Annotated in this window: 48 protein-coding genes, 7 tRNA genes and 1 pseudogene (1 of these 56 only partly in view); 28 read left to right on the top strand and 28 right to left on the bottom strand. The window is 72.5% G+C overall.

Features of this window, described 5'->3' with window-relative positions:
- On the bottom strand, positions 1-479 hold the 5' portion of the coding sequence (gene pgsA, locus AB0399_RS02860; RefSeq protein ID WP_328461574.1) for a phosphatidylinositol phosphate synthase. 190 nt of this gene lie to the left of the window's left edge; the window shows 479 of its 669 coding nt (coding positions 1-479); it begins with the start codon at positions 477-479; its stop codon lies beyond the left edge, outside the window.
- Between the two features lie 358 nt (positions 480-837).
- On the opposite strand from pgsA, the gene AB0399_RS02855 reads away from it, so the two are divergent.
- Entirely contained in the window at positions 838-3,081 is a 2,244-nt protein-coding gene (locus AB0399_RS02855) for an elongation factor G-like protein EF-G2 (RefSeq protein ID WP_329371556.1), read from the top strand.
- Between the two features lie 114 nt (positions 3,082-3,195).
- Positions 3,196-4,845, top strand: a complete 1,650-nt coding sequence (locus AB0399_RS02850) for a hypothetical protein (RefSeq protein WP_329371554.1) — start codon at positions 3,196-3,198, stop codon at positions 4,843-4,845.
- Positions 4,846-5,004: 159 nt separating this feature from the next.
- On the opposite strand, the gene AB0399_RS02845 is transcribed toward AB0399_RS02850, so the two are convergent.
- Positions 5,005-5,562, bottom strand: a complete 558-nt coding sequence (locus AB0399_RS02845; protein WP_329371553.1) for an HIT domain-containing protein — start codon at positions 5,560-5,562, stop codon at positions 5,005-5,007.
- A 66-nt stretch (positions 5,563-5,628) separates the two neighbouring features.
- Between AB0399_RS02845 and AB0399_RS02840 the strand changes: the two genes are divergently transcribed.
- The gene (locus tag AB0399_RS02840; RefSeq protein ID WP_366410032.1) at positions 5,629-6,288 is read left to right on the top strand and encodes a potassium channel family protein; all 660 of its coding nucleotides are present in this window, start codon (positions 5,629-5,631) and stop codon (positions 6,286-6,288) included.
- Positions 6,289-6,333: 45 nt separating this feature from the next.
- Here AB0399_RS02840 and thrS read toward each other — a convergent pair whose 3' ends face one another.
- Both thrS and AB0399_RS02830 read right to left on the bottom strand, forming a co-directional pair.
- Complete coding sequence (thrS, locus tag AB0399_RS02835) at positions 6,334-8,316, bottom strand: threonine--tRNA ligase (RefSeq protein WP_329371549.1); 1,983 nt, start codon at positions 8,314-8,316, stop codon at positions 6,334-6,336.
- 205 nt (positions 8,317-8,521) lie between these two features.
- On the bottom strand, positions 8,522-9,085 hold the full coding sequence (locus AB0399_RS02830; protein ID WP_329371548.1) for a PadR family transcriptional regulator: 564 nt from the start codon (positions 9,083-9,085) through the stop codon (positions 8,522-8,524).
- Between the two features lie 151 nt (positions 9,086-9,236).
- Here AB0399_RS02830 and AB0399_RS02825 point away from each other — a divergent pair, with 151 nt between their 5' ends.
- Positions 9,237-9,674 carry a nuclear transport factor 2 family protein gene (locus tag AB0399_RS02825; RefSeq protein ID WP_366410031.1) on the top strand — a complete coding sequence of 146 codons (438 nt, stop codon included), beginning with the start codon at positions 9,237-9,239 and terminating at the stop codon, positions 9,672-9,674.
- 142 nt (positions 9,675-9,816) lie between these two features.
- Here the strand turns inward: AB0399_RS02825 and AB0399_RS02820 are convergent, their stop codons facing one another.
- The 3 genes from AB0399_RS02820 to AB0399_RS02810 form a co-directional block, all read right to left on the bottom strand.
- The gene (locus tag AB0399_RS02820; protein WP_366410030.1) at positions 9,817-11,628 is read right to left on the bottom strand and encodes an alpha/beta fold hydrolase; all 1,812 of its coding nucleotides are present in this window, start codon (positions 11,626-11,628) and stop codon (positions 9,817-9,819) included.
- Between the two features lie 370 nt (positions 11,629-11,998).
- Complete coding sequence (locus AB0399_RS02815) at positions 11,999-12,682, bottom strand: GNAT family protein (RefSeq protein ID WP_366410029.1); 684 nt, start codon at positions 12,680-12,682, stop codon at positions 11,999-12,001.
- 104 nt (positions 12,683-12,786) lie between these two features.
- The gene (locus tag AB0399_RS02810) at positions 12,787-14,007 is read right to left on the bottom strand and encodes a glycoside hydrolase family 76 protein (protein WP_366410028.1); all 1,221 of its coding nucleotides are present in this window, start codon (positions 14,005-14,007) and stop codon (positions 12,787-12,789) included.
- Positions 14,008-14,465: 458 nt separating this feature from the next.
- On the opposite strand from AB0399_RS02810, the gene AB0399_RS02805 reads away from it, so the two are divergent.
- Positions 14,466-15,635 (top strand): MFS transporter, encoded by a 1,170-nt coding sequence (locus AB0399_RS02805; RefSeq protein ID WP_366410027.1) that lies wholly within the window; start codon positions 14,466-14,468, stop codon positions 15,633-15,635.
- A 590-nt stretch (positions 15,636-16,225) separates the two neighbouring features.
- Positions 16,226-17,506, top strand: a complete 1,281-nt coding sequence (locus AB0399_RS02800) for a bifunctional GNAT family N-acetyltransferase/ATP-binding protein (RefSeq protein WP_366410026.1) — start codon at positions 16,226-16,228, stop codon at positions 17,504-17,506.
- Between the two features lie 30 nt (positions 17,507-17,536).
- On the opposite strand, the gene AB0399_RS02795 is transcribed toward AB0399_RS02800, so the two are convergent.
- The gene (locus AB0399_RS02795; protein WP_366410025.1) at positions 17,537-18,718 is read right to left on the bottom strand and encodes an NAD(P)/FAD-dependent oxidoreductase; all 1,182 of its coding nucleotides are present in this window, start codon (positions 18,716-18,718) and stop codon (positions 17,537-17,539) included.
- A gap of 154 nt (positions 18,719-18,872) precedes the next feature.
- Between AB0399_RS02795 and AB0399_RS02790 the strand changes: the two genes are divergently transcribed.
- Positions 18,873-19,502 (top strand): TetR/AcrR family transcriptional regulator, encoded by a 630-nt coding sequence (locus tag AB0399_RS02790; RefSeq protein ID WP_329371536.1) that lies wholly within the window; start codon positions 18,873-18,875, stop codon positions 19,500-19,502.
- Positions 19,503-19,610: 108 nt separating this feature from the next.
- Here AB0399_RS02790 and AB0399_RS02785 read toward each other — a convergent pair whose 3' ends face one another.
- From AB0399_RS02785 to AB0399_RS02760, 6 genes are all read right to left on the bottom strand, one after another.
- Entirely contained in the window at positions 19,611-20,411 is an 801-nt protein-coding gene (locus tag AB0399_RS02785; RefSeq protein ID WP_366410024.1) for a hypothetical protein, read from the bottom strand.
- An 8-nt stretch (positions 20,412-20,419) separates the two neighbouring features.
- Entirely contained in the window at positions 20,420-21,103 is a 684-nt protein-coding gene (locus AB0399_RS02780; RefSeq protein ID WP_366410023.1) for a radical SAM/SPASM domain-containing protein, read from the bottom strand.
- Positions 21,104-21,637: 534 nt separating this feature from the next.
- A complete protein-coding gene (locus AB0399_RS02775) occupies positions 21,638-22,129 on the bottom strand; it encodes a hypothetical protein (RefSeq protein WP_366410022.1) in 492 nt (163 codons plus the stop codon).
- Positions 22,130-22,306: 177 nt separating this feature from the next.
- Positions 22,307-22,381 (bottom strand) — tRNA-Val (locus AB0399_RS02770).
- A 37-nt stretch (positions 22,382-22,418) separates the two neighbouring features.
- On the bottom strand, positions 22,419-22,880 hold the full coding sequence (locus AB0399_RS02765) for an SRPBCC family protein (protein WP_366410021.1): 462 nt from the start codon (positions 22,878-22,880) through the stop codon (positions 22,419-22,421).
- A gap of 197 nt (positions 22,881-23,077) precedes the next feature.
- Positions 23,078-23,149, bottom strand: a tRNA-Val gene (locus AB0399_RS02760).
- Positions 23,150-23,472: 323 nt separating this feature from the next.
- Between AB0399_RS02760 and AB0399_RS02755 the strand changes: the two genes are divergently transcribed.
- Entirely contained in the window at positions 23,473-23,886 is a 414-nt protein-coding gene (locus tag AB0399_RS02755; protein ID WP_003959770.1) for an SsgA family sporulation/cell division regulator, read from the top strand.
- A 195-nt stretch (positions 23,887-24,081) separates the two neighbouring features.
- Complete coding sequence (locus AB0399_RS02750; RefSeq protein WP_366410020.1) at positions 24,082-24,762, top strand: CGNR zinc finger domain-containing protein; 681 nt, start codon at positions 24,082-24,084, stop codon at positions 24,760-24,762.
- A 110-nt stretch (positions 24,763-24,872) separates the two neighbouring features.
- Here the strand turns inward: AB0399_RS02750 and AB0399_RS02745 are convergent, their stop codons facing one another.
- Positions 24,873-25,103, bottom strand: coding sequence for a hypothetical protein (locus AB0399_RS02745; protein WP_366410019.1), 231 nt, complete (start codon positions 25,101-25,103; stop codon positions 24,873-24,875).
- A gap of 409 nt (positions 25,104-25,512) precedes the next feature.
- A complete protein-coding gene (locus AB0399_RS02740) occupies positions 25,513-25,992 on the bottom strand; it encodes a hypothetical protein (protein ID WP_366410018.1) in 480 nt (159 codons plus the stop codon).
- A gap of 223 nt (positions 25,993-26,215) precedes the next feature.
- On the opposite strand from AB0399_RS02740, the gene AB0399_RS02735 reads away from it, so the two are divergent.
- Positions 26,216-26,716, top strand: a complete 501-nt coding sequence (locus tag AB0399_RS02735) for a DsbA family protein (RefSeq protein WP_329371520.1) — start codon at positions 26,216-26,218, stop codon at positions 26,714-26,716.
- A 188-nt stretch (positions 26,717-26,904) separates the two neighbouring features.
- Here AB0399_RS02735 and AB0399_RS02730 read toward each other — a convergent pair whose 3' ends face one another.
- The 3 genes from AB0399_RS02730 to AB0399_RS02720 are packed head-to-tail and all read right to left on the bottom strand — an operon-like array spanning position 26,905 to position 29,782.
- Positions 26,905-27,741: a GNAT family N-acetyltransferase gene (locus AB0399_RS02730; RefSeq protein ID WP_366410017.1), complete on the bottom strand. Its 837-nt coding sequence runs from the start codon at positions 27,739-27,741 to the stop codon at positions 26,905-26,907.
- An 11-nt stretch (positions 27,742-27,752) separates the two neighbouring features.
- Positions 27,753-28,574, bottom strand: a complete 822-nt coding sequence (locus AB0399_RS02725) for an aminodeoxychorismate lyase (RefSeq protein ID WP_329371514.1) — start codon at positions 28,572-28,574, stop codon at positions 27,753-27,755.
- Complete coding sequence (locus AB0399_RS02720) at positions 28,571-29,782, bottom strand: chorismate-binding protein (protein WP_366410016.1); 1,212 nt, start codon at positions 29,780-29,782, stop codon at positions 28,571-28,573. Before AB0399_RS02720 ends, AB0399_RS02725 begins: the two co-directional genes overlap by 4 nt.
- Positions 29,783-30,006: 224 nt before the next feature.
- Between AB0399_RS02720 and AB0399_RS02715 the strand changes: the two genes are divergently transcribed.
- The 5 genes from AB0399_RS02715 to AB0399_RS02695 all read left to right on the top strand — a co-directional run bounded on the left by AB0399_RS02715 (position 30,007) and on the right by AB0399_RS02695 (position 30,506).
- Positions 30,007-30,079, top strand: a tRNA-Gly gene (locus tag AB0399_RS02715).
- Positions 30,080-30,111: 32 nt separating this feature from the next.
- A tRNA-Cys gene (locus AB0399_RS02710) sits at positions 30,112-30,185 on the top strand.
- A 1-nt stretch (position 30,186) separates the two neighbouring features.
- A tRNA-Val gene (locus AB0399_RS02705) sits at positions 30,187-30,258 on the top strand.
- Positions 30,259-30,301: 43 nt separating this feature from the next.
- Positions 30,302-30,373 (top strand) — tRNA-Val (locus AB0399_RS02700).
- A gap of 61 nt (positions 30,374-30,434) precedes the next feature.
- Positions 30,435-30,506, top strand: a tRNA-Val gene (locus AB0399_RS02695).
- A 593-nt stretch (positions 30,507-31,099) separates the two neighbouring features.
- Here AB0399_RS02695 and AB0399_RS02690 read toward each other — a convergent pair.
- Positions 31,100-31,369 (bottom strand): hypothetical protein, encoded by a 270-nt coding sequence (locus tag AB0399_RS02690; RefSeq protein WP_329371510.1) that lies wholly within the window; start codon positions 31,367-31,369, stop codon positions 31,100-31,102.
- A 270-nt stretch (positions 31,370-31,639) separates the two neighbouring features.
- Here AB0399_RS02690 and AB0399_RS02685 point away from each other — a divergent pair, with 270 nt between their 5' ends.
- The 8 genes and pseudogenes from AB0399_RS02685 (at position 31,640) to AB0399_RS02650 (ending at position 39,809) form a co-directional block, all read left to right on the top strand.
- Entirely contained in the window at positions 31,640-32,884 is a 1,245-nt protein-coding gene (locus AB0399_RS02685; RefSeq protein WP_329371508.1) for a serine/threonine-protein kinase, read from the top strand.
- Between the two features lie 391 nt (positions 32,885-33,275).
- Positions 33,276-33,518 (top strand): annotated as a pseudogene (locus tag AB0399_RS02680) (ergot alkaloid biosynthesis protein); the annotation flags it as partial.
- A 221-nt stretch (positions 33,519-33,739) separates the two neighbouring features.
- On the top strand, positions 33,740-34,978 hold the full coding sequence (locus tag AB0399_RS02675) for an acyl-CoA dehydrogenase family protein (RefSeq protein WP_366410083.1): 1,239 nt from the start codon (positions 33,740-33,742) through the stop codon (positions 34,976-34,978).
- Positions 34,975-36,162, top strand: a complete 1,188-nt coding sequence (locus AB0399_RS02670; RefSeq protein WP_366410015.1) for an acyl-CoA dehydrogenase family protein — start codon at positions 34,975-34,977, stop codon at positions 36,160-36,162. The genes AB0399_RS02675 and AB0399_RS02670 overlap by 4 nt, the downstream gene beginning before the upstream one ends.
- 170 nt (positions 36,163-36,332) lie before the next feature.
- Positions 36,333-38,090 carry a hypothetical protein gene (locus tag AB0399_RS02665; protein ID WP_366410014.1) on the top strand — a complete coding sequence of 586 codons (1,758 nt, stop codon included), beginning with the start codon at positions 36,333-36,335 and terminating at the stop codon, positions 38,088-38,090.
- 104 nt (positions 38,091-38,194) lie between these two features.
- On the top strand, positions 38,195-38,707 hold the full coding sequence (locus AB0399_RS02660; protein WP_366410013.1) for a hypothetical protein: 513 nt from the start codon (positions 38,195-38,197) through the stop codon (positions 38,705-38,707).
- 52 nt (positions 38,708-38,759) lie between these two features.
- Positions 38,760-39,077, top strand: coding sequence for a hypothetical protein (locus tag AB0399_RS02655; RefSeq protein ID WP_366410012.1), 318 nt, complete (start codon positions 38,760-38,762; stop codon positions 39,075-39,077).
- Positions 39,078-39,170: 93 nt separating this feature from the next.
- A complete protein-coding gene (locus tag AB0399_RS02650) occupies positions 39,171-39,809 on the top strand; it encodes a hypothetical protein (RefSeq protein ID WP_366410011.1) in 639 nt (212 codons plus the stop codon).
- A gap of 35 nt (positions 39,810-39,844) precedes the next feature.
- Here the strand turns inward: AB0399_RS02650 and AB0399_RS02645 are convergent, their stop codons facing one another.
- From AB0399_RS02645 to AB0399_RS02625, 5 genes are all read right to left on the bottom strand, one after another.
- A complete protein-coding gene (locus tag AB0399_RS02645; RefSeq protein WP_329371496.1) occupies positions 39,845-40,660 on the bottom strand; it encodes an RNA methyltransferase in 816 nt (271 codons plus the stop codon).
- The gene (gene cobA / locus AB0399_RS02640) at positions 40,653-42,011 is read right to left on the bottom strand and encodes a uroporphyrinogen-III C-methyltransferase (protein ID WP_366410010.1); all 1,359 of its coding nucleotides are present in this window, start codon (positions 42,009-42,011) and stop codon (positions 40,653-40,655) included. Before cobA ends, AB0399_RS02645 begins: the two co-directional genes overlap by 8 nt.
- Before the next feature lie 244 nt (positions 42,012-42,255).
- Complete coding sequence (gene cobT / locus AB0399_RS02635) at positions 42,256-46,143, bottom strand: nicotinate-nucleotide--dimethylbenzimidazole phosphoribosyltransferase (RefSeq protein WP_366410009.1); 3,888 nt, start codon at positions 46,141-46,143, stop codon at positions 42,256-42,258.
- Positions 46,144-46,493: 350 nt separating this feature from the next.
- Positions 46,494-47,720: a precorrin-6y C5,15-methyltransferase (decarboxylating) subunit CbiE gene (gene cbiE / locus AB0399_RS02630; RefSeq protein WP_366410008.1), complete on the bottom strand. Its 1,227-nt coding sequence runs from the start codon at positions 47,718-47,720 to the stop codon at positions 46,494-46,496.
- 435 nt (positions 47,721-48,155) lie between these two features.
- Positions 48,156-48,845, bottom strand: a complete 690-nt coding sequence (locus AB0399_RS02625) for a GNAT family N-acetyltransferase (protein ID WP_329371488.1) — start codon at positions 48,843-48,845, stop codon at positions 48,156-48,158.
- 212 nt (positions 48,846-49,057) lie between these two features.
- On the opposite strand from AB0399_RS02625, the gene AB0399_RS02620 reads away from it, so the two are divergent.
- The 3 genes from AB0399_RS02620 to AB0399_RS02610 all read left to right on the top strand — a co-directional run bounded on the left by AB0399_RS02620 (position 49,058) and on the right by AB0399_RS02610 (position 50,956).
- Complete coding sequence (locus AB0399_RS02620) at positions 49,058-49,921, top strand: class I SAM-dependent methyltransferase (RefSeq protein ID WP_366410007.1); 864 nt, start codon at positions 49,058-49,060, stop codon at positions 49,919-49,921.
- 77 nt (positions 49,922-49,998) lie between these two features.
- Positions 49,999-50,367 (top strand): hypothetical protein, encoded by a 369-nt coding sequence (locus AB0399_RS02615; protein ID WP_329371484.1) that lies wholly within the window; start codon positions 49,999-50,001, stop codon positions 50,365-50,367.
- A gap of 163 nt (positions 50,368-50,530) precedes the next feature.
- Positions 50,531-50,956, top strand: coding sequence for a hypothetical protein (locus tag AB0399_RS02610; RefSeq protein ID WP_329374438.1), 426 nt, complete (start codon positions 50,531-50,533; stop codon positions 50,954-50,956).
- 24 nt (positions 50,957-50,980) lie between these two features.
- Here the strand turns inward: AB0399_RS02610 and AB0399_RS02605 are convergent, their stop codons facing one another.
- The gene (locus AB0399_RS02605) at positions 50,981-51,502 is read right to left on the bottom strand and encodes a GNAT family N-acetyltransferase (protein ID WP_329371482.1); all 522 of its coding nucleotides are present in this window, start codon (positions 51,500-51,502) and stop codon (positions 50,981-50,983) included.
- Positions 51,503-52,033: 531 nt separating this feature from the next.
- Here AB0399_RS02605 and AB0399_RS02600 point away from each other — a divergent pair.
- Positions 52,034-52,702: a lysophospholipid acyltransferase family protein gene (locus tag AB0399_RS02600; RefSeq protein ID WP_329371480.1), complete on the top strand. Its 669-nt coding sequence runs from the start codon at positions 52,034-52,036 to the stop codon at positions 52,700-52,702.
- A 280-nt stretch (positions 52,703-52,982) separates the two neighbouring features.
- A complete protein-coding gene (locus AB0399_RS02595) occupies positions 52,983-53,948 on the top strand; it encodes a glutamate ABC transporter substrate-binding protein (RefSeq protein ID WP_366410006.1) in 966 nt (321 codons plus the stop codon).
- A 6-nt stretch (positions 53,949-53,954) separates the two neighbouring features.
- Here the strand turns inward: AB0399_RS02595 and argH are convergent, their stop codons facing one another.
- Positions 53,955-55,430: an argininosuccinate lyase gene (gene argH, locus AB0399_RS02590; protein ID WP_366410005.1), complete on the bottom strand. Its 1,476-nt coding sequence runs from the start codon at positions 55,428-55,430 to the stop codon at positions 53,955-53,957.
- Complete coding sequence (locus tag AB0399_RS02585) at positions 55,427-56,623, bottom strand: argininosuccinate synthase (RefSeq protein ID WP_328461664.1); 1,197 nt, start codon at positions 56,621-56,623, stop codon at positions 55,427-55,429. Before AB0399_RS02585 ends, argH begins: the two co-directional genes overlap by 4 nt.
- Positions 56,624-56,742: the final 119 nt, after the last annotated feature.

The following is a 56,742-nucleotide window of genomic DNA, read 5'->3' as shown; positions in this document are numbered from 1 at the left end:
ACCAGCGTGATGACCAGCCGCTCGGAGCGCTCGACCAGGCCGTTGACCGCAACCTTGAGGCCGATCGCCTCGCCGCGCGCCTTGGTGTACGAGACCACCTGCCCGCTGGCGAGGCAGAAGATGGTGACCGCGCACAGCACGAGGTTGTCACCGCCGCCGGCGTACCAGAGCGCGAGGCCGCCGAAGACGGCGCCGTCGGCGACGCGGTCGAGGGTGGAGTCCAGGAACGCGCCCCAGCGGCTGGAGCGGCCGGCCTGCCGGGCCATGTTGCCGTCGACCAGGTCCGAGAAGACGAACAAGGTGATGACGACGGTGCCCCAGAAGAACTCGCCCCGGGGGTAGAAGGCCAGTGCGCCGGCGACGACACCCGCGGTGCCGATCAGGGTCACCGTGTCCGGTGACACCCCCTTGCGCAGGAGGAATCCGGCGAACGGCGTGAGAACACGCGTGAAAAACGCACGCGCGTACTTGTTCAGCATGGCCTTCCCGACAGGTCGGTGGAGTTCGGAGCAGGGATGTACGAAGCGGCCGAACACGGCGGCCGGTGCGGCCGCCGGATGCCCCATCGTAGTCAGACCCGGATGTGGGTGCCCCTGACCCTCCAGGGTGGTGTGTTCCGCCGGCTCGGGGACCACCTGCCGGTGGGTGGTTCTCGCGCGGTTCTCCCCCGGAGCTTCGCCTGGGGGTGCCCCCACGCGCTCCTGGTGGTGCGCGGCTCCGTCCGTGCTTGCCCGGGAGTACCCGCGGCACCCCTCAAGGGTCCCGGCGCCCGATTTGGGCGTACCGTCGAAGGGAACCTGTACGCACCCGCGGAGTGACCCCCGGGAGGCGGGAAGCATGAGTGGTGGCGGTAGGAAGGACGCGGTTCCAGGGGCCGCCGGAGGCGTATCCGCGGCGGCTCCCGCCGGGAGTCGCCCCGAGGCGGTGCGCAACGTGGTGCTGGTCGGCCACAGCGGCGCGGGCAAGACCACGCTGGTGGAGGCGCTGGCGCAGGCCACCGGGGCGGTGGGCCGGGCCGGACGGGTGGAGGACGGCGGTTCGCTGTCGGACCACGACGAGATCGAGCAGCGCCAGCAGCGCTCGGTGCAGTTGTCCCTGGTGCCGGTGGAATGGGGCGGAGTCCGGGTCAACGTGCTGGACACCCCCGGATACGCCGATTTCGTCGGGGAGTTGAGGGCCGGTCTGCGAGCAGCGGACGCGGCCCTCTTCGTCGTCTCGGCCGCGCAGGACGGCGAGGGCATCGGCGGCGCGACCCGGATGGTGTGGGACGAGTGCGCCGCGGTCGGCATGCCGCGGGCCGTGGTGGTCACGCACCTGGAGTCCGCGCGGGCCGGCTTCGAGGAGACCGCCGCGCAGTGCGCGAGCGAGCTCGGCGGCGACGACCCGGACGCGGTGCTGCCGCTGTACCTGCCGGTGCACGGCCCGGCGGGACCCGACGGCCACGCCCCGGTCACCGGCCTGGTCGGGCTGCTCACCGGCCGGGTCTACGACTACTCCACCGGTGAGCGGGTGGAGGCCGACCCCGACGCCGAGCTGGCCCCGCGGCTCGCCGAGGCCCGCAACCGGCTGATCGAGGGGATCATCGCCGAGAGCGAGGACGAGACGCTGATGGACCGCTACCTCGGCGGCGAGTCGATCGACGTCGGGACCCTCGTCACCGACCTGGAGCGGGCCGTGGCCCGCGGCACCTTCCACCCGGTGCTGGCCGCCGCCCCCGCCGCCGAGGGCTCCCGCCAGGGCCTGGGCACCGTGGAACTCCTCGAACTGGTCACCGGCGGCTTCCCCACCCCGCTGGAGCGCGCCGCCCCGCCGGTCACCGACCCCGACGGCCGCCCCCGCCCGCCGCTGACCTGCGACCCGGACGGCCCGCTGGCCGCCGAGGTGGTCAAGACCACCTCCGACCCCTACGTCGGCCGGCTCAGCCTGGTACGGGTCTTCTCCGGCACGCTGCGGCCCGACGAGACGGTGCACGTGTCCGGGCACGGCATGGAGGACCGCGGGCACGAGGACCACGACGTGGACGAGCGGGTCGGCGCGCTGTCGTCGCCGTTCGGCAAGCAGCAGCGCCCGGTGCCGTCCGCGTCCGCCGGCGACCTGGTGTGCGTGGCGAAACTGACCCGCGCCGAGACCGGTGACACCCTCTCCGACCAGGACCACCCGCTGCTGATGGCGCCGTGGCGGATGCCCGACCCGCTGCTGCCGATCGCGATCGAGGCGCACAGCAACGCCGACGAGGACAAGCTCTCCCAGGGACTGGCCCGGCTGGTCGCCGAGGACCCCACCATGCGGCTGGAGCAGAACCCCGACACCCACCAGGTGGTGCTGTGGTGCATGGGCGAGGCGCACGCCGACGTGGCACTGGAGCGGCTGCGCAGCCGCTACGGGGTGCAGGTCGACGCGGTCGCGCACAAGGTGCCGCTGCGCGAGACGTTCGGGCAGCCCGCGACCGCCCGCGGCCGGCACGTCAAACAGTCCGGCGGGCACGGGCAGTTCGCGATCTGCGAGATCGAGGTGGAGCCGCTGCCGGTGGGCTCGGGCATCGAGTTCGTCGACAAGGTGATCGGCGGGGCGGTGCCGCGCCAGTTCATCCCGTCGGTGGAGAAGGGCATCCGCGCCCAGGCCGCCCGCGGGGTCGCGCTCGGCTTCCCGGTGGTCGACATCCGGGTCACGCTCTCCGACGGCAAGGCGCACTCGGTGGACTCCTCCGACGCCGCCTTCCAGACCGCGGGCGCGCTGGCGCTGCGGGAGGCCGCCGCCGAGTGCCCGATCCACCTGCTCGAACCCGTGGACGAGGTCGGGGTGTTGGTGCCGGACGCCTACGTCGGCCCGGTGATGAGCGACCTGTCCAGCCGGCGCGGCCGCGTCCTGGGCTCCGAACCGGCGGGCGAGGGCCGCTCGATGGTGCGGGCCGAGGTGCCCGAGATCGAGATCGGCCGGTACGCCATCGACCTGCGCTCCCTGTCGCACGGCACCGGCCGGTTCAGCCGCCACTACGCCCGTCACGAGCCGATGCCGGCGCAACTCGCCGCGAAAATGCATTACTTGGAAGAGGCGGAACAGCAGACGGCGCGCGCCAGGTGACGCCGCGCCGGTAATGTGGAAAGTGCTCCGAACGTGTGATGCGGCCCTGTGCGGGGAATGGGCTGGTCGGAGCCTGCCTTTCAGGGTGCGGTCGGATGGCGAGTGGGGGCTGCGGTGACAGACGGGTTCGACTTCAGCCCGGGAGCGCAGGTCCCGCTCCTGGGTACCGACGGCGAGACGGCCGCGACACAGGCGCTCGCCTCGGCGGCGTACCGGGACTCCACGATGGAGGACCTGATCGGCATCAGTGACGGTGCCAAGGTGACGCCGCCCCGGCTGTCGCTGTTCGAGCCCAACCTCGGTGAGGCGTTCGCGCGGGCGGTGCAGGTCCGGATGCTGGGCGCGGCCCGCGGCGAACTCGTGCAGTCCTTCGGCATCGAGCCGCAGACCGTCGTCGAGCACTGCCTGGCGGCCACCCGGATCAGGCAGGAGCGCGACAACCGGCTGAGCGTCGTGATGGGGGTGTGCGGGCTGCTGTTCCTGCCGGGCACCTTGCTGTGGCTCGGCGCGTTCCAGCTGCGCCGCTCGCTGACCGGCCTGAGGGAGAAGGGCAACAAGGCGGGCGTGCTGGGCGGGGCGGTGCTCGCGGTCGCGGCCGTGCTGGCGGTCCTGCTGGCGATCCGGCCGCCGTTCAGCGGGTTCTGGGCGCTGTACTTCCGCGTGGTGATGATCGTGCCGGTGATCGGCTGGTTCCTCGCCCGCCGGATCTGCGAGCGCACCGCCAAGGACCTGCGCGACCGGTGGGGCGAACTGGCCGGCGGCTCCGGGGTCGGCGCGAAGATCCCCGAGGCGGTGCCGCGCAACCCCAACCAGCTACGCGCCGAAAGCCTCCGGCAGAGCCTGGCGAAGCTCGCCGCCGAGCAGAGCAGCAACGTCGTCTTCTACGCGGGCCCGCGCGGGATACTCGGCATGGGCAGCCGCTGGGGCAGCTGGCAGATGGCCGAGGAGCTGGTGCCGCGCGAGGACATGAAGGAGATCAACCCGTTCCGCAGCTGGGATGTGATCCGGGCGATCCACGACCGGCTGCGGATGCTGGAGCGCGGCCCCCTGCACACCGGCGGCTTCCCCAAGCCGTCGATACGGCACTGGGTGGTGGCCCCCATCAGCGAGAGCGCCGGCAGCATCTCCCGCCCCACCGGGACCGAGGTCGAGGCGTACACCGTCAAGGACTTCGAGATCCAGCGGATCTGCAACACCCAGCAGTTCGGCAAGGGCAACCGGCACTACCTGGGCATCCAGTTCGTGCTGTGGGACGGCAACCTCGTGATCACCCTCATGGTCACCGTGACCGTCCTCGCGCAGACCCTGCGCGTCGAGGTCACCGGATACGCGCTCGGACCGATCAAGGGCCTGTTCACCTCCAAGCCGTCCGCGCCGACGAAGACGGTCAGCAAGTCCGTGAAGTTCTGGGAGACCAGGACCGTCTCGCTGCCGGTCGTCAATCCGTCCGAGGTGGTCCGCCTCACCGCCCGCGCGCCGCTGACCCGGTTCCCGTCGATCCTCGACCACCTCGGCGGCTCCCTCAAGCTCCCCGAGCCCTTCGGCCTGCGCCACACCTGGGCCGACAAGCCCTGGCAGCACCGCTTCATGGCCGACGACGCGCTCCGCGCCGCCACCCCCGTCCTCCGCGCGGTGCACGCGGCCGCGATCCAGGTGATGGACGAGAACGGCGTCGACATCACCCAGTTCACCAGCCGCTCCATGGCGCTCGGCGGCATGGTCCAGGGCGTCGAGCCCAAGAAGGCCGACGCCTACGACGCGTAGGGCGGTGCCCCGGGTCGTGTGCGGCTCCCTTCGCGGAGGGAGCCGCACGTACTCAGGGGCGCGTGCGGCCCCCAGGCGAAGCTCTGGGGGGAGAGCCGCGCGCGCAACCCACCGCCGGCAGGCGGTCCCCCGACCGACGGAACCCCCCACCCCGGAGGGTCAGCTCGGCCAGGCGTCCGCGAGCAGCTTGCGGGTGTCGGCCAGAAGCTGCGGCAGCACCTTCGTATTGCCGACCACCGGCATGAAGTTGACGTCCCCGCCCCAGCGGGGCACCACGTGCTGGTGCAGGTGCGCCGCGATCCCGGCCCCGGCCACATCCCCCTGGTTCATCCCGATGTTGAACCCCTGCGCCCCGGACGCGGCCCGCAGCGCGGTCATCGCCTGCTTCGTGAGCAGCGCGACCTCCGCCGTCTCGCCGTCGTCGAGGTCCGTGTAGTCCGCGACGTGCCGGTAGGGCACGAGCATGAGGTGCCCGCTGTTGTACGGGTACAGGTTGAGCACGGCGTACGCCCGCTCGCCGCGCGCGATGACCAGCCCGTCCTCGTCGGACTTCGACGGGATCGCGCAGAAGGGACACCCGTCACCCGCACCGGGCCCGGTCGGCTTGTTCTCGCCCTGGATGTACGCCATCCGGTGCGGGGTCCACAGCCGCTGGAACGCGTCCGGACCCCCCGCCCCACCCCGCTGCTCCGGCTCACTCGTCATGCCGATCAGCATATGGCCAACCCCCCGTCCCGCGTGTCGCCGGGGCCGTCGCCGACCGGGGCCCGCGATCCTGGCCGGATGGCCGACGACCCCCGCCTCGCCCGGTGGAAGACCCGCAGCGAACGGCCCCTGTTCGCCGTGTCGCTGCTCTTCCTGACCGCGTACGCCGTGCACGTGCTGGCCCGCGGGATGCCCGCCGCCGGGCACGACGCGTGCCTGGCGGTGGTGTACGGCGCCTGGGCGGTGTTCCTCGTCGACTACCTGGTGCGGTGGCGGCTGGGCCCGCGGCGCTCGCTCCTCGCGCACGTGCGCCACCACCCGCTCGACACGGTCGTGCTGGTGCTGCCGCTGCTGCGCCCGCTGCGCTTCGTCAGCATGTACCAGGCGGTCCAGCGGCGCCGGGACGAGCCGCGGCTGAGCCTGTACGGGCGGGTGATCGCGTACGCCGGGCTCTCCGCGGTGCTGCTCGGTTTCGCGGCCGCGCTGGCGGTCTACCAGGTGGAGCGGGACGCGCCGGGCGCGACGATCCGCACCTTCGGCGACTCGGTGTGGTGGATGTGCTCCACGATCACCACGGTCGGCTACGGCGACACCACCCCGGTCACGCCGGCCGGCCGCACCATCGCGGTCGGGCTGATGGTGTGCGGCATGGCGCTGCTGGGCGCGGTGACCGGCGCGTTCTCGTCGTGGCTCTTCCAGGTCTTCGCCCGCGAGGGCGAGAAGCCCCCGCTCCGCTGAGGTACGGCGGAACGGGGGCTTCTCGCGTGCGCGGGGACCCGCGGCTCAGACCTGCACGCGGCGCTCCACCACGTCCACGAGCTTCGCCAGCGCCTCGTCGCGCGGGATGTTGTTCTCCTGCGAGCCGTCGCGGTAGCGGAAGGACACCGTGCCGTGCGACATGTCGTCGTCGCCGACGATGATCATGAACGGCGGCTTCTGCCGCTGCCAGGTCCTGATCTTCTTCTGCATCCGGTCCGAGGAGGAGTCGACCTCGACCCGCAGGCCCTTGCGCTTGGCCTCCTCCGCGAACTCCTGGAGGTAGGGCACGTGGGCGTCGCCGACCGGGATGCCGACCGCCTGCACGGGGGCGAGCCAGGCCGGGAAGGCGCCCGCGTAGTGCTCCAGCAGCACCGCGAAGAAGCGCTCGATGGAGCCGAAGAGCGCCCGGTGGATCATCACCGGCTGCTGCCGGGTGCCGTCGGCCGCGGTGTACTCCAGCTTGAAGCGGGCCGGCTGCTGGAAGTCGACCTGGATCGTGGACATCTGCCAGGTCCGGCCGATCGCGTCACGCGCCTGGACCGAGATCTTCGGGCCGTAGAAGGCGGCGCCGCCCGGGTCCATCACCAGTTCCAGGCCCTGCTTCTCGGCGGCCTGCCGCAACTGCTCGGTGGCCTCGGCCCATTCGTGGTCCTCGCCGATGAACTTGTCGCCCTCGCCACGGGTGGACAGCTCCAGGTAGAAGTCGCTGAGGCCGTAGTCCCGCAGCAGGTTCAGCACGAAGGTGAGCAGGGAGTCCAGCTCGTCGGGCACCTGCTCCTTCGTGCAGTAGATGTGCGAGTCGTCCTGGGTGAAGCCGCGGGCCCGGGTCAGGCCGTGCACGACGCCCGACTTCTCGTACCGGTACACCGTGCCGAACTCGAACAACCTCAAGGGGAGTTCGCGGTAGGAGCGGCCGCGGGCGTCGAAGATCAGGTTGTGCATCGGGCAGTTCATGGCCTTGAGGTAGTAGTCCTGCCCCTCGAACTCCATGGGGGGGAACATGCCCTCGGCGTAGTGCGGCAGGTGGCCGGAGGTCTCGTAGAGCTTCGCCTTGGTGATGTGCGGGGTGTTGACGAACTCGTACCCCGCCTCCTCGTGGCGCCTGCGGGAGTACTCCTCCATCTCCTTGCGGATCACCCCGCCCTTGGGGTGGAAGACGGCGAGGCCCGAGCCCAGCTCGTCGGGGAAGGAGAAGAGGTCGAGTTCGGCGCCGAGCTTGCGGTGGTCGCGCTTCTCGGCCTCGGCGAGGAAGTCCAGGTGGGCCTTGAGCTCGTCCTTGGTGGGCCACGCGGTGCCGTAGATCCGCTGGAGCTGCGGGTTCTTCTCGCTGCCGCGCCAGTACGCGGCGGCGTTGCGCATCAGTTTGAAGGCCGGGATGGCGCGGGTGGTGGGCAGGTGCGGGCCGCGGCACAGGTCCTTCCAGCACAGCTCGCCGGTCTTCGCGTCGAGGTTGTCGTAGATGGTCAGCTCGCCGCCGCCCACCTCGACGTCCGCGCCGTCCTCGGAGTTCGCCGCGGAGCCCTTGAGGCCGATCAGCTCCAGCTTGTACGGCTCGTCGGCCAGCTCCTCGCGGGCGGCGTCGTCGGTGATCGCGCGACGGGAGAAGCGCTGGCCGCGCTTCTGGATCTCCTGCATCCGCTTCTCGATGGCCTTGAGGTCATCGGGGGTGAAGGGCTGCGGGACGTCGAAGTCGTAGTAGAAGCCGTCCTTGATCGGCGGGCCGATGCCGAGCTTGGCCAGCGGGAAGAGGTCCTGCACCGCCTGGGCCATCACGTGGGCGGTGGAGTGCCGCAGGATGTTCAGCCCGTCGGGGCTGGTGATCTCCACGGCCTCGACCTCGTCGCCGTCGGCGACCGGGTAGGCGAGGTCCTTGAGCGCGCCGCCGACGCGGGCGGCGACCACGGCCCGCTCGCCCTCGAACAGATCCGCCGCGGTCGTGCCCGTCGTGACCACCCGCGCTTCCGGTTCGGCGGAATCGCGTTTGATGATCACACGGAGGTCTGACACCGGTCTGCTCCTGACTTGAGGCTTACGAGCGACTTGAGGCTCACGAGCGCGGGCGGGTCGTCTTCCGCCGCTGCGCTGAATCGTACCGAGCCGGGGCGGGCGATCGCGAAGCCGCGGGGTGTGGGAGCTGTGCGGGGGGCCGGGAAGCGTGCGCGGGGTCGGGAACCGCGCGTGGAGCCGGGAGCCGTGCGCCGTGCGCGGGCCGCTACCCGCGGGCCGCCTGCCGCGCGCGCAGGACCTCGGCGGTGCGCTCGTACCACTCGCGGTTGCCGCGCTCGAAGGCGAGACCGCGCAGGCAGGTGAGGTAGGGGCCGATCCGGGCGCCGTGCCGCAGGTACTCCTCCTCGGTGGCGTCGCCGCGCATCCGCCGCAGCAGCCCGTCGAACAGCTCGATCCGGGCCTGCGCGAAGGCGATCCGCTCGGCGAGGCGGGCGGTGAGCACATCGGTGTCGACGTGGTCGGCGGCCTGCACCTTGACCATGAGGTCGTCGCGGATCAGGGACGGCTTGCCGGTGGTGGCGGCGAAGCGTTCCAGCTCGGCGAGACCGAGGTCGGTGACCTCGTAGACGCGCTTGTCGGGGCGGCCCTCCTGCACCACCTTGCGGCCGGTGACCAGGCCGGCCCGCTCCAGCTTGGGCAGTTCCGCGTAGAGCTGCTGCGGGGCGGCCTGCCAGAAGTTGGCCACGCCCAGGTCGAACGCCTTCGCGAGCTGGTATCCGCTCAGCTCCTCGTCGAGCAGCGCCGCGAGCACGGCGTGGCGCAGCGCCATCCGGTCGGCCTCCTCCCCGGTCGCGGAGCGGGGTCGCCAGGGTCGTCCCTGGCCGGTCGGAGGGTTGTCCCCGGGCCCGCATCCGTGCATCATCATACTCAAGAAACTGAGTACTCAAATCGTTGAGTATCCGGAGGGGAGCGCTGCCGTCATGACCGCGACCGAAACCGCCGTGGACCGTTTCCGCACCGCCGTCGAGGAGCGTGACCTCGGCGCGATGGAGGGGCTGTTCACGGAGGACATCCGCGTCTACAGCCCGGTGAAGTTCCGCCCCTTCGAGGGCCGGCCCCTGGTGCTCGGCCTGTTCAACGTCCTGCTGCGCACCTTCGAGGACTTCCGCTACGTCGGCCGGCTCGACGGCGCCGCCCAGACCCTCGCCGACGGCGCCGAGACCCCCGCCGCGGTACTGCTCTTCCGCGCCACCGTCAACGGACGCGAGATCAACGGCATCGACCTGATCCACCTCGATCCGGCCGGCCTCATCCGCGAGTTCACGGTCATGGTCCGCCCGCAGTCCGCGGTCCACGCCCTCGGCGAAGCGGTCCTGGCCGGCCTGGTCGCGGACGGCCTGGCCCCGGCGCAGCCCTAGCCCGCAGCCGCATCGACGGAACCGCCCTACGAGGCAAAGGAGTCGGCCTCGTCCCTGGGACCGCCAAGGACGGTGGTGGGCGGGTGAGGCGTCACCGCGTCACCCGCCCACCGTGCCGACCCGGTCGCGCGCGTCACATGGCTCAGCCGAGCGGGAGTTCCAGGCTGGCTTCCTCTCCCTTCGGCGAGCTGATGGTGGTGGTGGTGCTGCCGTCCTCACCGGCGAAGGAGTACAGCTTGTCGCGGCTGTTGACGACCAGGACGAGCCGGTGGCGGTCCGGCAGGTCGTAGACGGCGGGCTGGAGCTGCCAGCTGACCGAGCGGTCCAGGTTGGGGGTCAGGTCGCTGACGGTGTACGGCTCGTGGGTGATGATCCGGGCCGTGCCGTCCGGGGCGGCGTCGAACAGGTAGGCCACCAGGGTGGTGGCGTCCGAGGTGCTGCGTACGGTGAACCGCACGGCCGCGGTGCCCCGGATGCGCCGGGCCGCACCGTCCTGGCCGGCGAGCGGCTCGGTCGCCCAGACCAGCAGCTGCGGCCGTTCGAACTTCGCCGGGTCGTAGATCTTGGGGTTGCCGAACCACTCCTGCTGCCCGGTCTGCAGGATGGCGCCCATAGCGGTGGCGGAGGTCAGCTCGCCGGCGGTGAAGTCCCGGGCCCATCCGTCGGTCGGCTCCTCGGCCAGCGCGCCGTCGCCGTTGCCACGCGTGGCCGTGAGGTACCAGATCTCGCTGCCGGTGGTGACGTCGTCCCACACCGGACGCTGTTCACGGTGCGCCGGAACGGTGATCAGGTGGGTGCCGCCGGGGATCGGGATGGTCCGGTAGGTGAACATGACCTGGTTGTCCACCTCCGCCCACGTCGGCACGTCGTTGTCGGCGTCGAGCAGGTAGTGGTCCAGCCAGTCGTAGGCTTCCCGCATCGGGACGCGCAGGCCGGGGAACGGCAGACCGGTCAACAGCCCGGCGAGGCCGGGACCTTCGGGCGCGCCGTGGTCGCCGATCCACATGTTCAGCCGCTTCGGCACGGTGAGCTGCGTGAACGTCTCGATCACCTGGCCGGCCGGGAAGAGGCTCTCGTGCCAGGTGTTCGAGAAGAAGGTCGGGATGCCCCGCGCGTTGGTGAGGCGCACATACGCTTCCGGGGAGCGCTCCGTGCCCCAGGCCACCACGTCGTCGAGGTGGTGGCCGCCCAGGAAGTCGGTGAGGACCTGCCGGGTCTCCTCGTCGAACTTCTCCTCCATCGGGCCCCCGGTGAAGTCGATCAGCGCCTGGGCGGCGGCGAGATGACGGGTGTGGTGGTGGTACAGGCTGGTGGCCAGATTGCCCCAGGTACTGAGCGCGACGACCACGGAGACCCGGTCGTCCGGGTCGTGCGCGGCGATGAGCTGGCTGATCCCGGAACCGTAGGACTCGCCGAGAAGACCGATCTTGCTCGGGTTGAAGTGCTCCTGCGCGTAGTCGATCACCGTCGACCCGTCGGCCCAGTCCTTGGGACCGGCGACATCGACGGTGCCCTCGGACGTGGACGGCAGCGCCGGGTCGCCGATTCCTCGCGGGGTGTACGCCAGCACGTGGTAGCCGCGGTGCGCCAGCGTGAGGTAGGCGTACAGGAAAGGCAGCCAGCCGTACGGGCTCCAGCCGGCGGGCACGATCACGACGGGGTGGGGTGTCGGGTCGCTGAGTTCGATGGAGAAGGCCGACAGGCGGACTCCGTCCGACGCGACGATGCGCGGGAAGCCGATCGAGGCGCGCCGCCGGACGGCGTTCGCCAGCTCCGCCAGCTCCGGTGGGAGCGCGCCCCCGGGGCTGCCCTGGAGTGCGGCGACCAGGGCATTGGCCAGGTCGATGACGGAGGGGGTGAAGGTGAGTCCGGAGTCCCAGACACCGTTGGTGGCGATGTCGGTGAGCGTGGCGTCGGTGATCGACGCGATCGGTTCTCCGCCGGCAGCAGTCATACGATCCACCTTTTCCATGACGGACGCGAAGCCCCGAGGAACGGGCGCTCGCGGGAGTGACGCGGGAGCGTGCCGCTCCGGCGGGCACGGCCGGACGGCCACCGCCCAGCACCATGGTCAGCGGAAGACGTGGAGAGACCGTCGCGTCATGAAGATGTTCACTGCATGGAGTTAAGGCGCCGCGCCAAACCCGGCCGGCACCGGTGACGAGCAGATCCAGCCAACCGGGCCCGACCGCAAGACGCAGGAGGTCACCGCCAAGGTCCCTTGGGCCCAGGGGTGTTGGCGTGCGCGCACGAGGAGGGCTGCGGCGCCCTCAGCCTCGCCCCTCCGGTCAGCCTCGCCCCTCCGGTCAGCCTCGCCCCTCCGGTCAGCCTCGCCCTTCCGGCGCCGCGGCCAAGCGGCTGCGGGTCCGGACTCCGGCATCAGCGCGGGCGGTGGCGGCGGCGAGGCGGCGTTCGAGGTGCGCGCGGCGCTCGGGCCACTCGTCGGCGGTGATGGAGAAGATCGCGGAGTCGCGCAGCCGCCCGTCCTCACCGGGCGCCCAGGACCGGGACCAGTTGCGGAGCACACCCTCGAAGGTGGCGCCGACGGACTCGATGGCGGCGCGCGAACGGAGGTTGCGGGCATCGGTCTTGAGGTCGACCCGGCCGACCTGCCAGGTCTCGAAGGCGTGCCGGAAGAGCAGGTACTTCGCCTCGGTGTTGACGCCGGTGCCCTGCGCGGAACTCGCCAGCCAGGTGAAGCCGACCTCTATCGCGGAGAGCCGGTCGGGGGTGAGCGCGAAGCGCGGCTCCCAGAAGGAAGTGGCGCCGACCGCCCGCCCGGAGGACCTGAGCACCTGGGCGTACGGCGCGAGCCGGCCGGACGCGGCACGTCCGAGTTGCTCGTCGACGTAGTGCCCGACGTCCTCGGCCCTGGGCACCCACGTGAAGCCGTAGGACCCTCGGTCCTCCTCGGCCGCCGCGGCCAGCTCCGGTACGTGCCGGTGCTCCAACGGCTCCAGCCGCACCAACTCGCCCTCCAGCACCGGCCCGTCCAACGTGAAGCCCATGGCCACCGCCCACCCCTCGTCCCACCGCCGCCCGTACGGCGCGCACCGCGCATCGTGCCAGGTCCGCGGCGCGCTGTCGTACGAATTACCCGCGGCCGCGGGGCTCACAGGAGCAGGTGGTAGTCGCGCGGGCTCCACGCCGCCAGTGTCTGCATCTCCACCAGCGCGGCCTGGGTGTTGACGGCGAGCCCCGCCTGCGCCGGCAACAGGCCGGTGGACGGGTCGACCGTCCCCCACAGGGCGTCCGCACAGGCGCGCTGCGCGCCGCGGTAGCGCTCGTCGGGGTCGATCGAGTGCAGCAGCAGCATGTTCTTGAACAGCACCACGGCGCCGGGGACGTCGGCGGCGAAGCTGTTCGCGAAGTCGTAGGTCTCCAGCGCCCGTTCGGCGATGTCCCGGGCCTGTCCGAGGTAGCCACGCTCGCCGGTGGCCAGGTGCAGCAGCGCGGCGGCGCCGAGCATGTTGCCCTGGTTGTAGGCCAGTTGCGCGGTGTCCACGGTGCCCTGGAGGTCGACGTGGTCCCAGTACAGGCCGTTGGGGGCCTTGAGGTGGCCCTCGACCCAGTCGAACATCTCGATGGAGTGCCGGAGCGTGTCCCGGTTCCCGGTGAGCAGGTACAGCCGGGCGCCGATCTCCACGCCGAGGGCGTTGGAGACGGTGTTGCGGTCGTGGTTGTAGGTGGCCTGCGTCCAGAACGTTCCGCCGGGATCGGGGTGGCCGGGGTCGTCGTCCCAGCCGTAGCGGATCAACGCGAAGATCAGCCGGGCGCGTTGGAGGGCCGCCCGGTCACCGGTGGTCCGGTACTGCTGGAGCGCGGCGAGGCCGAGCCACTCGTTGTCGTCGTAGAAGAGGTCGCCGCCCTGGCCGAGCGGGGGCAGCAGATAGGACGCGTAGCCGGGCGGGCTGGCCGGGGCGGGCGGGCTCAGCGGGTTGGCCGACACGGGCGAGGGGTTGTAGTAGCCGGCCAGCGCCTCGTCCCGGTCCCGTACGGCCGAGGCGTAGCGGCGGTCGAGCCGGAGCAGGCCGAGGGTGGCCGTGATGACCCCGGAGAACGGATAGACGTAGGCGTATGGGTTGTCGCCGGGCTGGGCGGGGTGGTTCGGCGCGTAGAGCTTGGCGTCGGGCGCGTAGTAGAAGCGCTGGAGCGCGTCGTACGCCGCGACCGCGCGTCGCGCGTAGCCGCTCCGGCCCGCGTCCGGCCGCGCCGGGCTCGCGAACGCCGGTGTCGCGGCGAGCCCGAGGACGAGGGAACCGCCCGCCAGCGCCGCGGCCTTGCCGAACGCCCGCCGGCTCGTCCCCGATTCACGCTGGTCTTCGCTCGACATCGTTGTCAGCACCTCCGCGTACGCGGCATCGACATGTTCGTCCGGGCGCGAGCGAATGTAGACCCGCGTGATCTTCGGGTCAATGGTGGTGACGCGTACGGTCGGCGGCGGGGGCGCTTACCCGTTTCCACGTTTGCTCGTCTCCTCACCTCGACGGTCCTGCCGACCTCGACGGACATGACGGCTTCCGGGCCGGGGGCGATCCGTTCCTCCTGCTCCGCCTGCCACGTCAGGTCGGGCGGCAGCCGGTCCGAGCCCTGAGCGCCGTACGCCTCCTGCGCCGATGCGCCTTCCAGCCACCCTCCGCACCCCTTCCGCTGGCTCCCCTTCCGCGCGGCAGGGTCGCCGGAGAGCCGTCGACGAGCAGGCCCAGCAGCCCCCGCGGCAGGCCTCTTGACACCCATTTACCGCATTGAGTTAATCAGACTCATGTTTCCTGCTTCCTTACGAGGCAATCCATGACGGCGTCCACGACCGAACGGCGAAACGCCGTCGCCTACCTCGTCGGCCTCGGCCTCTCCTTCCTCGGAGACAACGCGATGTCGCTGGTCGCGGGCATCTGGATCAAGACGCTCACCGGTAGTAGCAGCGCCGCCGCGCTGGCGTCGGTGTGCGTCTACGCGCCGGCGCTGCTGGGCCCGTTGGGCGGGGCGATCGCCGATCGGCACCGGCTGCGACCGCTCCTGATCGGCGTCAACCTCGCAGCCGCGGCAGTGGTCCTCCCGATGCTGCTGGTCCGCTCGCGACACGACATCTGGCTGATCTACGCCGCGATGTTCGGTTACGGCTGCGCGATGGCGGTGACCGGTCCCGCGGAGGGCGCGCTGTTCGCCCGGATCTTCACGGCGGAGACCCGGCAGCGCCTGAACGGCGTGTCGTTGGTGTTGCAGGAGGCCGGGCGCCTGGTCGCCCCGCTGGCCGGTGCTGGGCTGTTCGCGCTGGCCGGTGGCGGAGCCGTCGCCGCTCTCGACGCGGCGACCTTCGCCGTCGCGGCCGCGGCGACCGCGCGGGTGCGGTTCGGGCAACCCCGGCCGGCGCACAAGCCCTTCGACTGGCGCACCGACCTGTCCTCGGGCCTGCGCCACCTCGCCCGCGTCGGCGAACTGCGCGCCGCCGTCGTCATGTCGGCCACGGCCATCGGCATGTCCGGGGTCGCCGTCGCCGCGCAGTACAGCCTGGTGTCGGCGCTGCACCGCTCCCCCGGCTTCCTTGGTGTGCTCTCCGCCCTGCTCGGGGCGGGCTCGATCGCAGGGGGTCTGCTCGCCGGACCGCTGATCCGCCGGGTCGGCGAGCGCAGGCTCATCCTGCTCGGCGTGCTCAACTTCGCGGTCGGGTCGGGACTGCGCGCCACCGGCGTGCTGCCGCTGGCCCTGCTCGGCTCGCTGGTCCTCGGCTTCGCCCTGCCCTGGTGCCTGGTGGCCACGCTCACGCTGACCCAACGGCTGGTCCCGCTCGACCTGCAGGGCCGCGCCTCCGCCGCCGTCAGCCTCCTGCTCTTCGCTCCCCAGCCGCTCACCCAAGCGCTCGGCGCCGCGCTGATCACGGTCCTGGACTACCGCGCCGTCTTCGCTCTCGTCGGCGCCGTACCGCTCGCGGTGTACGCCGCAGCGCAGCTTCGCGCCCGGTGAAATGGGCCCTACCGCGCCCGCGGTGAGGCGGTTTCCGGCCCAGCAGGAGCGTTCGCTCCCTGGCGTCGCGGTCGGCGCCGAGGTCGGGCGGTTCGGTGGACCGCAGGTGCTCGGCGCCGCCTTCGAGGAGCTTGGCCATCTCGGTGGAGCGACGGAGCATGGTCGTCTCGGAGGTGCGGACGGCGCCGTCCGGCCCCGGACCGCATCGGACCGCACCAGGGAGCGGCCTCAGGCGGCCTCGGGTTGCCGGCGGTGAGCGCCGGCCGGGGTCCGCCTGCCCCGTTGCCGCGCCGCTCGCACGATGCCGACGCCGGCGCCCGTGCGGCGCGCCCCGCTTGTGCCGCCTACGCGGAGGGTCGCGTCGTACGAACAGCGCGTCCGCCGAACCCGGCGAAGCCGCCACCGTCCCGTTCCGCGGTCCGAAAACCGGCGCCCTCGCAGACGGCGACCAGTCGAGCCCGCAGGCCCGGGGGCGGCGCCCGGTCGCCGTGGGCCTGCTCCGCACGGAGAATGAGAGGAGGGGCCGGGCACGGGGTCCGTCCGGCCGGACCACCCGGTTTCCCCCACTCCCCGCGGGCGAGGTGGCGACGATGCCGACGTGGCGACTGCGCGACTACCACGACGACGACCTGGACCGGGCGATCCAGATCTGGGACCAGGACCGGCAGGCGGACGACGCCCACCCGGTGTTCCCGGTCTCCGAGGTGATGGCCGCGGCCAGGTCGGGCGAGCCCGCCGTGGTCGCGGTGGTCGGCGAGGAGGTCGTCGGCATGGCGGTGGCCCGGGCGCAGGGCGAGCGGGCCTGGATCACGCTGGTCGCCCTCGCCGCGAACTGGCGCAACCGCGGCATCGGCAGCGCCCTGATCGCCGAACTGGAGCGGCGGCTGCGCGGCCAGGGGGTGCGAAGGATCGGCGCGCTGCTCGACCCGCGGACCACCGGCACCGCGGCCCTGGAGAACTCCGGGTACCGCGCCCGCACCGGACTGGTCTTCTACGAGAAGGTCGAGCGCCTCGGCTCCGGTGACGCCGGGCTGCTGGCGGAACTCGGCGGCCGGGTGGAGCCTCCCGGACTGTGGAGCGCCCTCGCGGGCATGGACCGTGAGAAGGCTGCCATCGAGCGCCGGATCGTGCTGCCGCTGACCGAGCCCGCGCTCGCCGAGCGCTACGAGGTGACGCCGCCGAAAGCGGTGATCCTCTTCGGTCCGCCCGGCACCGGGAAGACCAGCTTCGCCAGGGCCGTCGCCTCCCGTCTGGACTGGCCTTTCGTCGAGTTGTTCCCGTCCCGGCTCGCCGCAGGCGACACCGGCGGCCTGGCCGCGTCGCTCAGGGACGCCTTCGCCGACCTCGCCGAGTTGGAGGCGGTGCTCCTCTTCGTCGACGAGGTCGAGGAGATCGCGGGCGTACGGTCCGGGCTGGCCGCCGACCCTGGGCACGGAGTCACCAACGAACTGCTCAAGCTGATCCCGGGCTTCCGCGACCACGACGACCGCCTGCTGATCTGCGCCACCAATTCCGTACGTTCGCTGGACCCGGCGTTCCTGCGCCCCGGGCGGTTCGACTACGTGATCCCGGTCGGTCCGCCCGACCCGTTGGCCCGCGAGGCGATCTGGCGCCGCTATCTCGGGGCCGCCGCCGAGACGGTGGAGTTGTCCCGCCTGGTGGCCGCGAGTGAGATGTTCACGCCCGCGGACATCGAGTTCGCCGCTCGCAAGGGCTCGCACGCCGCGTTCGAGCGCGAGGTCGCCGACCGCCGCGGGACGCCCGCCGGCACCGAGGACTACCTCACCGCGATCGCCGACACCCGCCCCACCCTCACCGCCCAGGCCCTCTCCGACTTCGAGGAGGACATCTCCCGCCACGCCCGGTTGTGAGGAGAGCCCGGGCCGGGGCGCGACGGGAACTCAGCGCCGGGGGGCGTCGCCGTCGCCGAGGTCGGGGAGTTCGGTGGACAGGAGGTGCTCGGCGCCGCCTTCGAGGAGCTTGGCGGTCTCGGCGGAGCGCGGGAGCATCGTCGTCTCGTAGGCGCGGACGGCGTCGTCGACGGTGGGCTCGTTCGTCAGGGCCAGCGCGAGCTCGGTGGCGTCGAGCATCGCGAGGTTGACGCCGACGCCGAGCGGCGGCATGACGTGGGCGGCGTCGCCGAGCAGGGTCACCGTCGGGTGATGGTCCCAGGTGTGCGGGACGGGGAGGGCGAAGATCGGGCGGTCCACGTAGGGACCGTCGTTGTCGGTGAGCAGCCGGCGCATCCGGGGCGACCAGTGGGCGTACTCGTCGAGGAGCAGGGCGCGGACGGCCTCGGTGTCGGCGACGGTCAGGCCGCTGCGGGCGATCCAGTCCACCGGGGCCCGCCGGATGACGTAGACGCGGATGTGGTCGCCGCTGTTGCGCTGGGCGAACAGGGCGCGGTCGCCGTCGGCCGCGTGGGCACCGCCCTGGCCGACCAGTTCGGCGATGTCGGGGTGGCGGCGCTCGACATCCGCGTACCACGCCTCCAGAAAGCTCACCCCGGTGTAGCCGGGACGGGCGGCGGACACGGCCGGGCGCACCCGGGAGAAGGCGCCGTCGGCGCCGATGACCAGGTCGGTCTCGACGGTCGTGCCGTCGGCGAAGTGGAGCCGCCGCGGCCCCTCGGCGGGCCCGCCGATCCGGTCGAGGGACCGGCCCCAGCGCACGGTTCCCGGCTCCAGGGAGCCGAGCAGCAGGTCGCGGAGCTGTCCGCGGTCGATCTCCGGCTTGAACAGCTCGCCCTCGTCCGGGAGTTGATGGGACACGAGGGTGCCGGTCAGATCCAGTTGGCGCATCTCCTGCCCTTCGGGGCGGGCCAACTCGAAGAACCCGTCCAGCAGGCCGGCCTCGCGCAGGGCGATCTGGCCGTTGTCGGCGTGCAGGTCGAGGGTGCCGCCCTGGTTGTGCGCGTCGGGGCCCGCCGCGCGGTCGTACACGGTGACCGGGATACCGCGCCGCTGGAGGATACGGGCGCAGGTCAGGCCGCCGGGTCCGGCGCCGATGACGCTGATCCTGGCGCCGGCGGGCGGCAGGGGCTTCGCGGGGGTGAGCGGGTTCGCAGGGTTCGTGCGGTCCATGGGGGTCCTTTCGCCGGGCGCCGGATCACAGCCGCGGCGTTGTGCCGCGGGCTCGTGGGCACCCGTGGGGCGCCCACCGGGCGCCACAATATTTGCAACGACTCCAAATATACAACCACTCCAATTTTCTCTCGGGTCGGATACTCTTGCGGGCATGGCGGAGACGATCGAGCGGGCAGGAGCGGGCGGGCGGCGCGAGCGCAAGAAGGCCGCCACCCGCCAGGCGATCGCCGACACGGCACTGCGGCTGTTCCTGGAGCGCGGCTACGAGCAGGTGAGCGTCCGCGAGATCGCCGAGGGCGCCGACGTGTCGGTGTCGACCCTGTTCAACTACTTCCCGCACGGCAAAGAGGCCCTGGTCTTCGACGAGGACGCCCGCAACGAGGAAGCCCTGGTCCGCGCGGTCACCGACCGCCCGCCCGGCCAGACCCTCCCCCAGGCCCTGCGCGCCTACCTCGTCGGCTTCGTCGTGACCGGCCACGCCCAGGACCCCCGCTTCCCCCGCCTCCAGAAACTCATCCAGCAGACCCCGGCCCTGCGCGAGTACTCCCGTGCGATGTGGCTGCGCCACGAACACGCGCTGGCCCGCGCGCTCGCCGACCAGGCCGGCCGCCCGCACGACGACCTCCTCTGCGCCGCCTACGCCCGCTTCACCCTGGAGACCATCCCGTTCGCCGGTTCCCACCCCGACCCCGCCGCCGCCGTCGACCAGGCATGCCGCCTGCTCGACCACGGCTGGACCACCACGGTCACCCCGAACGACGGCTCGCCGCACCAGAGTTGACGCAACCCAGCGCTTCCTACTGGACGCCGACACACCTCGGTCGGGTCGGCCTGGAACGGCGCCATGACGCGCGAAAGGGGATGGTCGACCGGTCGCGCGGCCCGTCCGTCATACCGGAGCCCCGCGGTGAGCCGCCCACGACCGGGCCGTGGTCTCCATGGCCTTGAGCCATGCGGCGTCAGGCCGTCGCTCCGCGAAGCTCTGGTACATACGGAGGTTCGCCGATGCGAAGGCGTCGATCGCGCGCGGATCGGCGTCAACCCATGCCGGGCACCGGTCGGCCCATGCCTCCGCGTCCTCCGGAGAGTGCCCTGCCGCGACGAGTTGAACCACCAGGCAAGCGGGGTCGATGAAGGCCGCGCCCCGCGTGGGCCACGACCAGTCAACGGCCCATGTCCGCCCCTCCCCGATCATGAAGTTGCTCGGATTGATGTCGGTGTAGAGCAAGGCCCCACCCTCGAAGAGGGCCGCATCCGCCGCGTCATCGGCGAAGCGATTCCATCGCGTCTCCGCCCATCCCTCGGCGACCCCGGGCAGGGGGAGTTCGCCGATCCGCCCCAGCAGTCCGACGACCGCGCGGAGGTCAGGCGAGTCCACATCGAACTTCGCCCCCCGGGCCTCGACCGCCTCGAATCCAAGGACGATCCATTCGTCGTTCTCCGCTTGCCACTTCAGAGCAGGCGCGAGAGGGACGACGAAGGGATTGACCAGCGCCTCCCGGATGAGGGAGTCTCGGCGACCGCCGGGGCGGTTGCGCATGGCCTTGACGAAGAAGGGCCCCTTTTCGCACTCGACAATGGCCGTCAGGTCCGAACTGAACCCCCGGGCCGTTCGGCGTACGTCGCCCAGGTCCCCTGTATGCGGGTTGAGCAGTGCCCAGAAACCCGCTCCGGGAAGGCTGTCGTTCACGTCATCCTTCAGGTCCTCGGGGTGCACTCACTTCCCGGAAATCCCGGGGTGCACTCGGTCTCCGTGGGATCGCACGGATCGCCACCGACCGTGACCGCCCGGATCTTCGCGCTGATCTCCGCCATGGCACTCCCACGGAGAATATCGGCGAGGTCGGTCTTCTCGACGTTGCCGACACCGAGGTGCCCCGAGAACACACACGGCGAGACAGTGCCGTCAGGGCCCACGGCCGCCGTACCGTCACCGCATCCTCCGCAGAGGTGCGACAACTCCTCTTCCTGGCCCTCTCCTTCGCCGCCCCGACCGAAGGGACGCACGCGATCAACGCTGATCCTCGTCACGCCCAAGCCGGCCAGGTCGCGCCGCGCGGCGTCGGTCTCGCGGTCGCCCTCAGTCGTGACGATCCCGACCCGTACGGAGATGCCAAGGCCGACGGCCTGGCTGATGTTGGCCCGGGTGCGACGGTGCGACGGGCGACGTGTCACCGTGTCATGCTCCGTTGCTCGGTCGGAGTAGTACGACGTAGCGAGCGTCAGGCCCTGGCGCTGGAACAACTCCCAGCACCGCCGGGAAACATGAACGAGGTTGCTGTACACCTCGACATGCAGGCCGATGTTCAGGGCCTGGTCCACCAACTCGGCGAAGTGGGGGTGCATGGTCGGCTCACCGCCGATGAACTGGACGTTCCGCACCCCCGTAGTCGGCCGCCTGGTCGAGCACACGAAGCCAGCCCTCGCGACTCATCGTCCCATGGCCGCCCTGAGGCCCCGACTCGTTGTAGCAGTGGATGCAGGCGAGTTGGCAGCGCCTGGTCAGGTCGAGCCACAGAAGCCGCGGGGGGCGCGGCCGGCTCGGTAACTCGTCAATGCTGTTCACGGTGCGCTCCCTTGTCGGTTATGCATGTTTCGTGGCCATATCATCGCCCATGCGGAGGCATCCGCACCACGCTGCGTTCGTCACCGAACACGTAATGTGGACAGAAGCTTGATACGAATGCCTTCCCGGCCGGGGTCGTCACCGGCCGGGGTCGTCACCGGGTATCGGGTGCGGCGGCATGTCGACGGCAAGCCGGGGGATCTCGCCATGGGGCAGCATGGTCGCCATGTCTGCGTCCAGTGCGCTTTGGAACACCCGGTGGGCGGCAGCGTCGTAGTCGTCGGCACTGTGAGCAGGGTGGAACTCCACGTGGACCCCGTCGGCCAGGTCACGGGCCGGTGGGTGGACGGCTACTCGGCGGTGCGCCGCTGCGTCCGGTCGCGTTCCCCGAGGCGCAGGATGCGCCAGCTCGGCAGCGGGTGACGGGCCTCCTTCGTGAGGAAGTCCATCATGTCGATGAGCATGCGCCGAACGTCCGCTATGGGGACGTCCAGTTCCTCCCACTGGTTGTAGTGGGCGTGCAGGCGGACCCGATCGTCGGAGACCCGCTCCAGCAGGCAGCTTTCCACCCCGAGCCGGAGTTCGTCGCCGGCTTCGATCCTGAGCCACTGCAAGAGGACCGACGAGACCGCCCAGTCCGGCCCGCACTGGGAGACGAACTCCTCCGCCGCCCAGCGCAGTGCCTGAGGCGTGCCTTCGGGCGCACTGATGACGGTGGTGCCGAAGGCGGAGGCGACACGCTGGAACTCCTCGTCGGCGCCCCTGTCGAAAGCGGGGATCTCCTCCAACCCGAAGACCCAGCGGTCCTTCGGGATGTCCAGGGGCTCGTTCGTCCGGCTCACCCGCACGATGATGCCAGGCCGCAACTTCCGTGCCGCGCTTGCCTCGCGCGCCGCGCCAGGTCCGCGGCGGCCCCGTCGACGGGACGTGCGAACAGGCGCCGGCAGGGGCCGGTAGGCGTTCGGCGGGCAACCGAAAGGGCCGCCCTGACGGACGGCCCCTGAGGTGTCATACATGTCTGGTGGGCGATACTGGGATCGAACCAGTGACCCCTTCGGTGTGAACGAAGTGCTCTCCCGCTGAGCTAATCGCCCCGACGACGTGAACAATACAGGGCGGCCCGGGGCGGGTTCAAACGGGAAGCCGGGCGGCGGAGAGGCGAGCGCGCAGGCCGCGGCGGCAGGACCGCATCATGGCGGCGTGGTTGGCGCGGAAGAGCGGGCGGCAGGGCACGGCGAGCAGCCGCATCAGGCGCTTGCGAACCGTGACGTCCTGCTCGAAGAGGAGCCGGGTGGCACCGCCGGGATCGGGTCGTACGGTCCAGCGCACCCAGCCGTCGAGGTCCCCGGTCATGGCGACTTCGAGCACGCGGGCCCCGGGGTCGTGGCGGATGGAGCGGGCGGTGACGACGAGGTCGTACGGCAGGGCGGAGCGGAAGCGCAGCACGCCGCTGGTGTCGCCGGTCTGCCGGACCTCGCGGACCTGGGGCCACCAGTCGGGGTACTGGTCGGGGCGTTCCAGCACGCGGTAGACGGCGTCGGGCCCCGCGTCGAGCCGCCAGGAGCTACGGAATCGGTAGTGGCTCCAGTCCATGGCACCAGTGTGCGCCCGGAGTTGGGGGAACGCGGCACCCCGGGAGCCGGGCACCGTATGCGAAAGGCGCCGCACCCGAAACGCACCGCACGTCGCGAACAGCACCGCGCCCTGCGAAAGGCGTCGCACGCCGCGAAGGGCGCCCAACGCAAAAGGCCCCGGACCGTCTCACGGACGGCCCGGGACCCTTTTCCGGGTGGGCGATACTGGGATCGAACCAGTGACCCCTTCGGTGTGAACGAAGTGCTCTCCCGCTGAGCTAATCGCCCCGGCGCGTGCACAACATTACCGCACCCGGCGGACCGCTTCGGACCACCCCGGGAGCCGCGCGCCGCGCGAGCGCCACCCCCCGGAACGGCGCATCCGACAGCGCACTCCCACGACCGTCACTCTCCGCAGCGACCGCGCCACTTCGATCGACTGGCCAAACCGTCCTGAAACGGCTCCGTCCGGGTCTTCCCGCTAAGCCGGACGAGGTACCAGAAGCCTCACAAACACCTCAGAGGGGTTTACAACGTCGCCGCAGGTGGCATGTCGATTTCGCCGACGTGCGAATCCCCGAGCGCACACTGAGCGAAAGGCCCTGGCGCTTATGAACACCACGGTCAGCTGCGAGCTGCACCTGCGCCTCGTTGTGTCGAGCGAATCCTCACTGCCTGTACCCGCGGGCTTGCGGTACGACACGGCCGATCCGTATGCCGTGCACGCCACCTTCCACACCGGAGCCGAAGAGACGGTCGAATGGGTGTTCGCCCGCGACCTGCTCGCCGAGGGGCTGCACCGCCCCACCGGCACCGGCGACGTCCGAGTCTGGCCGTCCCGCAGCCACGGTCAGGGCGTCGTGTGCATCGCCCTCAGCTCCCCCGAGGGCGAAGCCCTGCTCGAAGCCCCGGCGCGGGCCCTGGAGTCCTTCCTGAAGCGGACGGACGCCGCGGTCCCACCGGGCACCGAGCACCGCCATTTCGATCTGGATACGGAGCTCTCGCACATCCTCGCGGAGAGCTGATCCCCGTATCCCATACCGTCCGCGGCCGTCCTACTCGGGGGGACGCCCGGACCACCGGCCGCGTCGGACCACCACCAGCGGTCCGACGCCGCAGGCAACGGAGCCGCCGCCGTGGGAGCAGACCCCCACGGCGGCGGCTCCCGCGCTAGAGTCACCGGGACTCAGCCGCCAGACACGCCGGCAGGAGCGAATCCCGTGCTCATCAACCACGACACCAGGTGCGCGCTCGACTGCGTGGTGGACCTGGTCAACTCCGCGCCGCAGATCGAGGGCCGTGAGGGCCTGGGCGATGTCGCCCGCCTGCGGGCCTTCGTCGAGCGGCACAAGGTCAGCGACGTCGCCCGCCTCGACCACGAGGACATCGGGGCCGTCCACGCGGTCCGTGCCCGGTTCACCCAGGTGTTCGCCGCCCCCGACGACCCCAGCGCCGTCGCCGTGCTCAACGAGATGATCGCCGAGGCGGGCACCACCCCCCGGCTCACCGACCACGACGGCTACGACTGGCATATGCACTACTTCTCGCCGGGTGCCTCCCTGGCCACCCACGTCGCCGCGGACTGCGGGATGGCGATCGCCTTCCTGGTGCTGGCCGGCGAGCGGGAGCGGCTGCGCCGCTGCGACGCACCGGCCTGCCGCCGCGCCTTCGTGGACCTGTCCCGCAACCGCTCCCGCCGCTACTGCGACAGCCGCACCTGCGGGAACCGGCTGCACGTCGCCGCGTACCGGGCCCGCAGGCGCGAGGCGGAGGAAACCGGGGACGCGGGCCCGGACGGCGGCCACGGGCCGCGGACGGAGCGCGCCGGGCAATCCGCCGGGCCCATCGCCGAGCACGCGGGGACGGCACGGCCCGTCGGCTCGGACGGCGCGGGGACCTGACCCGCGGCCGGGCGCCCGACCCCCGCCCGCGGCCCGGCCCGACCCCGACTCGCCCCGGCCCCGCTCGGCCCCGGCCCGGCCCCGACTCGACCCGGACCCGACCCGCCCGGCTACAGAACGAGCAGGTCCCACCCGGCGCCCACACCGAGCAACCCCCCGATCACGCACAGGAACAGCATCAGCGGCGGCTGCGACAGGGCGTACAAGCACCCCTGCGGCTCGACGAACTCGCCCCGGCGCAGGGCCGCGCGCCGGGCCGCACGCCCGGTGAGCGCCTTCTCGGGGACGGCGGGAGCGGCGGGCAGGGCCGGCGCTCCGGACAGGCCCGACAGGCCCGACACCCCTGACACCCCGGGCGAGCCGGGCAATCCTGGCCGCACCGGGAAACCGGGGTGGACAGGTCGGCCGGGTGCAACCGGTCCAACCGGTTGCACCGGGAGTACCGGACGCGGCGGCGCGGGAGGCAGCGCCGCGCGCACCGGCGGGGCGGGAAGTACGGGGACGGGCCTGACGGCGAGCAGCGGTCGCGCGCAGCCGACGGCGGTGAGGGTGACGAGGGCGGCGAGGGCGGAAACGGGCAGTTCGGCACGGTCCGGCCGCGGAGGGGCGATGACGTCCCCGGGGGTGGGCAGCACACCGCGATGATCGCGCAGCGCAGCATCCCGCGCCGCCCAACACGCGGACTTTACAAGGGTGTTTACCTGCGTCTCGGATGCCGGGACCGACTTGCGCGGAGGGCCCCGGGTCGGCTCAGATCCCGCGCCGCTTCAAGATCTCCTCGATGTCCGCGAAGTCCGACAGACCGCTGTCCGCCGAGGCGCGCGAGCGCCGCTTGCTCGCGCTGAGCGCCGGGGCCGGCTCGGCCGCGGGCCCGGGGGCGCCGGCCACGGCCGCGGGCCCGGTCGGGGCGCCGGCGGAGTCGGCGCCACCGCCGCGCCGCCGGCGGCGGCCGGAGACCAGCCGTGTGATGCCGAAGAGCGCCGCGGAGCAGGCGATGACGCCGAAGCCGAGCCACACCGTCGGCTTGAAGACCAGGTCGACGGCCCAGTCGCCGGTGGCGGTGCCGACCTTGCGGCCGAGGGTGACCAGACCGGCCAGCGCCAGGCCGACCGGCAGCAGCGAGACCGCGGCGATCCTGGTCGCGGCCAGGAACCTGCGGCGGTAGGCGGTCACGATCGCGATGGCCAGGCCGCCCGCGGACAGGGCGGCGCACAGCGTGTCGGTCAGCATCCGGCGGCTCCTGCGGCTGCGGGTCGGCCCGGGGGTCCGGCCGGGCCCCGCGAGAGTGGTCTCCCCCATCCTGCCTCGCCCGGGCCCCCGGCGGCCACGACGAGGCGCCGGGTTCCGTGGAATCTGGGGGGCAAATCGGGGTGGCCTCCTCCGTGAGCGGTAGGTCGTGAGGGGGAGGCGGCGCCCGGCGCGCGGCCCTCCGGAGCGGTGGGAGACTGGCGGTATGACCGACACCTCCACCCCTGTTGTGCTCGACGTCTGGTGCGAGCTGCAGTGCCCGGACTGCCACACCGCCATGGCCGACCTGCGGGCGCTGCGCGAGCGGTACGGCGCCGCGCTCGACATCCGGTTCCGGCACTTCCCGCTGGCCAAGCACCAGCACGCGCAGGCGGCGGCGCAGGCGTACGAGGAGGCGCACGCGCAGGGGAAGGGCCAGGCGTACGCCGAGGCGGTGCTCGCGCGGACGGCGGAACTGGCCGACCGCGGCGAGCCGGTGCTGGTCGAGACGGCGGCCGAACTCGGCCTGGACGCCGACGAGGTGGACACCGCGCTCATCGACGGCCGGCATCTGCTGGTGGTGGACGCCGACGTCGCCGAGGGCAAGGCGATCGGGGTGACCGGCACACCGACGTACGTGATCGGCGACGAACTGCTCGACGGTTCCAAGACCCAGGAGGGGCTGCGCGAGCGGATCGAGGAGACCGCGGACCGCCTGCTGGCCTGACCTGACCTGACCGGTGGCCCGGCCCTGCCCGGCACCGTGCGCCGCCGCGCCGGCACCTCGGCCCGCCACACCGACTCCCCGGTGGCGGGCCCGTTTTCGTATCCGCCCCTCGTATACGACGCTCGGGTACGCCGGTCGTATACGGCAAGACTCGCGGCGGCCGTTCGCCGCCGCCGGCTTTCGTGCCCTCAGAGCAGGGGCTTGCTGAAGTGGTGGTCGGTCGGGAGGTAGCCGAGGGACGTGTAGAGGCCGACCGCGGTGGTGTTCGCGGCGAAGACGTTCAGCCCGAGCGAGGTGGCGCCGGCGTCGCGGGTGAGGTCCTCCGCCACGTGCATGAGGGCGCGGCCGTAGCCGCGGCCGCGGTGCTCCCGGGCGACCTCGACGGAGGCCACCCACGACGGGTCGGCCAGCCGTATCCAGGCGAGGTGGCCGGCGGGGGCGCCGTCCAGTTCGAGGACGAGGACCGTGCTGCCGGGGGTGGCCAGGCCGTCGGGGAAGGCGCGGTCGAAGCCGGCGGCCTCCTCCGTCGCTGCCTGCTCGCGCGGGACGCCCGAGGCGGTGAGGGCGGCGATGTAGCCGTCGCGTTCGTCCCCGCGCCAGGCGCCGTACTCGTCCTCGCGCATCGGGCGCAGGGCGGTGCCGGGCGGCAGCGCGTGGTGGCCGCCGGGCGGCGGTTCCGGCAGGGCGAGCAGCATGCCGCGGTTGCGCTCGGTGTAGCCGAGGGACGCGGCCATCCGCAGGGCGTAGGGCATGCCGGCGCCGGCCGTGGTCTCCACCCGGGTGCAGCCCCACTGCCGCAGCACCTCCTCGGCGGCGAGCGCGGCCACGGTGCCGCGGCCGCGGTGCCGGTCGGGCTCGTCGATCGTCAGCGCGTTGATCCGGCCGACGGTCGGTCCGTAGCGCCGGTCGGTGCCGATCGCGATGGCGCCGACGGGGCGGCTGTTGACGCACACGGCGTAGGTGGCGGAGCGGGTGCCGTCGTCCTCGGTACGCACCGGCCGGGTCGGGCGCAGGGTGGTGGTCACAGCGGGCGCTCCTACGGGTTGGGGTCGGCGGCGGCGCGCTCGGCGAAGACCCGCATGGCCTTGGCGGTGACCGGCCCGGGAGCGCCGGAGAGCGTACGGTCGTCGACGCGGTGCACCGCCTGGACGTCGCGCAGGGTGGAGGTCAGGAACACCTCGTCGGCCTCCGCGAGGGCGCCGAGCGGCAGTTCGGCCTCCTCGGCGCCGGCCCAGTCCGCGACGAGCGCGCGGGTGATGCCGGCCAGGCAGCCCGACTCCAGCGGCGGGGTGAGCAGCCGGCCGCCGATCACCACGAACACGTTGGAGCCGGTGCCCTCGCACAACTGCCCCTGGGTGTTGGCGAACAGCGCCTCGGAGGCGCCGGCGGCGTGCGCGCGGGCCAGCGCGACCACGTTCTCCCCGTAGGAGGTGGTCTTCAGTCCGGTCAGCGCGCCCTTCTCGTTACGGGTCCAGGGCACGGTGACCGTGGCGGTGGTGTCGGGGCGGGGGCTCGCGGTGCCGAGGGCGACCACGAGGGTGGCGCCCGCGTCGCCGCGGTCGGAGCCGAGCGGGGAGGGGCCGCCGGTGTAGGTGACGCGCAGCCGGCCCAGCGGCATCGGGTTGGCGGCGAGCACCGCCTCGCAGGCGCGGGCCACCTCGTCGAGGTCGGGCTCGGGCAGGCCGAGGCCGCTCGCGGAGCGGGCCAGCCGGTCCAGGTGGCGGGTGGTCGCGAAGGCCCGGCCGTGCTCGGCCTTGAGGGTCTCGAAGACGCCGTCGCCGACCGTCAGGCCGTGGTCGAGCACGGACACCGTGGCGTCGGCCGCGTCGCGCAGCCCGCCGTCCACCCAGATCCTCACCGTACTGTCCTTTCACCGCCGCGCGCGGCGCCCGAACCCGGGGCCGCCTGTTCGTTCCCTGCGTACCCTTCGCGCTCCGCCGGGGCCTCGCGCTCACCGGGGTACTCTTCCGACGCTACCGCCAGCAGCCGTGCGGCCTTCAATGCGGTCTCTTCCCACTCGCCGTGCGGGTCGGAGCCCCAGGTGATCCCGGCGCCGGCGCCGAAGCGCAGCACGGGGCCGCCCGGCGGGCTCCGGTCGATCCAGAACGTGCGGATACCGACGGCGAGTTCGGCCGTGCGCCGGTCGGCGTCGACCCAGCCGATCGCGCCGCAGTACGGGCCGCGCGGGGCGGTCTCCAGCTCGGAGATGACCCGCAGCGCGCTGGACTTGGGGGCGCCGGTGACCGAACCGGGCGGGAACACGGCGGCGAACAGCTGCGGCCAGCCGGCGTCGGGGCGCAGCTCGCCCCGGACGGTGGAGACCAGGTGCACCAGGCCGGGGTGCGGCTCGACCGCGCACAGGGCCGGCACGGTGACCGTGCCGGTGGCGCAGATCCGGCCGAGGTCGTTGCGGACCAGGTCGACGATCATCACGTTCTCCGCGTGGTCCTTGGTGAGGAAGTCCGCGGCGGTGCGGGCGGTGCCCTTGATCGGGCCGGACTCGACGGTGGAGCCGCGGCGGCGCAGGAACAGTTCGGGGGACGCGGTCGCGATCTCGACGCCGTGCGCGGGCAGCCGGATCGTGCCGGCGTACGGGGCGGGGTTGCCGTGTGCGAGGACGGCGCCGAGCGCGTCGATGTCGGCGTCAGCGTCGGGAGGGGCGCCCGGGCCGGAGCGGGTGCCGGGGCCGGTGGGCAAGGGCGCGGTCAGCACCCGGCAGAGGTTGACCTGGTAGACCTCGCCGGTCGCGATCCTGGCCCGGATCTCGCGGACGCCGTCCTCGTATGCCGCCTGGTCCATCGAGGAGGTCCAGGCGCGCGGGTCGGGGCCGCGCCAGCCGACGTCCGCGGCGACGGTGGCCGGGGTGGCGCCGGGCGGTGGCGCGGGCCGCGGCTGCTGACGTACGTCGCCGAACCGGGCGCAGACCGTACGGCCGTCGAAGTCGGCCGCGACCGCCCAGAAACCCGCGGAGTCCAGCGCGGCCACGTCGTCGGTGACATCGCGGAGGTCGGAGGCGACGAGCGAGCCGAACCGGGCTATCGGGGGCAGGGCGGAGGGGTCGCGCACGGGGATTCCTGGGGGTCGGGCGGAGTACCGGAGGCGGACCGGACCGCGCAGGTGAGCGGGGTGCCGGGCGAGGTGCCGAAGGGGTCGTCGGCCGGCCGGAGCGGGCCGCTTCGCCGTCAACAGCTTGTCATTGGCCCGGCACGCTGCGGAAACCGGTTTTTGAGCTGGACCGGGAATCCGCTAGAGTTCAACTCGTCGCCGAGCAGTCTACGGTGGCGGCACCTGCGGACGTGGCTCAGTTGGTAGAGCATCACCTTGCCAAGGTGAGGGTCGCGAGTTCGAATCTCGTCGTCCGCTCGATGTGGGGGATCACCCGAACCCCTGCTGTTGGTGGAGTGGCCGAGAGGCGAGGCAACGGCCTGCAAAGCCGTCTACACGGGTTCAAATCCCGTCTCCACCTCCAAGGACGATTAGCTCAGCGGGAGAGCGCTTCCCTGACACGGAAGAGGTCACTGGTTCAATCCCAGTATCGTCCACTGGCCCCCGACCGGGGCCTTTGCTGCACCTTGCCGGACCCCCGCGCGATTAGCTCAGCGGGAGAGCGCTTCCCTGACACGGAAGAGGTCACTGGTTCAATCCCAGTATCGCGCACGCGCCATCGGTATCACCTGAATCACCGGCACCACCGCAGTATCTTGCGCGGCACCATCCCGGACGATTAGCTCAGCGGGAGAGCGCTTCCCTGACACGGAAGAGGTCACTGGTTCAATCCCAGTATCGTCCACACTCGGCGAGGGCCGGAGACGAAAGTGTCTCCGGCCCTTTCGCATGGGCCGAAGTAGCCGTGGGCCGATACGGCCGTGAGCTGATGCGGTCGTGGGCCGATACGGCCGTGGGCGGGCGCGGTGGTGGGCGGGCGCGTCTGCGAACCGACACGTCCATGGGTTGGCGCGGCCCGGAAACAGCGCTGTGCCCGGGTATCGGCTGATACCCGGGCAACCGCTGCCGTCCGCCCTACCCCCGTCCCCACGGGGTTGAGACCGGTGATCCCCGACCCGGACCGCTCTTCCGGGCCTGAAGCGTGGTGTGACGCCTCAACAGGCCGATCACGGACGACGTCTGCGCGACCCCGCCGCAGGGTGCGGCGGTGATCGAATCCGTGTTGTTCACGTCTGGGCGGCGGACGCTTGACCTCGGGGGACGAGTACGTCGCCCGCCGCTTGACCTCAAATCTATGGGCCGCGGCCGCCCGGGTCGTCATGCCTCCGGACCCCTTTCCGGCCTCCCGGAGGATGACGTCCCATCCGTCGCATACTCCCCAGGGTGGACGTCGGCCATGGCCGCCTCAGGGGTGTCCCGGAGGCCGTCCGTGGCTGATCAGGGCGCGGGTGGCCGGGCGGGCACGGGCGCGGCGGGCCCGGGGACCGGGTCCTCGCGGGGCACGGGGTGCTCGACGAGCGCGAGCACGCGCGTGGCCATGAAACGGGCGGTGCGCACCGCGGTGCCACTGCGGGTGACCTCGCTCACCTCCACGACCCCGCGCCGCACCGCGGTCTCGACCCTGCGGCCTGCGCGGGTCGCGGTCACCTCATAGGTGCGGGTGGTGTCACCCGCGTCGACGACTATCTCCACACGATCACCTTTCACGGCGTCACTCCCCCTTGGTGGACTGCCCGTTGGCGACTTCCCCGGGAGTGCCGCGACCTGCCGCCCGACCGCCTCTCCCGGCCGGCGTCCGCGTCCCGCGTCATCTCCCGTCCCCTCAGAATGCCACCAGGCACTGACAATTCACGGCCCGTCGCCTGCGAGGCATCAACGCGCGGCGGGACTTGAGTACGTAAGCTGTGGGCGGCCGACCGGCCAGCGACGCGGAGTGGGGCCCTCTCCCCCACCACCGGAGGTAGGGGACGGACAGACATGGCGATGATGCGGCTCCGGCGCGAGGACCCGCGGGTCGTCGGCTCGTTCCGGCTGCATCGGCGGCTGGGCGCGGGCGGCATGGGTGTGGTGTACCTGGGCGCGGACAAGCGCGGGCAGCGGGTGGCGCTGAAGGTGATCAGGCCGGAGCTGGCCGAGGACCAGGAGTTCCGGTCCCGGTTCGCCCGTGAGGTGTCGGCGGCGCGGCGGATCAGGGGCGGCTGCACCGCCCGGCTGGTCGCCGCGGACCTGGAGGCCGAACGGCCCTGGTTCGCCACGCAGTACGTCCCCGGGCCGTCGCTGCACGACAAGGTCGCGGAGGGCGGCATCCTGCCGGCCGCCGAGGTCGCCGCGATCGGGTCGGCGCTCGCGGAGGGTCTGGTGGCCGTGCACGAGGCCGGCGTCGTGCACCGCGACCTGAAGCCGTCGAACATCCTGCTGTCGCCCAAGGGCCCGCGGATCATCGACTTCGGGATCGCCTGGGCGACCGGGGCGAGCACCCTCACCCACGTCGGGACGGCGGTCGGCTCGCCCGGGTTCCTCGCGCCCGAGCAGGTGCGGGGCGCGGCGGTCACGCCGGCCACGGACGTGTTCGCGTTCGGGGCGACGCTGGCGTACGCGGCGACCGCGGACTCGCCGTTCGGGCAGGGCAGCTCCGAGGTGATGCTCTACCGGGTGGTGCACGAGGAGCCCGATCTCGTCGGGGTGCCCGACGCGCTCGCGCCGCTGGTGTACGCGTGTCTCGCGAAGGACCCGGAGGAGCGGCCGAGCACCGTGCAGCTCTCCGAGCGGCTGTCGGAGATCGCGACGCGGGAGGCGCGGGGGCTGGCGACGGTCCGGCCGCCGCGTCCGGAGCGGCCCACCGGGCGGCGCGCCGAGGAGTACGCGCAGCAGCGGACGGAGCGGGGCGCGGCGGTCTCCAACGGGGGGCGTACGGCGGGGGGTTCGACCGGCGGCGGGGGAAGCGAGCGGGTCGAGCGAGCTGAGCGGGCGGGGCGGGGGGCGCAGCGGACCCCGGCGAGGACTCCGGCGCGGACCCCCGCCGCGCGGACGCCCGCGGCGCGGGCGCAGGGGACTCCCACGGGGCGGACGACGGGGACGCGGACCCCCGCGAACCGGACCCCCGCGCAGCGCAGGCCCGGTGCTCCCGAATCCCGGCGGCGGCTGCTCCGTCAACGGGTGTTCGTGTTCGTGATCGTCACGCTGATCGCGGCTGTGTGCATCGCGGTGCTTCAGGCGGCATAGCGCTCCCCGGGTTGAGCCGCAGGGTCGCGCCGCGGTGCGCCGTGTTTCGCTCCCGGGTGCCGCCCGGTGGGTGGGTCGGCGCTCCGCTCTCCCGCAGAGGTTCGCCTGGGTGGTACCCCCACGCGCCCCCCACGGGGTGCCCCTTGCGGCCCGCCGTCAGCCCACCGCCGCACGCGGTTGCGCGCGCAGTTCCCCGCGCCCCCAGGGGGTGCCCCTTCCGGTCCACCGTCAGCCGACCGCCGCACGCGGTTGCGCGCGCAGTTCCCCGCGCCCCCAAGGGGGCTGCCCCTTCCGGCCCGCGTTCAACCGACCGCCCCACCTGGTTGCGCGCGCATGACGGGACTGTCCCTGGCGGTCCTTGCGGGTGCGCGGGTGGTGAGGCGGCGGGCCGGGGCAGGGCGGCTTCGTCGATGCCGGGGACATCGCGGCCGTCGCCGTGCGCGCCCTGGCCGACGCGCACGCCCCGAACACCGATCTCGTCCTCACCGGCCCGGGGGCGCTCGGCTATGACGACGACACCGTGATCGTCACCGAGACCACCGGTCGGCGCGTGGTCCACCAGCGGCTGGCCGCCGAGCAGATGCGCGACCGCCACGCGCGGGAGATACCGCTGGAGTTCGCCACGATGCCGGCGCGTTACGGGCAGGTCGGCGCGGGGGTTCCGCGAGTTGCTCGGAGCGAGGCCGGCCGGGTAGCGGCCTCGGGCAGCACCGGGGGAGCATCGGTCAGGTCGTGCCGGGGGTTCGAACAGCCATGGTTCGAACAGCTCTAGGCACGAGCGCGGATGTCCGCTACGTTAACAAGCGCTTGCTTAGAGACGTGGGTGGCCGGGAAGACGGGAAGGGCGGCAGCGCGATGGCGAAGGGCCGGGAGGCGGAGGACCGCGCGGAGGACCGCACGGAGGGCGGCGCCGTGGACGCGGCGGAGCTGCGCGGACGGGTGCGGGAGCTGCTGGCCGCGCACCCACCGGGAGCCGTCTCCCCCGAGGAGTTCCTGCGGGCCCGGTTCGACGCGGGCCTGGCGTGGGTGCACTTCCCGCGGGGCCTGGGCGGCCTCGGCGCTCCGCGCTCGCTCCAGCCCGTGGTGGACGCGGAACTCGCCGCGGCCGACGCGCCCGACAACGACCCGCGCCGCATCGGCATCGGCCTGGGCATGGCCGCGCCGACCATCCTCCGCTACGGCACCGAGGAGCAGAAGCAGCGCTTCCTGCGCCCGTTGTGGACCGGCGAGGAGCCGTGGTGCCAGCTGTTCTCCGAGCCGGGCGCCGGCTCGGACCTGGCGGGGCTGCGCACCCGGGCGGTCCGCGAACCCGGCGGCGACTGGATCGTGGACGGCCAGAAGGTCTGGACGTCCAGCGCCCACACCGCGCGCTGGGCGATCCTCATCGCCCGTACCGACCCGGACGTGCCCAAGCACCAGGGCATCACGTACTTCGTGTGCGACATGACCGACCCGGGCGTGGAGGTCAGGCCGCTGCGCCAGCTCACCGGCGAGGCGGAGTTCAACGAGGTCTTCCTGACCGGGGTGCGCATACCCGACGCGCACCGGCTCGGCGCGATCGGCGACGGCTGGCGGGTCGCTCAGGCCACCTTGATGAACGAGCGGGTCGCGATCGGCGGCCGGGTGCTGCCGCGCGAGGCGGGCATGGTCGCGGCTGCCGCGGCCACCTGGCGGGAGCGGCCGGAGCTGCGCACCCCCGAGCTGCACGACCGGCTGCTGTCCGCGTGGGTCGACGCGGAGGTGGCGCGGCTGTCCGCGGAGCGGGTCCGGCAGCAGCTCGCGGTCGGCTCGCCCGGGCCGGAGGGCGCCGGCCTGAAGCTCGCCTTCGCCCGGCTCAACCAGCGGATCAGCGGCCTGGAGGTCGAACTCCTCGGCGAGGACGGCCTGCGCTACGGCGACTGGACGATGGTCCGCCCACGCAGCGTCGACTTCTACGGCCGCGACGCGGGCTACCGCTATCTGCGGGCGAAGGGCAACTCCATCGAGGGCGGCACCTCGGAGATCCTGCGCAACATCATCGCCGAGCGGGTGCTGGAACTGCCCGCGGAACCCCGTACCGACAAGGACGCCGCCTGGAAGGACCTGCCCCGATGACCGCGCCGACCCAGCCCGCCGACCGTTCCCAGGCCCATCCCGCGACCCAAGTCCGCCCCGCGGCCCCGGACCTGCTCTACTCCGATGTCGAGGACGACCTGCGCGCCGCGGTGCGCGACCTGCTCGCCGACCGCTGCCCGCCCGGCGCGGTGCTCACCCGGGTGGAGGGCGAGCAGCCGTACGACCCCGAGCTGTGGCGGCTGCTCGCGGCCGAACTCGGCCTCGCCGGACTGCTGGTGCCCGAGGAACAGGGCGGCCAGGGCGCGACCGCACGCGAAGTGGCCGTCGTACTGGAGGAGTTGGGCGGCGCGGTGGTCCCGACACCGTTCCTCGGCAGCGCGGTGCTGGCCACCTCGGCACTGCTGCGCTGCGACCTCGCGGACGAGGCGGTCGCCGGCCTGCTGGGGCGACTGGCCGCGGGCACCACGACCGCGGCCCTGGCCGTACCGCTGTCGGCGGCACCCGGTGGCGACTTCCCCGCGACCGTACGGGCCGACGCCGAGGGCCGGCTGACCGGGCGGGTGACCAGCGTCGCGGACACTCCCGGCGCGGGCGTGCTGGTGGTGCCCGCGGTCGGCCCGAACGGCCCGGGGCTGTACGAAGTGGCCGCGGCGGACGCCTCGGTCGCGGTCGAGCCGTTCAGTTCGCTGGACCTCACCCGGCCGCTCGCGGACGTGTCCTTCGCCGGCAGCGCCGCGCGCCCGCTGCCCTCCGCCGACGCGCCCGCCGCACTGGACGTTGCCCTGCTCACCGCTGCGGGCCTGCTCGCCTCGGAACAGCTGGGGGTGGCGCAGTGGTGCCTCGACGAGACGGTCCGCTACCTCGGGCAGCGGCACCAGTTCGGGCGGGTGGTCGGCTCGTTCCAGTCGCTCAAGCACCGGCTGGCCGACCTTTGGCTGGAGGTCGTCTCCGCACGGGCGGCGGCGCGGGCCGCGGCCGACGCGCTCGCGACCGGCTCCCCCGACGCGCCGGTGGCCGTGGCCGTCGCCCAGTCCTACGCGGCCGGCGTCGCGGTGCACGCGGCCGAGGAGGCGGTGCAGTTGCACGGCGGGATCGGGATGACCTGGGAGCACCCCGCGCACCTCTATCTCAAGCGGGCGAAGGCCGACGAGATCGCACTGGGCACCCCGGGCCGCCACCGCGCCACCCTCGCCACCCTGGTCGAACTCCCCCCGCCCAACTGACCCCCCACCCGGGGCCGGCTGCCGTACCACCTGCCACTCCAGCCCGTTGGTCCCACCCCGCCCCAAGGCCACAACACGCCGATGTGTGATAATCACGCCGCGCGCTGGCAAGATGACACGCGGTATTGGTTACGTGTCGGCCCTGCGTGGCCGACAGGGGGAGGGGTCCCATGGTTCAGCCGGACGGAGATGGCGACTTCAGTGGGATTGAGCCGCAGCAACTCTGGAACATGATCAACTCGATCAAGAACAGGACCAGTTGGGACGGCAACGGCAGCGGGGCTCCGCTGGTGGCGAGTTGGCTGAGTCAGGCGGGCAGGATCGGTCTCGACGCCACCCGGCTCAACACGATCAACAAGCACTTCTCGTGGGCCCAGGACCAGTTGCCGATGTTGCGGCGTCGGCACAGTCTCGCGGCAGCCGAGGCCAAGGAGGAGAGCGACTTCGGCGCCTCGGGCATGGTCACGGCGGGCTCGGGCGACCTCGGGAAGTACAAGACCCAGGAAGCCGCGCAGAAGGCCGGCAAGGATGCCGCAAAGAAGTACAAGGACGGTGACATCACCGCCCAGCAGTACCTGCAGCTCATGCAGCAGAACGAGGACGACCCGGACTTCGCGGCCGCTTCCTGCAAGGAACTCGGGCAAGCGCGGCTGGCCGAGCTGGAGCCGTACTCCAGCCAGTTGGACAGCGACAATCCGGACGCCGGACGCTCCGTGTTCGCCAACTTCGTGGCCACCTCCATGCGGGGCGGCATGCAGTACAAGGACTCCGCGGGCCACGAGGACATCGACTTCCTCGCCCCGTTGGTCACCGAGGCGAACTTCCCCGCCGACGTCCTGACCGACCTGGGCACCCAGGCGCTCCTCCCGGGCAACACCGTGTACTCCGACCAGGTGTGGAAGGCGCTGGCCGCCGACCCCAAGGCAGCCACTCAGTTCGTGCACGACAACATCAAAATCCTGCCCACCTTCATGCAGTCGGATTCCGAGCACCGTGGCGGGCTGATCAATCCGAACGCGAAGGACTTCGCCACTGTCATCGAGGCAGGCACCATCCCGGGTCCGGGGGCAGATGCGAACATGGCCGCGGACAACACCACCAAGTTGGTGGAGTACTACGCCAACCATCAGGACGACCACACGCACCCGGAGATCCAGCAGGTCTTCGCCGATGACATCAAGTACTACTGGTCCGACATGCAGGCGTCCCTGACCGATCCCGCACCAGCTCCCCACGGCCCCGGGCACGTCGATGTCTCCGATGCCGACTGGGAAGGCTTCATCCACGAGTCGATGCAGAACCCGAAGTCCACCGCTGAACTGCTGTCGTACAGTCAGGAGATGGCCGATCAGTTGGCCGACAGCGACCCGGACAACCCGTGGGTTGAGAGCGCCTCCGGCACCCTTGAAGGCACCTTCGGTTTCGAGGCGACCACCGTCTATCAGGAGAAGAAGGCTGCCGGCGACGCGGACGCCGAGGAGTGGCAGGACACCGTGAGCGAACAGCTCAGCAAAGCCGCCGAGGCCGGTGTGGATATTGCCTTCGAACCCGGCGAAGCCGGCAAGACCGTCTCCAAGGCTGTGATCAACGACGTCCTCGACACGCTCAACAAGCACATCGTGAAAATCAAACCCAAGGACATGGGCTCACCACCCTCCACTGCCACCTGGCGGGGAGACTGGAAGGAGGGTGCCCACCAGCAGTACATGAAGAACCACAATCTCGGTGATCCGCAACAGTACGCGGACATATACACGGGCGGTAAGCCGTTCCTGGACGATGATGGCCATCTCATCGCCAATGCCACCCCAGCTCAGAAGCAGGCGTACAACGAATGGCTGAAGGACCCCGCAGTGGGCAACTCACTGGACAGGAACTTCCTCAACCGCAACGGCTCCCGTACCGACGCCCTGACCGGAGTCCATTGAACATGATTCGGCGCAAATGTCTGCTCCCTTTGGTCCTCGTGTCCCTCCTCGGCCTCAGCGCCTGCAGCGATGACGGCTCGGGCCCATCGGGCAACCCCCAGTCCATGCGGTCCTCGCTGGCGAAGACGTACTGGAAGGTCAACGCTGCACTACCGTCGACGGTCGACGTGTCGGTCGGTAACGGCAAGTTCATCAAGTGCTCGGCCAGCAAACCGAAGCTAGCCGTCTACAAGGTAGAGAACGAGCTCAACGCCAAGGACGGCTCGATGACCGCGGCCCAACTCCTGGCTCAGTTCCGGACCGCGCTGGCCCCCCAGGGATGGAAGATCGGGCTCGACAAGGTGCAGCCGAGTCCGACCGAGAGCGCCACCATGTCCAAGACCACGGGCTACGTGGCGAACAAGGACGGCATGCAGCTGCAACTGCTGATCCAGGAGCGGATGTCCGACGTCCCGGCGGGCGGCTTCATGGACCTGTACAGCGGTTGCGCCAAGCTCGGGAAGGATCAGAAGAACATCCTGGCCAAGTACGCTCCGGGCGACTCGGTGGACCTCTACCAACCGACGAAGACCACCCCGCATCCCGTCCCGACAGGTTATCCGACCGGAGGACTGTAGGCGGGATCAGTGGCCCCGACACTTCGCACCACCAACGGGAGGAAGCAGCGCCATGGCAGACAAGAAGGTGCCCAGCCCCATGTGGCAGGCACTCAGCGACCTGCACACCGAGGTCCAGAAGGACCTTGCGACCGTCAACGGCTCGCTGAAGGACGCCGACAAGCGGATGGCCGGCGGCAAGGGCGACGTGTGGGTGGGCGCCACCGCACGCGCCTGGGCGAGGGACCTGGCCGGGGCGGCCAACGACGTCACCACGCAGGCCAACGGCTTCGCCGAGTACGTCAGCCGCGAACTGGCCGCCCACCCCAAGGAAGTCACCCAGGCCGAGGCCGACAGCGAACGCCGCGTGCTCGCCGGCCGGATGGGCTGACCCGCGAGCCGCCCTCGCCCGGGCACCGCACACGCGATGTTCCTCCAGCGCGACCACGGACGTGTCGCGGCCATCACAGGAAGCTGAGCAGGTATGAAACTCCGTGGCCGCGCCGCCACTTGGGCCGCACTGCCGGCGGTCGCCCTCACCTTCGCGGTGAGCGCGTGCGGGGGCGGTACGAGCAGCGCCGACGGCATGAAGCGGGCGACGGAGGTCCGGGGCTCGACTGCCGAGGTGTACTGGAAGACCCGCACCGCGCTGCCAACCGCACTCCACCTTCACACGCCCGAGGGGAGTGGCAACTTCGTCGCCTGCTCCGAGGACGAGAAGAACGGCAAGGGCGCAGTGAAGTACGACCTCTCCGATTACCTCGACCCTGCAAACAAGCTGACGATGGCCCAGTTGGTGTCCGGCGTGGAGAACGGGCTGAAGCCGCTGGGGTGGACCTTCGCCACACGGACCATCCCCGCGAAGCGCATGCCGGACGCCAAGAAGGAGAAGCTGTACGGCTGGGCCGCGCAGAAGGGGGAGCTCACCATCGAGCTCACCTTCCATGAGGCGAGCGAGGGGAAGTCGGCCGCCGGCTACTTCGACGTGCTCAGCGCGTGCAAGAAGTACGGCAAGGCTCAGAAGAAGCTGCTCTCCCAGTACGCCGACGGAAACAGCTTCGACACGTACGATCCGATGCCCGGAACCCCGCGCCCCGTGCCGACCGGCTACCCGGCCGGGTAGCCGCAGTAACGAAGCCTCGCCACCGGTCCGGCAGGTCAGGTGCGGGTGGTGTAGAAGGCGACCGCGGAGGCGGCGGCTACGTTGAGGGAGTCGACGCCCGCGGCCATGGGGATGGTGACGCGGGTGTCGGCGGCGCGGAGGGCCGCGGGGGTGAGGCCGTCGCCCTCGGTGCCGAGCAGGAGGGCGAGCCGGGGCGGGCGGCGGGCCGCGAGCGCGTCGAGCGGTATCGCGTCGTCCGCGAGGCAGAGGGCGGCGAGCAGGAAGCCGTGGGCGCGCAGGAGTTCGAGGTCGTGCGGCCAGTCGTCGAGCCGGGTCCACGGCACGGAGAAGACCGCGCCCATGGAGACCTTGACCGCGCGCCGGTAGAACGGGTCGGCGCAGCGCGGGCTGAGCAGGACCGCGTCCACGCCGAGCGCGGCGGCAGAGCGGAACCCGGCACCGAGGTTGGCGTGGTCGACGGTGTCCTCGAAGACGGCGACCCGGCGCGGGCCGGGGCCGAGCCCGGCCAGCAGCGCGTCCACGGAGGGCAGCGGGGTACGGGCCATCGAAGCGAGCGCGCCGCGGTGCACGTGGTAGCCGGTGACCTCTTCGGCGAGCGCGGGTGTCACTTCGTACACCGGGGCGGTCGCCGCGTCGATCACGTCGCGCATCGGGCCGAGCCACTTCGGGGAGAGCAGCATCGAGCGCATCGGGTAGCCGGCGGCCAGGGCGCGCCGGATCACCTTCTCGCCCTCGGCGATGAACAGCCCTTCGGCGGGTTCGCGGCGGCGGCGCAGTTCGACGTCGGTGAGGGAGGTGTAGTCGGCCAGGCGCGGGTCGGCGGGGTCCTCGACGGCGACCGGTTCAGCCACGCGCTCCCCCAGCAGCTCCCCCAGCGGCTTCCCCACCCGGTACGCCACCCGCTGTGCTCCCCGCCCCGCCACGCGCTCCCCCGATCGGGTCCGCGGCGGGCCCCGAAGCCCCCGCCGCCCGCGCCGCATCGGCGACCGCCCCGCCCACGGCCACCACATCGCCGATCACGATCACCGCCGGCGGCCGCACCCCCTCCTCGGCGACCCGGCGGCCGACCGTGCCGAGCGTGGCGTCCACCCGGCGCTGCGCGGCAGTGGTGCCCTCCTGGACGACGGCGACCGGGGTGTCGGCCGACCGGCCCTGCGCGACCAGGGCCGCCGCGATCGGCTCGATCCGCTCCACCGCCATCAGCAGCACCAGGGTGCCGCGCAGTTTCGCCAGCGCCGCCCAGTCCACCAGCGAGCGCGGGTCTTCCGGCGCGACGTGCCCGCTGACCACGGTGAACTCGTGGGCCACTCCCCGGTGGGTGACCGGGATACCGGCGGCGGCCGGCACGCTGATCGCGCTGGAGATGCCGGGCACCACCGTCACCGGGATGCCCTCCCGGGCCAGCGCCTCCGCCTCCTCCATGCCGCGCCCGAACACGTACGGGTCGCCGCCCTTGAGCCGGACCACGGCCTTGCCCGCCTTCGCGTGCTCGACCAGGGCCGCGTTGATCGCCTCCTGCGCCATCGCCCGGCCGTACGGGATCTTCGCCGCGTCGATCACCTCGACGTGCGGGCCGAGTTCGTCGAGCAGGTCGCGCGGGCCGAGCCGGTCGGCCACCACCACGTCGGCCTCCGCGAGGAGCCGGCGGCCGCGCACCGTGATCAGGTCCGGGTCCCCCGGGCCGCCGCCCACCAGGGCGACCCCGGCGGTGCGGGCCCGGTGGTACGGCGCCACCAGCGTGCCGTCCCGCAGCCCCGCGACCACCGCGTCACGTACCGCCGCCGAGCGCCGCGGGTCCTGGCCGGTCAGCACCGCCACGGTCACGCCCTCGGTCCGGCCGGTCGCCGGGGTCCACGCGGTCGCCGCGTCCGCGTCGTCGCTGCGTACGCACCACACCCGGCGCTCTTCCGCCTCCGCGCCCGCCGCGGCATTGGCCGCCTCGTCCGTGCTCGCGATCAGCGCGTACCAGGCGCCCGCGAGGTCGCCCGCACGGTACTTGCGGCGCTCCCACCGCAACTCGCCCGCCGTCACCATCGCCTCGACCGAAGCGGTGGCCGACGGTGACACCAGCACGATGTCGGCTCCCGCGGAGACCAGTGCGGGAAGCCGCCGCTGAGCGACCTGGCCACCGCCGATCACCACGACCCGCCTGCCGGCGAGCCGCAGCCCAACGGGGTACGCGGGGGCGTCGTCGTGCGGCATGAGGGCTCCTTGCTGTGCGGGCTTCTTACTTTACGGTTCAGCGCCGTTACGGTTGCGGTGCACTGCCGACCGCAGGCCGGTGACCTGCCAGGGGGACGTCCCCGCGCCCCTGACGTGGCTGACCGCCGCTGCCACCTGCGGAAGAACTCCTCGCCCGCAAGGGCAAAGGGCAGGGGCGCAGCGGGGAGCAGCCCGTGTTCAGGGGCCCGGGGACGGGCCGGGAGTCGTAGCGACGGGGACCCGATTACCCCTTTTCGGTGACGCCCGCGGCGTCGAATGTGGCGACCTCGTGCATCACCCGGGCCGCGCTCTGCACCAGCGGAAGCGCGAGCAGCGCACCCGTCCCCTCACCCAGCCGCAGATCGAGGTCGACCAGCGGCCGCAACCCGAGCGTGGTGAGCGCGGCGACATGCCCGGGCTCGGCGCTGCGGTGACCGGCGATGCACGCGGCGAGCACCTCGGGGGCGATCGCGCGGGCGACCAGCGCGGCCGCACCGGCACTGACCCCGTCGAGGATGACGGGCGTACGCAGGGCGGCGGCACCGAGCAACAGCCCGACCATCGCGGCGTGTTCGAGCCCGCCGACGGCCGTGAGGACGGCGACGGGGTCGCCCGGGTCGGGCCGGTGCAGGTCGAGCGCGCGCCGGACGACGTCGATCTTGCGGGCGTGCATCTCGTCGTTGATGCCGGTGCCGCGCCCGGTGACCTCCGCGGGGTCCGCACCGGTGTAGACGGAGACGATCGCGGCGGACGCGGTGGTGTTGGCGATGCCCATCTCGCCGGTCAGCAGCGCCTTGTTGCCCGCGGCCACCAGGTCGCGCGCGGTCTCGATGCCGACCTCGATCGCCTTGAGCACGTCCTCGCGGCTCATCGCCGGACCGGCGGTGAAGTCGTCGGTGCCGGGCCGTACCTTGCGCGGCAACAGCCCCGGGGTGGCGGGCAGTTCGGAGGCGACACCGACGTCGATGACGCAGACCTCGGCGCCGACCTGGTTGGCGAAGGCGTTGCAGACCGCTCCGCCGCCGAGGATGTTGGCCACCATCTGGCCGGTGACCTCCTGCGGCCAGGCGGTCACGCCCTGGGCGTGCACGCCGTGGTCGCCGGCGAACACCGCGACCGCGGCGGGCTCGGGGATCGGCGGCGGGCACTGCCGGGACAACCCGCTGAGCTGCGCGGAGATGATCTCCAGCATGCCCAGCGCGCCGGCCGGCTTGGTCATCCGCTTCTGCCGCTCCCACGCCTCGCCCAGCGCCTTCGCGTCCAGCGGGCGGATACCCCGCAGGGTCTCCTCCAGCAGGTCGTGCGGCTCCTCGCCGGGCAGCGCGCGGTTGCCGTACTCCTCGTCGTGGACGACCCAGGACAGCGGGCGGCGCTGCGACCAGCCCGCCTGCATCAGCTCGGGGTCCTCCGGGAACTCGTCGACATACCCGACGCACAGGTAGGCGACGACCTCCAGGTGCTCGGGCAGGCCGAGTTCGGCGACCATCTGGCGCTCGTCGAAGAAGCTGACCCAGCCGACGCCGAGCCCTTCCGCGCGGGCGGCGATCCAGAGGTTCTCCACGGCGAGCGCGGAGGAGTAGGGCGCCATCTGCGGCTGGGTGTGCCGGCCGAGGGTGTGCCGGCCGCCGCGGGTCGGGTCGGCGGTGACCACGATGTTCACCGGGGTGTCGAGGATCGCCTCGATCTTCAGCTCGCGGAACTGCCGGGCCCGCGCCTTGGGCAGGGACTTGGCGTACGCCTCGCGCTGGGCCATCGCCAGCTCGTGCATCTTCTCGCGGGTCTTCTCCGAGCGGATCACCACGAAGTCCCACGGCTGGGAGTGGCCGACGCTGGGCGCGGTGTGCGCCGCCTCCAGCACCCGCAGCAGCACGTCGTGCGGGATCGGGTCGGACCGGAAACCGTTGCGGATGTCGCGCCGCTCCCGGATCACCCGGTGGACGGCGTCGCGCACGGCCGGGTCGTACGGCTCCGCGGCGGACCCCTGCGACGCGGGCGCGGCGGCGGCCGGGGCCTCCTCGGGCTCCTCGGCCTGCGCGGGCTCGGGTGCTTCGGACGCGTCCGGCTCCGCGGGCTCCGCGGGCTCCTCGCCCTGGTCCGCCTGCGCGGCGGGTACGTCCTCGGCGGCGACGGGCGCCGCGGCCGGTACGGCAACGGGCTCGGCGACGGCTTCGGCCTCCGGCTCGGCTTCGGCGACGGGAGCCGGGGCCGGGACGACCACGACCTCGGGTGCGGCCTCCGGTGCGGCCTGCGGCGCGGACTGCGCTGCCACCGGCTGCGGTTCGGGCTGCTGGACCGGCTCGGCTTCCTCCGGCGCCGGGGCGGCCCGGCGCTTGCCGCGGCGGCCTCGGCCGGGGGCGGCAGCCGCGGCCTGCTCAGCGGCGGCGGGGTCCGCGGCGGGCGCGGGCTCCTGCTCCGGCGCCTGCTCGGTGGGGGCTTCGGCTTCCGCCTCGGCGACAGCCGCCGGTACGGATTCGGGTGCGGGTGCGGGTGCGGCGGCGGGCGCGGGTGCCTCCGCTGTCGGGGCCACCTCCGGTGCGGCCGGGACCGGTTCGGCCTCGGCCACGACCTGCGGCGCGGGTTCCGCGACGGCCTCGGGTGCGGCCTGGGCGGCGGTCGCGACCGCCGCCGGAACCGGCTCGGCGGCTGCCTGCACGGCGGCCTGCTCCGACTGCTCCGGCGGCTGGGGCACCGCGAAGCCGCCACCCTGCGAGGCGACCGGGCCGCCCTGCGCGGGTACGACCGGCTCGGGCGTGGCCGGGACGGCCTGCGCGGCGGGTGCGGGGGCAGGGGCGGGCGCCTCCGCCACGGGCTGCGCTGTCGCGGCCGGTTCGGCCTCGGCCACGACCTGCGGCGCGACGGCCGCTGCCGGTGCCTGCGGCTGTGCCTGCTCCTGCTCCTGCTCCTGCTCCTGCTCCTGCTCGACCGCCTCCGTCTGCGGTTCGGCCTGAGCCGCGTCGGCCTCAGCCACCTCGGCCTCAGCCGGGACCGGCTCGGCGGCGGCCACCACGCTCTGGGCCACCTCGCTCTGCGGCTGCTCCGGCTGCTGCGGCTGTTCCTGCTGCTGCGGCTGTTCCTGCTGCGGTTGCTGCGCGGCCGCCTCGGTCGCCTGCGGCGCGGTGACCGCGCCCTGCACCGGGATCGCGGCATCGGCCGGACGCGGCACGCTGTCCGCGCGCGGGATCAACGACTGCTGCGAGGCGTCGCCGGGCGCGGCGGGCCACGGGCTGCCCGGGGTGACGACCGCGGCGGCACCGGGTTCACCGGTCTGCTGCGCGGGGATGCCGTTCACGTCGTCGCGCGGCACGTCGAGGTACTCCGGGCCGGACGTCGGGGGCCCGGCCACGGTCACCGCGGGTCCGCGGTCGGCGAGCGACCGTACGGAGACGCCGCCGCTGGGCGTGTCGGTCACCGGCGGGCCCATGTGCAGAGGACGGCGGGGCACGGCGGCCTGCTGGGGCACCGCGGGCGCCTCGTGGGGCGCGTTCCACCCGGGTGCGGCGGGCTGCTGCTGTGCCGCGTCGCCGTCGGCGGGTTCGGCCTGGGCCGCCACCGGCGGTACGCCCGCGGCCCCTTCGCCGTCGCCGGCCTGCGCGGCGGCGGGGTCGGGGTACGCGGTGAGGTCCAGCCCGGGACCGCCCTGCTGCGGCTGGACGTACTGGGCTTGCTGCGGCTGCTGGGCGACGAAGACCTGCGCGCCGTTCCCGAGCACCGGCGGCGCCATCGTCTCCAGCGGCACCTCGACCGGCACCTCCACGGAGATCGGCAGATCCATCGACGGCTGCTGCAAGGAGACCGCCTGCGGGTGCTGCCCGTTCTGGAAGTGCGCGGGCTGCTGCGCCGGTACGGGCGCGGGCGCCGGCACCGGCTGCGGGTCGCTCCAGGAGCCCTGCGGCCCGGGCATCAGCAGCACGTCGTCCTCGTCGTCGAGCACCGCGCCGGGCGGCGCCGGGTGGTCGAGGTACGCGTATCCGGGCGCGGGCTGCTCGCTCGCGGGCGCGGTCCCCCAATCCGGCTGCGGCGGCGCGCCGTTGCCGGGGAAGGCCGTGTGCGGCGGGAGAAGCGCTTCGGCGCCTGTGTCCGCGCCAGCGTTCTCCGGCAGCCCCTCGCCGGGGATCTGACCGGTGTCCGTCATGCGTGCCCCTCGCCCATCGGTTTCGCTCCTTCCAGCCGCTGCGCCCTGCCCGACCCGACCCTCTCCCTACAACAACGAGCGGGTCCGGTATGCGGCACGTCGGACACGGGCGCCCGCACTGCTCGACGGCCCGTCAACGTGTGATGACGGCACAACGATCCGTCAGCCTACCTTGGGCACGGCCGCGGTCAGGCCGGTAGTCCGCACCTCGGGACGTATCTCACACCCGCCTGGTAAGTACCGCTGCCACCAGGGGAAACGTCTTTCGCACCCGTCTCGTCGACCTTGTCGGGGGGGTTGCGCGGAGCCCCCGAACAGGGGCCTGCGGACGGCTTGTTGGCGGCCGGCGGTCAGCGCCGGGAACCACAGAGCGCGAACCTCACCGATCGCTCACGCTCAGCCCAGTCGCTGTCCAGTTCGACCGATTGGAGCAGGGTGCGCTCCACGTCGTAACCGCCTTCGGACAGGGCCCGGGTGATCGCCTCGGCCTGGTCCCGGTTGCCGGCCGCGGTGACGATCCGCTCGGGCCGGCGGGCGGCGCAGGCGGCGGCGACCTCGGGGTCGGCGGTGCCGATCCGGACCACGTCGGGCTCGGGCAGGTCCTCCAGCGCGGTCGGCGCGGTGCCGTGCACGACCTGGAGTTGCACCCCGGTTCGGCGGGCGGTCGCGGTGATCCAGTCGCACGCGTCGGCGTCGCGGTCCACCGCGATGACGGCGGCGCCGAAACCGGCCGCCTCCACCGCGAGCGAGCCGTCGGCGGCACCGATGTCCCACACCAGGTCCCCGGCCCGCGGGCCGAGCCGGGCGAGTTGGAAGGCGCGCAGCTCCGCCGGGAGGTGGCCGCCGTACTCGGCCGCGGGCAGCGCCCAGCCGCGCGCGGCGCCGGGGAAACCGGGGTCGCGGCCGGCGATCCAGCCGCCGCCGGAGTGGGTGGCGGGGCCGCCCAGCGCGGCGATGCCCTGTCCCGGGGCGGAGATCCCGCCGACCACCAGCACCACGTTCGGGTCGCGCCATATGTGGTCGGCGACCTTGTCGGAGGTGAGGACGGACACCTCTTCGTGCTCGGTGCCCAGTGCCTCGCAGATCACGAAGGTGCGGTGGACTCCCGTGAGCATCAGGGCGAGTTCGGCGGGGCCGGCGCCCGGCGCGGTGAGCACGGCGACCTTCGCGCTGGCGCGGCAGACGTTCACCGCCCGGCGCAGGGTGCGGCTGGTCGCGACGACCACGCGCGCGTCGTCCCACGGCATCCCGGCCCGGGCGAAGGCGCGCGCGACCGCGGAGACGGCGGGGACGACCTCGACCTCCAGGCCGAGTTCGGGTGCCCGCAGCGCCCGGACGACGCCGAAGAAACCCGGGTCGCCGTCGGCGAGCACCACCGCGGTGCCGCGGTGCCCGGCGACCCGGCGGGCCGCGATGTCGATACTGCCGAGCACGATCTGCTCGGCGCCCTTCGGGACGTACGGCAGCGCGAGGTGGTGGCGGGTGCCGGCCACGAGCGTGGCGGCGTCGAGCGCGGCCCGCGCCGCGCCGGACAGCGGCGAGCCGTCCCATCCGATCACGGTGACCCGGTCGGCCATCGTCGTCTGCCTCCATGGCGTGTGAGGGTCCCGCCAAACCTTAACCCGCCCCTGACCCTCCAGGGTGGTCGGTGCTGTCGGTTCGGGGACCACCTGCCGGTGACGGGTTGCGCGCGCAGTTCCCCGCGCCCCCGAGTATGTGCGGCTTCTTCCCCGAACAGAAGGCCAAGCACCCAGGGGCGCGTGGGGGTACCTCCCAGGCGAGGCCCTGGGGGAGAACCGCGCGCGCAGCAGACCACCGGCCTGCGGCCGGGCACTTGACTCGACCACAACGGCGCGTAGCCGAAGGGGCGCGGGGAACCGCGCGCCCAACCCCCGCTTACCGCAAGATCCGGGCGGAAACGCCGACGGGCAACCCGGGCGGTCCCGCCACCCACCCACCGCAAGATCCGGGCGGAAACGCCGACGGGCACCCCGGGCGGTCCCGTTGAGGCGTCAGCGCCAGTCCGCGAAGGCGGTGTAGTCGTCCGCGTAGTTCGCCGCACCGGCATCCGCACGGCGCCCGGCGCCGGCCGACCCGCCCAGGTCCCCCGGGTAGTCGAGGTCCTCCCGGAGCAAGCTCCACACCAGCAGGTCGGTACGGACCTCGGTCCACGCCCCGGCGGGGTCCGCGTCGGGCCGGGCCCGGACGATCCCCGCGCTGCGCAGCACCCCTTCGCTGACGCACCCGATCTTCTGGGCGACCTGCTGCGAGGCGGTGTTGTCCGCGGCGGTGCGCAGCTCCACCCGTTCGAAGCCCTGCTCCCGGAAGAGCCAGCGGCACACGGTGAGCACGGACTCGCAGGCGTATCCCTCGCCGCGGGCCCAGTGGGCGGTGAGGTACCCGGCCTCGGTGCCGCGGATACGCCAGTCCGTGTGCTGGAGCGTGACGGTGCCGACCAGCCGCTGGGTGAGCATCTCGGTGACGGCCAGCACCAACCCGCGGCCCTGCTCGCGTTCGGCGGGCGCGGTCCGGGTGACGAAGTCCCGCGCGTCCGCCGCGGTGTACGGCTGGGGCATGTTCGTCCACGCCGCGATCAGGTCGTCGTTCATCATCTCCACGAGTGCGGGGATGTCGTCCTCGTCGTACGGGCGCAGCACCAGCCGGTCCGTACTGAGTGAGATGTCCGGAAAGGTGGAGGTCATTCGTGCTCCGTAACCAGGGCATGGGTGGATTGCACAGCATGCAGTATCGCGCCCGGCGCGCGCCGGGCAGGGTGGGCGCGGTGCGGCGGCGTGGCGCGGGCGGCGCGGGTGAACTCGCTTCCAGGGTAGGGGGAATGGGCGGGCGGCCGGGTGTCCCGCCGTTCGGTCCTGGTATCCGTGAACGTCATCCGATCCTGCTACCGTCAGCCCGCGTGAGAGTGCACCACGCAGCAGGAGTCGGCTATCAGCGGGCCGCGGGGGTCTACGAGCGCTCCCGGCCCTCCTACCCGCTCGCGGCGCTCGCCGCCCTCGCGGACGCGCTGCCGCTGGAGCGGGGCCGTACCGTGGTCGATCTGGGGGCGGGCACCGGCAAGTTCACCCGGCTGCTGGCGCTGACCGGGGCCGAGGTGCTCGCGGTGGAGCCGGTCGCGGAGATGCGCGAGCGGCTGGCCGAGCTGCTGCCCGGGGTGGCGGTGACCGCGGGCACCGCGGAGGACAGCGGGTTGCGGGCGGGGTGCGCGGACGCGGTGGTGGCGGCGCAGTCCTGGCACTGGTTCGAGGCGGACCGGGCGCTGGCGGAGGTCGAGCGGCTGCTGCGGCCGGGCGGCGCGCTGGTGCTGGTGTGGAACACCTACGACACCTCGGTGCCGTGGGTGCGGGACTACCAGGACATCTACTTCCGGCTCGCCCCGCGCGACCTGCCCAGCCCCCCGCTGGCCTCGGGCCCGGGCAGTGCGGGTGCGGGTACGCGGACGCCCTCCGGTCCGGTTCCGGCCGCGGGGGCCGGCCTGGAGGCGCCCGGCGACCCCGCCCGCGCCTGGCGCGAGGCTTTCGCCGCCCGCCCGGGCTGGGGCGCGATCGAGGAGCGGCACTGGCCGAACCCGCACTCCACGACCGTGGCCGACGTGGTGGAGCGGATGATGTCGTCCAGCCACATAGCCGTGCTCGACCCGGCCCGGCAGGAGCGGGTGCGGGCGGAGCTCCAGGCGGTGCTGAGCGCGCACGACGCGACGCGGGGCAGCGGCGCGATCGAGATGCCGTACACCACGGACGTGTACTGGGCGCGGCACCGCTGAGCAGGGGCGGAGCAGGGGGCAGGGTACCCGGTCACCCGGGAGCGAGAGCGGTTCGGCGCCCGTAATACAGTCGTCGCATGCTCGATTGGGTCATCTGGACGGTCTCCGTGCTCGCGCTGCTGCTCGCGGCGTGGTGCGGCTGGGCCGCGTACCGCGACTCGGCGACCAAGGACTGGCACTTCGCCGGGATGGCCGTGGTCACCCTCGCGGTCCTGGTCCAGCTGGTGATCTCCATCGTCCAGCTCACCCGGGGGGACCGGCCGGAGCACGGGCTGGCGGTGTTCGTGCCGTACCTGATCGGCGCGGTCTGCGCGATCCCGGCGGCGGCGGTCATGTCGCTCGCGGAGCGCACCCGTTGGGGCTCGGCGATCGTCGCGGCGGGCGGGGTGATCCTGGCCGTGCTGGAGCTGCGGCTGGACCAGATCTGGGGAGCGGGACATGGCTGAGGGCAGCACCGGTAACACCACCGGGAACACAGTGGAAGGCAGCGACGTGACGTCACCCCAGCCGGCGGCCGAGACGGCGGCAGAGCGGACGACCCCGCAAACGGCTCCGCGAACCGCTCCGCAGGAGGCAGCGCCGGCAGCGGCGCCGGCGGAGCAGGCGAAGATCGGCACCGGACCCGGGCGGCTGCTGCTGTCGCTGTACGGGGTCTTCACGGTGGCCGCACTCTCCCGCTCGATCGTGCAGCTCAGCACGAAGTTCCACGAGGCGCCGCTGGCGTACGTGCTGTCCGGGGTGGCCGGAGTCGTCTACGCGGTGATCACCGTGGCGCTGTGGCGGGGCGGCGAGTCGGCCCGCAAGGTGGCCCTGGTCTCCTGCTCGGCGGAGCTGCTCGGGGTGATCACCGTGGGCATCCTGACCGTCGTCGACTCCTCGGCCTTCCCCGACGCGACCGTGTGGTCCGACTTCGGGATCGGCTATGTCTTCCTGCCGATCGCGCTGCCGGTCGCCGGTCTGCTGTGGCTGCGCCGCTCCGCCCGGCAGGGGGCGGAGACGGCGCCTGTACGGCAGACCGGGACCGGCGGCGAGTAGCGCGCCCGACCGCGGCGGCGCGGGTCAGGCGGTGGCCGCGTAGCTCCCGGCGGGGGCCGGCGGCTGCGGTGCGGACTTCTCCATGTGCACCAGGCTGAGCCGGCGGTTGACCGGTTCCGCGACGCCCACCTGTTCGTACCCCAGCTTGCGGTACATCCGCTGGTGCACCTGGCTGCGGTGCCCGGTGAAGAGGCGGTAGCGCTTGGCCTCGGCTTCGGCGGCGAGGCGGTCTTCGAGTGCGGCGAGCAGGCGCCCGCCGAGTCCGTGCCGCTGCAGGCGCGGGTGGACGATGAGCTTGCCGATGCGGGCGGTGCCGTCGTCGTCGACGGCACCGCGGACGGAACCGACGACCTCCTCGCCGAGCCGCGCCACGAGGACGGTGCCTCCGGCGAGTTCGGCGCGCAGTTCGTCGAGGGTCTGGGTGAGCGGTTCGATGGTGTAGTCGCCGTAGAGCTCGGCTTCGCCCTGATAGCACAGGTACTGGAGTTTCAGGATCTTCTCGGCGTCACCGTGGTTCGCCGTAGAGATGGTCACGCTCATGCCCATGTCGCGCGGGCCTCCCCTTCGAAATCCGTCCGGGCGGGTGAGGGTGTGGTGCGCGCCCGGAACGTGTGCCTGTGCGGAGTTGATACGAATGTGCGCTCGATGTCGCCTCCGCTGGCGCCGATGATCGCACAAACGAACCGGCCGGGTACCGCTGCTGCGGTGTCCGGCACAGCGCCGCCAGGGCGGGCCGGAAGCACACCGGGACGTCGGCTGTTTACCGTGCATTACCCCGTCCCACCGGGGATTCAACCCTCCGATTCACGACGGGCCCCGGCTCGTACCGGCCGCCGGGACGCGACCTGGGCGGCACCCGCCTGTGAGATTCCCAACTCCCGCCGCGTGCGCGGGAAGACGGCCCGGTCGCGCCGGCGCCGCGCGCACGCGTCGCGGCCTGCGCGGACCCGCGGTATCCGGTGGGTGAACCCGGCGTGCGCGGGGGGCCCTGGCGGAAGTATCGTCAAGACGTACGGGCCGGTAGGGTCGGTCCGCAGGTTGACGTCCGTACGAGCCCGGAGGGGTCCGTTGTCCCGCATGTCCCGCAGCGTGCTGAAGGCGATTCTGCTGGTGCTGATGCGTGTGCTGTACCGCCCGGTGGTGGAGGGCGTGGAGCACATCCCGGCCGACGGCCCGGTGATCCTGGCGGGCAACCACGTCACCTTCATCGACTCGCTGTTCCTGTCGCTGGTGGTCGACCGGCAGGTCTACTTCATCGGCAAGGACGAGTACGTCACGGGCAAGGGCGTCAAGGGCCGGCTGATGGCCTGGTTCTTCACCACCTGCGGCATGATCCCGGTCGACCGCGACGGCGCCCGCGGCGGTGTGGCGGCCCTGATGACCGGGCGCCGGGTGCTGGACGAGGGCAAGATCTTCGGTATCTACCCCGAGGGCACCCGCTCCCCCGACGGCCGCCTCTACCGCGGCCGCACCGGCATCGCCCGGCTCGCGCTGATGACCGGTGCCCCGGTGGTCCCGTTCGCGATGATCGGCACCGACAAGGTGCAGCCCGGCGGCAACGGCATGCCGCGGCTCGCCCCGGTGAAGGTCCGCTTCGGCACCCCGCTGGACTTCTCCCGCTACGACGGCATGGACCGCGACCGCTACGTGCTTCGCGCGGTCACCGACGAGGTGATGTCCCAGGTGATGCACCTCGGCGGCCAGGAGTACGTCGACATCTACGCCACCAAGGCCAAGGCCGCGTAACCGGGTGCGCCTGACCCCCCGGGGTTGGCCCCCGTCCGCCGGTTGAGGGACCGCTTGCCGGTGGGGAGTCGCGCAACGGTTCTCCCCCAGCGCTTCGCCTGGCAGGTCCAGCCACGCCCGCCCCCGAGTACCTTCGGCGGGGGCAGGTGCCAGGACAGGAACCGCCGGGGCGCGGGGAACGTCACTTGCGGTACGGGTGACGTCACGCGGAGGAGGCCCTGTGGTCGTCGGTGCGGTAGGGCGTGGAACGGGGGCGGCCACGGCCGCCGGGTTATTGCTGGTGGTGGGTGTCCTGGGTGCGGGCGGCTGCGCCGCTCCCCCGGGGCCGGACGCCACCGGGAGACGGGCGCACAGCACCGAACGCGCGGTACCCGCCGATGTTCCCGCACAGGCACCGGCTGACGACCAGTCCTGCCACCCGCTGGAGAGCTACCGCCCCCAGGGCGCGCTGCCGCGGCCCGGGCACATGCCGGCCGGTTCCACGATGGCCGCGATCGTCAAGCGCGGCCGGCTGATCGCGGGCGTGGACCAGAACTCGTACCTGTTCGGCTACCGCAACCCGCTCACCGGGCAGTTGGACGGCTTCGAGATCGAGCTGCTGAAGCGGATCTCGACCGCGCTGTTCGGCTCGCCGAACCGTATCCAGTTCAAGACGATCTCCTCCGACGCCCGGCTCTCCGTGCTCCAGCCGGACCCGAAGACCCGTCAGTCGTCGGTGGACATCGTCATCGACTCGATGACGATCAACTGCGACCGGTGGAAGTCCGTGGCGTTCTCCACCGACTACCTGGACGCGGGCCAGCGCGTGCTGGTGCCGAAGTCGTCGACCGCGAAGTCCATCGACGACCTCGGCGGGAAGCGGGTGTGCGCGGCCTCGGGCACCACGTCGATCGACACGCTGAAGGGGCTGAAGAAGCACCCGGTGGTGCCGGTGGCGGTCAAGGACTGGACGGACTGCCTGATGCTGATGCAGCTCGGCCAGGTGGACGCGGTCTCCACCGACGACACGATCCTGATCGGGCTGGCCGCGCAGGACCCGAACACCAAGCTGATCGGCCCGCGCTTCACCGACGAGCCGCACGGCATCGCGATGCGCCAGGACCAGACGGACTTCGTGCGCTTCGTCAACGGAGTGCTGGAGCGGATGCGGCAGGACGGTTCGCTGACCGCGCTGGAGAAGCAGTGGCTGGGGGCGAACGCGAGTTCCTTCGTGCCGCCGCCCAGCCCCGCCTACAAACCGGAGTGACCCGGACTACGCGCCGGAGCCGCCCGGCCCGGCGCCGTCCTTGGCCGTCGCCCAGGCGTGCTGCACGGCCAGATCGGCCTTGACCTCGGCGAGTTGCACGGCGACCGCCGAGGGCGCGGTGCCGCCGCGGCCGTTGCGGGCGGCGAGCGCCCCCGGCACGTTGAGCACGTCACGCACCTGGGGGGTCAGGTGCGCGGAGATCTTGGCGAACTGCTCGTCGGTGAGCTGGTCGAGTTCGATGCCCTCGGCCTCGCACACCTTGACGCACTCGCCGGCCACCTCGTGCGCGACCCGGAACGGCACGCCCTGCCGGACCAGCCACTCGGCGATGTCGGTGGCCAGCGAGAAACCGGCCGGGGCCAGCTCCGCCATCCGCTCCTCGTGCACGGTGAGGGTGGCCATCATGCCGGTGAACGCCGGGAGCAGCACCTCCAGTTGGTCGCAGGAGTCGAAGACCGGCTCCTTGTCCTCCTGGAGGTCCCGGTTGTAGGCCAGCGGCAGCGCCTTGAGGGTGGCCATCAGTCCGGTGAGGTTGCCGATCAGCCGGCCGGACTTGCCGCGGGCCAGCTCGGCGATGTCCGGGTTCTTCTTCTGCGGCATGATCGAGGAGCCGGTGGAGAAGGCGTCGTGCAGGGTCACGAAGGAGAACTCCTTCGTGTTCCAGATGATGATCTCCTCGGCGATCCGGGACACGTTGATCCCGATCATCGCGGTGATGAAGGCGAACTCGGCGACGAAGTCCCGCGAGGCGGTGCCGTCGATGGAGTTGCCGGCGCTGCCGTGCTCGAAGCCGAGGTCGCGGGCGACCGCCTCCGGGTCCAGGCCGAGCGAGGACCCGGCGAGCGCGCCGGAGCCGTACGGCGAGACCGCGGTGCGCTCGTCCCACTGCCGCAGCCGCTCCGCGTCCCGGGACAGCGCCTGGGCGTGGGCGAGCACGTGGTGGGCGAAGAGCACCGGCTGGGCGTGCTGGAGGTGGGTGCGGCCGGGCATCGCCGCGTCCGGGTGTGCCTCGGCGAGGCCGACCAGCGCGTCCTGGAGGTCGGCGATCAGACCGCCGACGATCCGGGCGTGGTCGCGCAGGTACATCCGGAAGAGCGTGGCGACCTGGTCGTTCCGGGACCGGCCGGCCCGCAGCTTGCCGCCGAGGTCGGGGCCGACCCGCTCCAGCAGGCCGCGCTCCAGCGCGGTGTGCACGTCCTCGTCGGCGATGGTGCCAGTGAAGGCGCCCGCGGCGACGTCGGCCTCCAGGGCGTCAAGACCGGCGATCATCCGGTCCAGCTCGTCCGCGGTCAGCAGATCCGCCTGGTGCAGCACCCGGGCGTGCGCCCGGGAGCCGGCGATGTCGTACGGCGCGAGCCGGAAGTCGAAGTGCACGGACGCCGACAGCTTCTCCAGCGCGGCGGACGGCCCGTCGGCGAACCGGCCGCCCCACAGCTTGAGGTCCGGCCCGCCGGTGCCGCCGTCCGCGGCTCCGCCGGTCACTGGTCCAGGTCCCGCTTGGCGGCGATCTTGCTGGACATGCCGAACAGCTCGATGAAGCCCTTGGACAGGGACTGGTCGAAGCTGTCGCCGGTGTCGTAGGTGGCGAGGTTGAAGTCGTAGAGCGACTGGTCCGACCGCCGGCCGCTGACGACGGCCCGGCCGCCGTGCAGGGTCATCCGGATGTCGCCCGAGACGTGGCTGTTGGCCTCGGCGATGAAGCCGTCCAGCGCCCGCTTGAGCGGGGAGAACCACAGGCCGTCGTAGACCAGTTCGCCCCAGCGCTGCTCGACCTGCCGCTTGTAGCGGGCGAGTTCGCGCTCGACGGTGACGTTCTCCAGCTCCTGGTGGGCGGTGATCAGGGCGATCGCGCCGGGGGCCTCGTAGATCTCCCGGGACTTGATGCCGACCAGCCGGTCCTCGACCATGTCGATCCGGCCGATGCCCTGGGCGCCGGCCCGCACGTTGAGCTGCTGGATCGCCTCCAGGACGGTGACTTCCTGGCCGTCGATCGCGACCGGGACGCCCTGCTTGAAGGTGATGACGACCTCGTCGGCCTCCCGGGGGGCGGCCGGGTCCTGGGTGTACTCGTAGATGTCCTCGATCGGCGCGTTCCAGATGTCCTCGAGGAAGCCGGTCTCGACCGCCCGCCCGAAGACGTTCTGGTCGATGGAGTACGGGGACTTCTTGGTGGTGGCGATCGGGAGGTTCTTCGCCTCGCAGAACGCGATGGCCTTGTCCCGGGTCATCGCGTAGTCCCGGACCGGGGCGATGCAGTTCAGGCTCGGCGCGAGCGAGGCGATACCGGCCTCGAAGCGGACCTGGTCGTTGCCCTTGCCGGTGCAGCCGTGGGCGACGGTGTCGGCGCCGTGCTTGCGGGCGGCGGCGACCAGGTGCTTGACGATGGCCGGCCGGGACAGCGCGGAGACCAGCGGGTAGCGGTCCATGTACAGCGCGTTCGCCTGGATCGCCGGGAGGCAGTACTCCTCGGCGAACTCGTCCTTGGCGTCGGCGACCTCGGCCTCGACGGCACCGCAGGCGATCGCGCGCTTGCGGATCACGTCCAGGTCCTCGCCGCCCTGGCCGACGTCGACCGCGACGGCGATGACCTCGGCGCCGGTCTCCTCGGCGATCCAGCCGATGGCGACGGAGGTGTCCAGGCCGCCTGAGTAGGCGAGTACGACGCGCTCGGTCACGGGTCTCTCCTTACGATGCATCCTCTGACTGGTATAAGTATGCACTCCCCCGCATGAAACGTCAAAGTGCCAGGTCAATCAGCCATCTGGCGAACATCGGCGACGTGCGCAGCCTGATC

Origin of the sequence: Streptomyces sp. NPDC088194, from assembly GCF_040702025.1 — a bacterium.
Lineage (GTDB): Bacteria > Actinomycetota > Actinomycetes > Streptomycetales > Streptomycetaceae > Actinacidiphila.
The sequence above is the reverse complement of the archived record's forward strand: the minus strand, read 5'-3'. Positions and strand labels throughout refer to the sequence as shown.

Coding starts and splice junctions, on each gene's coding strand:
- AB0399_RS02855 (WP_329371556.1), top strand. CDS start 838: ATGAGTGGTGGCGGTAGGAAGGACGCGGTTCCAGGGGCCGCCGGAGGC.
- AB0399_RS02845 (WP_329371553.1), bottom strand. CDS start 5,562: ATGCTGATCGGCATGACGAGTGAGCCGGAGCAGCGGGGTGGGGCGGGG.
- AB0399_RS02840 (WP_366410032.1), top strand. CDS start 5,629: ATGGCCGACGACCCCCGCCTCGCCCGGTGGAAGACCCGCAGCGAACGG.
- AB0399_RS02830 (WP_329371548.1), bottom strand. CDS start 9,085: ATGGCGCTGCGCCACGCCGTGCTCGCGGCGCTGCTCGACGAGGAGCTG.
- AB0399_RS02825 (WP_366410031.1), top strand. CDS start 9,237: ATGACCGCGACCGAAACCGCCGTGGACCGTTTCCGCACCGCCGTCGAG.
- AB0399_RS02820 (WP_366410030.1), bottom strand. CDS start 11,628: ATGACTGCTGCCGGCGGAGAACCGATCGCGTCGATCACCGACGCCACG.
- AB0399_RS02815 (WP_366410029.1), bottom strand. CDS start 12,682: ATGGGCTTCACGTTGGACGGGCCGGTGCTGGAGGGCGAGTTGGTGCGG.
- AB0399_RS02810 (WP_366410028.1), bottom strand. CDS start 14,007: ATGTCGAGCGAAGACCAGCGTGAATCGGGGACGAGCCGGCGGGCGTTC.
- AB0399_RS02805 (WP_366410027.1), top strand. CDS start 14,466: ATGACGGCGTCCACGACCGAACGGCGAAACGCCGTCGCCTACCTCGTC.
- AB0399_RS02800 (WP_366410026.1), top strand. CDS start 16,226: ATGCCGACGTGGCGACTGCGCGACTACCACGACGACGACCTGGACCGG.
- AB0399_RS02795 (WP_366410025.1), bottom strand. CDS start 18,718: ATGGACCGCACGAACCCTGCGAACCCGCTCACCCCCGCGAAGCCCCTG.
- AB0399_RS02790 (WP_329371536.1), top strand. CDS start 18,873: ATGGCGGAGACGATCGAGCGGGCAGGAGCGGGCGGGCGGCGCGAGCGC.
- AB0399_RS02765 (WP_366410021.1), bottom strand. CDS start 22,880: ATGGACTGGAGCCACTACCGATTCCGTAGCTCCTGGCGGCTCGACGCG.
- AB0399_RS02755 (WP_003959770.1), top strand. CDS start 23,473: ATGAACACCACGGTCAGCTGCGAGCTGCACCTGCGCCTCGTTGTGTCG.
- AB0399_RS02740 (WP_366410018.1), bottom strand. CDS start 25,992: ATGCTGACCGACACGCTGTGCGCCGCCCTGTCCGCGGGCGGCCTGGCC.
- AB0399_RS02735 (WP_329371520.1), top strand. CDS start 26,216: ATGACCGACACCTCCACCCCTGTTGTGCTCGACGTCTGGTGCGAGCTG.
- AB0399_RS02685 (WP_329371508.1), top strand. CDS start 31,640: ATGGCGATGATGCGGCTCCGGCGCGAGGACCCGCGGGTCGTCGGCTCG.
- AB0399_RS02675 (WP_366410083.1), top strand. CDS start 33,740: ATGGCGAAGGGCCGGGAGGCGGAGGACCGCGCGGAGGACCGCACGGAG.
- AB0399_RS02670 (WP_366410015.1), top strand. CDS start 34,975: ATGACCGCGCCGACCCAGCCCGCCGACCGTTCCCAGGCCCATCCCGCG.
- AB0399_RS02665 (WP_366410014.1), top strand. CDS start 36,333: ATGGTTCAGCCGGACGGAGATGGCGACTTCAGTGGGATTGAGCCGCAG.
- AB0399_RS02660 (WP_366410013.1), top strand. CDS start 38,195: ATGCGGTCCTCGCTGGCGAAGACGTACTGGAAGGTCAACGCTGCACTA.
- AB0399_RS02655 (WP_366410012.1), top strand. CDS start 38,760: ATGGCAGACAAGAAGGTGCCCAGCCCCATGTGGCAGGCACTCAGCGAC.
- AB0399_RS02650 (WP_366410011.1), top strand. CDS start 39,171: ATGAAACTCCGTGGCCGCGCCGCCACTTGGGCCGCACTGCCGGCGGTC.
- cobA (WP_366410010.1), bottom strand. CDS start 42,011: ATGCCGCACGACGACGCCCCCGCGTACCCCGTTGGGCTGCGGCTCGCC.
- cobT (WP_366410009.1), bottom strand. CDS start 46,143: ATGACGGACACCGGTCAGATCCCCGGCGAGGGGCTGCCGGAGAACGCT.
- cbiE (WP_366410008.1), bottom strand. CDS start 47,720: ATGGCCGACCGGGTCACCGTGATCGGATGGGACGGCTCGCCGCTGTCC.
- AB0399_RS02625 (WP_329371488.1), bottom strand. CDS start 48,845: ATGACCTCCACCTTTCCGGACATCTCACTCAGTACGGACCGGCTGGTG.
- AB0399_RS02615 (WP_329371484.1), top strand. CDS start 49,999: ATGCTCGATTGGGTCATCTGGACGGTCTCCGTGCTCGCGCTGCTGCTC.
- AB0399_RS02605 (WP_329371482.1), bottom strand. CDS start 51,502: ATGGGCATGAGCGTGACCATCTCTACGGCGAACCACGGTGACGCCGAG.
- AB0399_RS02600 (WP_329371480.1), top strand. CDS start 52,034: ATGTCCCGCAGCGTGCTGAAGGCGATTCTGCTGGTGCTGATGCGTGTG.